Source organism: Mycoplana rhizolycopersici (assembly GCF_013378445.1).
GTDB classification, from domain to species: Bacteria; Pseudomonadota; Alphaproteobacteria; order Rhizobiales; family Rhizobiaceae; genus Mycoplana; species Mycoplana rhizolycopersici.
This window is the reverse complement of sequence record NZ_JABXYK010000001.1, coordinates 339,872-397,542: the sequence shown is the minus strand read 5'-3', so window position 1 is coordinate 397,542 and position 57,671 is coordinate 339,872. Positions and strand designations below refer to the sequence as shown.

42 protein-coding genes and 1 riboswitch (1 of these 43 cut by a window edge) are annotated in these 57,671 nt (G+C 65.4%); of the genes, 19 read left to right on the top strand and 23 right to left on the bottom strand.

Annotation, left to right across the window (positions count from 1 at the left end; translation table 11 throughout):
* The 10 genes from HV823_RS01785 to HV823_RS01740 form a co-directional block, all read left to right on the top strand.
* Positions 1–14, top strand: the 3' end of a protein-coding gene (locus HV823_RS01785; protein ID WP_176948028.1) for an MFS transporter. 1,405 nt of this gene lie to the left of the window's left edge; only the last 14 of its 1,419 coding nucleotides appear in the window; its start codon lies off the left edge, out of view; the stop codon is at positions 12–14.
* A gap of 28 nt (positions 15–42) precedes the next feature.
* Positions 43–145, top strand: a riboswitch (TPP riboswitch).
* Between the two features lie 139 nt (positions 146–284).
* The gene (locus tag HV823_RS01780; RefSeq protein ID WP_176948027.1) at positions 285–1,070 is read left to right on the top strand and encodes an ABC transporter permease; all 786 of its coding nucleotides are present in this window, start codon (positions 285–287) and stop codon (positions 1,068–1,070) included.
* Positions 1,067–2,011, top strand: coding sequence for an ABC transporter substrate-binding protein (locus HV823_RS01775; RefSeq protein ID WP_176948026.1), 945 nt, complete (start codon positions 1,067–1,069; stop codon positions 2,009–2,011). Before HV823_RS01780 ends, HV823_RS01775 begins: the two co-directional genes overlap by 4 nt.
* A 5-nt stretch (positions 2,012–2,016) precedes the next feature.
* The gene (locus tag HV823_RS01770; RefSeq protein WP_176948025.1) at positions 2,017–2,754 is read left to right on the top strand and encodes a hydroxyethylthiazole kinase; all 738 of its coding nucleotides are present in this window, start codon (positions 2,017–2,019) and stop codon (positions 2,752–2,754) included.
* Positions 2,741–3,403, top strand: a complete 663-nt coding sequence (thiE, locus tag HV823_RS01765; protein WP_176948024.1) for a thiamine phosphate synthase — start codon at positions 2,741–2,743, stop codon at positions 3,401–3,403. Before HV823_RS01770 ends, thiE begins: the two co-directional genes overlap by 14 nt.
* Positions 3,400–4,200: a bifunctional hydroxymethylpyrimidine kinase/phosphomethylpyrimidine kinase gene (gene thiD, locus HV823_RS01760; RefSeq protein ID WP_176948023.1), complete on the top strand. Its 801-nt coding sequence runs from the start codon at positions 3,400–3,402 to the stop codon at positions 4,198–4,200. The genes thiE and thiD overlap by 4 nt, the downstream gene beginning before the upstream one ends.
* A gap of 8 nt (positions 4,201–4,208) precedes the next feature.
* The gene (locus HV823_RS01755) at positions 4,209–5,966 is read left to right on the top strand and encodes a TRAP transporter large permease subunit (protein WP_176948022.1); all 1,758 of its coding nucleotides are present in this window, start codon (positions 4,209–4,211) and stop codon (positions 5,964–5,966) included.
* An 11-nt stretch (positions 5,967–5,977) separates the two neighbouring features.
* On the top strand, positions 5,978–6,976 hold the full coding sequence (locus HV823_RS01750) for a TRAP transporter substrate-binding protein (protein WP_176948021.1): 999 nt from the start codon (positions 5,978–5,980) through the stop codon (positions 6,974–6,976).
* Positions 6,977–7,591: 615 nt separating this feature from the next.
* Complete coding sequence (locus HV823_RS01745) at positions 7,592–12,052, top strand: MupA/Atu3671 family FMN-dependent luciferase-like monooxygenase (RefSeq protein ID WP_176948020.1); 4,461 nt, start codon at positions 7,592–7,594, stop codon at positions 12,050–12,052.
* A gap of 32 nt (positions 12,053–12,084) precedes the next feature.
* Positions 12,085–21,321, top strand: coding sequence for a non-ribosomal peptide synthetase/type I polyketide synthase (locus HV823_RS01740; RefSeq protein WP_176948019.1), 9,237 nt, complete (start codon positions 12,085–12,087; stop codon positions 21,319–21,321).
* A 143-nt stretch (positions 21,322–21,464) separates the two neighbouring features.
* Here HV823_RS01740 and HV823_RS01735 read toward each other — a convergent pair whose 3' ends face one another.
* The 4 genes from HV823_RS01735 to HV823_RS01720 form a co-directional block, all read right to left on the bottom strand.
* The gene (locus HV823_RS01735; RefSeq protein WP_176948018.1) at positions 21,465–22,295 is read right to left on the bottom strand and encodes an alpha/beta hydrolase; all 831 of its coding nucleotides are present in this window, start codon (positions 22,293–22,295) and stop codon (positions 21,465–21,467) included.
* 148 nt (positions 22,296–22,443) lie between these two features.
* A complete protein-coding gene (locus tag HV823_RS27185; RefSeq protein ID WP_176948017.1) occupies positions 22,444–23,790 on the bottom strand; it encodes an ATP-binding protein in 1,347 nt (448 codons plus the stop codon).
* Complete coding sequence (locus tag HV823_RS01725; protein ID WP_176948016.1) at positions 23,787–24,449, bottom strand: response regulator transcription factor; 663 nt, start codon at positions 24,447–24,449, stop codon at positions 23,787–23,789. The genes HV823_RS27185 and HV823_RS01725 overlap by 4 nt, the downstream gene beginning before the upstream one ends.
* Positions 24,446–24,802, bottom strand: coding sequence for a PepSY domain-containing protein (locus HV823_RS01720; RefSeq protein ID WP_176948015.1), 357 nt, complete (start codon positions 24,800–24,802; stop codon positions 24,446–24,448). The genes HV823_RS01725 and HV823_RS01720 overlap by 4 nt, the downstream gene beginning before the upstream one ends.
* 146 nt (positions 24,803–24,948) lie before the next feature.
* Here HV823_RS01720 and HV823_RS01715 point away from each other — a divergent pair, with 146 nt between their 5' ends.
* Together HV823_RS01715 and HV823_RS01710 are read left to right on the top strand one after the other, a co-directional pair.
* Positions 24,949–26,040 (top strand): calcium-binding protein, encoded by a 1,092-nt coding sequence (locus HV823_RS01715; RefSeq protein WP_176948014.1) that lies wholly within the window; start codon positions 24,949–24,951, stop codon positions 26,038–26,040.
* Between the two features lie 222 nt (positions 26,041–26,262).
* Positions 26,263–26,424: a tautomerase family protein gene (locus HV823_RS01710; RefSeq protein ID WP_176948013.1), complete on the top strand. Its 162-nt coding sequence runs from the start codon at positions 26,263–26,265 to the stop codon at positions 26,422–26,424.
* 81 nt (positions 26,425–26,505) lie between these two features.
* Here HV823_RS01710 and HV823_RS01705 read toward each other — a convergent pair whose 3' ends face one another.
* From HV823_RS01705 to HV823_RS01660, 10 genes are all read right to left on the bottom strand, one after another.
* Positions 26,506–27,276 (bottom strand): enoyl-CoA hydratase, encoded by a 771-nt coding sequence (locus HV823_RS01705; RefSeq protein WP_176948012.1) that lies wholly within the window; start codon positions 27,274–27,276, stop codon positions 26,506–26,508.
* Positions 27,277–27,303: 27 nt separating this feature from the next.
* The gene (gene mmsB, locus HV823_RS01700) at positions 27,304–28,200 is read right to left on the bottom strand and encodes a 3-hydroxyisobutyrate dehydrogenase (RefSeq protein ID WP_176948011.1); all 897 of its coding nucleotides are present in this window, start codon (positions 28,198–28,200) and stop codon (positions 27,304–27,306) included.
* Between the two features lie 25 nt (positions 28,201–28,225).
* Complete coding sequence (locus HV823_RS01695; protein ID WP_176948010.1) at positions 28,226–29,302, bottom strand: enoyl-CoA hydratase/isomerase family protein; 1,077 nt, start codon at positions 29,300–29,302, stop codon at positions 28,226–28,228.
* Entirely contained in the window at positions 29,286–30,680 is a 1,395-nt protein-coding gene (lpdA, locus tag HV823_RS01690; RefSeq protein WP_176948009.1) for a dihydrolipoyl dehydrogenase, read from the bottom strand. The genes HV823_RS01695 and lpdA overlap by 17 nt, the downstream gene beginning before the upstream one ends.
* A 4-nt stretch (positions 30,681–30,684) precedes the next feature.
* A complete protein-coding gene (locus tag HV823_RS01685) occupies positions 30,685–32,022 on the bottom strand; it encodes a dihydrolipoamide acetyltransferase family protein (RefSeq protein WP_176948008.1) in 1,338 nt (445 codons plus the stop codon).
* Positions 32,023–32,025: 3 nt separating this feature from the next.
* On the bottom strand, positions 32,026–33,039 hold the full coding sequence (locus tag HV823_RS01680) for an alpha-ketoacid dehydrogenase subunit beta (RefSeq protein ID WP_176948007.1): 1,014 nt from the start codon (positions 33,037–33,039) through the stop codon (positions 32,026–32,028).
* Between the two features lies 1 nt (position 33,040).
* Positions 33,041–34,273, bottom strand: a complete 1,233-nt coding sequence (locus tag HV823_RS01675) for a 3-methyl-2-oxobutanoate dehydrogenase (2-methylpropanoyl-transferring) subunit alpha (RefSeq protein ID WP_176948006.1) — start codon at positions 34,271–34,273, stop codon at positions 33,041–33,043.
* A gap of 69 nt (positions 34,274–34,342) precedes the next feature.
* Entirely contained in the window at positions 34,343–35,470 is a 1,128-nt protein-coding gene (locus HV823_RS01670) for an acyl-CoA dehydrogenase family protein (protein WP_176948005.1), read from the bottom strand.
* 37 nt (positions 35,471–35,507) lie between these two features.
* Entirely contained in the window at positions 35,508–36,695 is a 1,188-nt protein-coding gene (locus HV823_RS01665) for an acetyl-CoA C-acyltransferase (protein WP_176948004.1), read from the bottom strand.
* 45 nt (positions 36,696–36,740) lie between these two features.
* On the bottom strand, positions 36,741–37,508 hold the full coding sequence (locus tag HV823_RS01660) for a 3-hydroxyacyl-CoA dehydrogenase (protein WP_176948003.1): 768 nt from the start codon (positions 37,506–37,508) through the stop codon (positions 36,741–36,743).
* 138 nt (positions 37,509–37,646) lie between these two features.
* Between HV823_RS01660 and HV823_RS01655 the strand changes: the two genes are divergently transcribed.
* On the top strand, positions 37,647–38,768 hold the full coding sequence (locus tag HV823_RS01655) for an AraC family transcriptional regulator (protein ID WP_246300645.1): 1,122 nt from the start codon (positions 37,647–37,649) through the stop codon (positions 38,766–38,768).
* A gap of 54 nt (positions 38,769–38,822) precedes the next feature.
* Here the strand turns inward: HV823_RS01655 and HV823_RS01650 are convergent, their stop codons facing one another.
* Both HV823_RS01650 and HV823_RS01645 read right to left on the bottom strand, forming a co-directional pair.
* Positions 38,823–41,510 (bottom strand): sensor histidine kinase, encoded by a 2,688-nt coding sequence (locus tag HV823_RS01650; RefSeq protein WP_176948002.1) that lies wholly within the window; start codon positions 41,508–41,510, stop codon positions 38,823–38,825.
* A 178-nt stretch (positions 41,511–41,688) separates the two neighbouring features.
* A complete protein-coding gene (locus tag HV823_RS01645) occupies positions 41,689–42,276 on the bottom strand; it encodes a YigZ family protein (RefSeq protein ID WP_176948001.1) in 588 nt (195 codons plus the stop codon).
* Positions 42,277–42,569: 293 nt separating this feature from the next.
* Between HV823_RS01645 and purU the strand changes: the two genes are divergently transcribed.
* On the top strand, positions 42,570–43,454 hold the full coding sequence (gene purU, locus HV823_RS01640) for a formyltetrahydrofolate deformylase (protein ID WP_176948000.1): 885 nt from the start codon (positions 42,570–42,572) through the stop codon (positions 43,452–43,454).
* 93 nt (positions 43,455–43,547) lie between these two features.
* On the opposite strand, the gene HV823_RS01635 is transcribed toward purU, so the two are convergent.
* Both HV823_RS01635 and HV823_RS01630 read right to left on the bottom strand, forming a co-directional pair.
* Positions 43,548–44,858 carry an NAD(P)/FAD-dependent oxidoreductase gene (locus tag HV823_RS01635; protein ID WP_425487621.1) on the bottom strand — a complete coding sequence of 437 codons (1,311 nt, stop codon included), beginning with the start codon at positions 44,856–44,858 and terminating at the stop codon, positions 43,548–43,550.
* Positions 44,858–46,207, bottom strand: coding sequence for a glutamine synthetase family protein (locus tag HV823_RS01630; RefSeq protein ID WP_176947999.1), 1,350 nt, complete (start codon positions 46,205–46,207; stop codon positions 44,858–44,860). The genes HV823_RS01635 and HV823_RS01630 overlap by 1 nt, the downstream gene beginning before the upstream one ends.
* Positions 46,208–46,427: 220 nt before the next feature.
* On the opposite strand from HV823_RS01630, the gene HV823_RS01625 reads away from it, so the two are divergent.
* From HV823_RS01625 to HV823_RS01615, 3 genes are all read left to right on the top strand, one after another.
* A complete protein-coding gene (locus HV823_RS01625; protein WP_425487626.1) occupies positions 46,428–47,081 on the top strand; it encodes a GntR family transcriptional regulator in 654 nt (217 codons plus the stop codon).
* Positions 47,082–47,170: 89 nt separating this feature from the next.
* Positions 47,171–48,058 carry an alpha/beta hydrolase gene (locus tag HV823_RS01620; RefSeq protein ID WP_176947997.1) on the top strand — a complete coding sequence of 296 codons (888 nt, stop codon included), beginning with the start codon at positions 47,171–47,173 and terminating at the stop codon, positions 48,056–48,058.
* A gap of 108 nt (positions 48,059–48,166) precedes the next feature.
* A complete protein-coding gene (locus tag HV823_RS01615; protein ID WP_176947996.1) occupies positions 48,167–49,420 on the top strand; it encodes an NAD(P)/FAD-dependent oxidoreductase in 1,254 nt (417 codons plus the stop codon).
* Between the two features lie 59 nt (positions 49,421–49,479).
* Here HV823_RS01615 and HV823_RS01610 read toward each other — a convergent pair whose 3' ends face one another.
* Entirely contained in the window at positions 49,480–49,911 is a 432-nt protein-coding gene (locus HV823_RS01610) for an Lrp/AsnC family transcriptional regulator (protein ID WP_176948177.1), read from the bottom strand.
* Between the two features lie 122 nt (positions 49,912–50,033).
* On the opposite strand from HV823_RS01610, the gene HV823_RS01605 reads away from it, so the two are divergent.
* Together HV823_RS01605 and HV823_RS01600 are read left to right on the top strand one after the other, a co-directional pair.
* Positions 50,034–51,137 carry a saccharopine dehydrogenase family protein gene (locus HV823_RS01605; protein ID WP_176947995.1) on the top strand — a complete coding sequence of 368 codons (1,104 nt, stop codon included), beginning with the start codon at positions 50,034–50,036 and terminating at the stop codon, positions 51,135–51,137.
* A gap of 137 nt (positions 51,138–51,274) precedes the next feature.
* On the top strand, positions 51,275–51,673 hold the full coding sequence (locus tag HV823_RS01600) for a GFA family protein (RefSeq protein WP_176947994.1): 399 nt from the start codon (positions 51,275–51,277) through the stop codon (positions 51,671–51,673).
* Between the two features lie 150 nt (positions 51,674–51,823).
* On the opposite strand, the gene HV823_RS01595 is transcribed toward HV823_RS01600, so the two are convergent.
* Genes HV823_RS01595 through hglS form a run of 4 tightly spaced genes read right to left on the bottom strand, consistent with a single transcriptional unit; the run spans position 51,824 to position 57,505 of the window.
* A complete protein-coding gene (locus tag HV823_RS01595; protein ID WP_176947993.1) occupies positions 51,824–53,056 on the bottom strand; it encodes a pyridoxal phosphate-dependent aminotransferase in 1,233 nt (410 codons plus the stop codon).
* Between the two features lie 41 nt (positions 53,057–53,097).
* Entirely contained in the window at positions 53,098–54,636 is a 1,539-nt protein-coding gene (gene amaB / locus HV823_RS01590; RefSeq protein ID WP_425487620.1) for an L-piperidine-6-carboxylate dehydrogenase, read from the bottom strand.
* A gap of 42 nt (positions 54,637–54,678) precedes the next feature.
* Positions 54,679–56,097, bottom strand: a complete 1,419-nt coding sequence (locus HV823_RS01585; RefSeq protein ID WP_176947991.1) for an FAD-binding oxidoreductase — start codon at positions 56,095–56,097, stop codon at positions 54,679–54,681.
* A 10-nt stretch (positions 56,098–56,107) separates the two neighbouring features.
* Positions 56,108–57,505 (bottom strand): 2-oxoadipate dioxygenase/decarboxylase HglS, encoded by a 1,398-nt coding sequence (gene hglS / locus HV823_RS01580; RefSeq protein WP_176947990.1) that lies wholly within the window; start codon positions 57,503–57,505, stop codon positions 56,108–56,110.
* Between the last annotated feature and the right edge of the window lie 166 nt (positions 57,506–57,671).

Below are 57,671 nucleotides of genomic sequence, written 5' to 3'. Positions count from 1 at the left end.
GCTTCGGGCGTTGACATTCGCACGAGACTTGGTCAGTTTCCCACCTATTCCGAGGGGAGCACCGAACGGTGCTGAGATGGCGGTGAGCCGGACCCTTGAACCTGATCCGGGTCATACCGGCGTAGGAACGGAAAACGCCAGCCAAGGCGCCTCTTTCTATTCTCCGCTTCACCTGGATCTCCATGATTGTTGTCGGGAGATCGATCGATGCCGCTTGCAAATCCTCACCTGAACGGACACGGGCCCCTGGCGGTTCGCCTACCAGACCGCGCCGTCTGAGAGCCATGCGTGCCCTCCACGCGGGGCTGTCCCTTGTGTCGCTTGTCGCCCTCTGGCAGGCCGGGACGGTCGTCTTCGCTCCCCCTCCCTATCTGGTCCCGTCGCCAGCGGCCGTGGCTTCGGCCCTCGCGGCACGTCCCGGCTTTTTCGTCGAGCATGGCCTCGTGACGCTGACGGAAGTCCTTGCGGGCCTGCTGGCCGGCTCCATCTTCGGTGCCGCCGTCGCTTTCGGCGTTGCTGCGCTTCCGCGCTTCGGGCAGTTCGTCTGGCCCGCGATCCTGATCCTGCAGGCGCTGCCGGTGTTCGTGCTCGCGCCCATCCTCGTGCTGTGGCTGGGCTTCGGCATGGCCTCCAAGGTGGCGATGGCGACCATCATCATCTTCTTTCCGGTCGCATCCGCCTTTGCCGACGGCCTGCGCAGAACCGACCGCGCCATTCTGGACGCCGCATCGCTGACTGAGGCGACGCACTGGCAGACGCTCGTCCGCATCCGCATGCCGCTGGCGCTGCCGTCGCTCGTGTCCGGCCTGCGCGTCGCCGCACCACTTGCGCCGCTGGGTGCCGTCGTCGGCGAATGGGTGGGCGCGTCCGCCGGCCTCGGCTTCGTGATGGTGCAGGCAAACGCGCGCATGCAGACGCCGACTGTCTTCGCTGCCATGGCCGTGCTGGCCGCGCTGACCGTTGCACTCCGGCTCGGCGTCGATCGGCTCACGGCCGGGCTCGCGCCCTGGGCGCCTGAATCGTCTTCCGCCTCTCTCAATCCTTTCCGCAGGAGATCCCAAAAATCATGATCCGCTCTCTTTCCTTTGCCTTCCTGCTTGCGTCGGGACTGCTTGCCGCAGGGCCTTCGCTTGCCTCCGACAAGCTCACCGTCCTGCTCGAATGGTTCGTCAATCCGGATCACGCGACGATGGTGATCGCCCGGGAGAAGGGCTTCTTTGCCGATGTCGGTCTCGATGTGGAACTCGTGCCGCCGGCCGATCCGTCGTCCGTGCCGCGGCTGGTCTCGGCCGGACAGGCCGATGTCGGCGTGCACTACCAGCCGAGCCTCTATCTCGACCATGCGGAAGGCTTGCCGCTGGTACGCTTCGGCACGCTGGTGGAAACGCCACTCAACACCGTCACAGTTCTTGCCGACGGGCCGATCAGGAGCCTGAAGGACCTGAAGGGCAAGAAAGTGGGCTTTTCCGTCTCGGGTTTCGAGGACGTCATGCTCAGGCGCATGCTCGCCTCCGCGGGACTGAGCGACAAGGATGTCGAGCTGATCAATGTCAATTTCTCGCTGTCGCCCTCGCTGATCGGTGGCAAGGTGGATGCGACCATCGGTGGCTTTCGCAATTTCGAGCTGACGCAGATGCGGCTGGAGGGCCATGAGGGTCGCTCGTTCTTCCCCGAGGAACATGGCGTGCCGATCTACGACGAACTGGTTTTCGTGACCCGGAAGGATCTGGTCGCCGACGACCGGCTGCCGCGCTTCCTGGAGGCTGTGGAAGAGGCCTCGGTCTTCCTCACCAATCACCCGCAGGAAGCCTGGCAGCTCTTCATCAACGCCTACCCCGATCTCGATGACGCGTTGAACCGGCAGGCCTTCATCGACACACTGCCCCGCTTCGCCAAGCGTCCCGCCGCCCTGGACCGCGGGCGCTACGAACGCTTCGCCGCGTTCCTGAAGGAGGGTGGGTTGATCGAGACAGCACCCGCCGTCGACGACATCGCCGTCGAGATCCGGTGAGCGTCATGTTGGAGCTTCCTTCATCCTCGCGTGCCGCGACGCTTCTGGCGCAGGTGCGCGAACGACGCCCGCGGGTCCATTGCCTGATGAACACCGTGGTGCAGAAGTTCACCGCCGATGGCATCACCGTGGTCGGCGGCATACCGTCGATGACCTCGTCGATCGAGGAGATCGAGAGTTTCGTTGCGAAGGCGGATGCGCTGGTGGTCAATCTCGGTACGCTCGACCGCGCGCGCCGCGAGGTGATCCGACTTGCCGTGGACGTCGCCAACGCCGCCGGCAAGCCATGGGTCCTCGATCCGGTGCATTGCGACTACTCTCCGTCGCGTCTCGCATTTGCAAACGAACTGGTCGCGCTCGGGCCGGCGATCGTCCGCGGCAATACGGCGGAGATGTCTCTTTTCGAGGAAACCGGATCGCCTGTGCGCATATGCACGGGGCCGGTCGATCGCCTGGCCGATGACGGCAGAAGCGTGCGGATCGCAAACGGCCATCGCTGGATGGCGGCGGTTACGGGAACCGGTTGCCTTACGGGCGGCGTGATCGCCGCCTTCATGGCTGTCGAGCCGGACACGCTCGTTGCCGCGGCAAGTGCGCTCGTCGTCACCGGCGTGTCCGCGGAGCTCGCCGCCCGGGAGGCAAAAGGGCCAGGCAGCTTCGGCGTTGCCTTCCTCGATGCGCTTTCCGAAGTCGGTGCAGGCGACCTCCTGCAGCATGCGAGGATCGAAGATGACCAGAATTGACTATCGCCTGAACGCGCTGGTGGATGCCGGACTGTCCGTAATCGGCTCGCTGCCGGAACTGGCGGCGCTCGCGGCCCGCAACGGCACCACGCTCGTCCAGTACCGGGACAAGACCGCATCGACGCGGATCATGATCGAGCAGGCGCGCGCGATCGGTGCGGCTCTGGAGGGCACCGGCGTGCCTCTTGTCATAAACGACCGCGTCGACGTCGCGCTCGCGGCGGGCGCTGCCGGTGTCCATCTCGGCGCCGAAGACATGGACGCAGAGACCGCCCGGCTGCTGCTCGGACCGAAAGCGATAATCGGCCTGACGGTGAAGAACGAGGCGGATGCGGATCGGGCCGGCCGGGCGCCGGTCGATTATGCGTGCATCGGTGGCGTGTTCCAGACGCTGTCGAAGATCAATCCCGATCCGCCGGTGGGGATCGAGGGGTTGAAGCGACTGCGCCAACGCATCCGGACCCTCAATCCGATGCTGCCGGTCGGCGCGATCGCCGGGATCGATCTCGACCAGGTTCCGGGCGTCATTGCCGCCGGGGCGGACGGGGTGGCATCGATCTCCGCCATCTTCCGAAAACCCGATGTCGCGGAGGCTGCGCGGTCGCTTCGTGCGGCGGTGGATGATGCACTGGCAAGGAGGAAGGCATGACGGCAATCGCACTCACCATAGCCGGATCCGACAGCGGTGGTGGCGCGGGCATTCAGGCGGACATCAAGACATTCTCCGCGCTCGGCGTCTATGCAACAAGCGTGCTGACGGCCGTTACGGCGCAGAATACCAAGGGTGTCACGGCGGTCGAAGACATCTCGCCGCCGCTGGTCGCCGCGCAGATGGACGCGGTCCTGACGGACCTTTCCGTCGGCGCGGTCAAGATCGGCATGGTGTCGCGCAGCGAAACGATCGCTGTGATCGCCGAGGGGGTGCGGCGGTTCGGGCTTCGACCCGTGCTGGACCCGGTCATGGTCGCCACCTCCGGCGACAGACTTTTGCAGGCGGATGCGGTCGAGACGCTGAAGACTGAGCTCGTGCCGCTTTCCCTGATCGTCACGCCGAACCTGCCCGAGGCGGCGCTGCTGACCGGGATGCCGATTGCGGCCGGCAAGACGGCGATGCTCCGCCAGGCCGAGGCGATCATGGAGGCCGGCGCCGGCGCGGTGCTCGTAAAGGGGGGGCATGGGGCCGGAGCCGACAGCACGGACCTGTTCTTCGACGGCACGCAGGTAGTGGAACTTTCCGCGCCACGCGTCGAGACACGACACGATCACGGCACCGGCTGCACGCTGGCGGCGGCGATCACCGCAAACCTTGCCAAGGGACACGAGCTTGTCGAAGCTGTCCGCCTCGCCAAGGCGTATCTGCACGACGCGCTCGTCGCCGGCCGGTTGCTGGCGATCGGGCAGGGGCGGGGGCCGGTGCATCACTTCCACCGCTGGTGGCCGGCTTGATCGGGCGAATGGCGAAGGTCGTCGAGGCAGCGCTCGGTACGATCGCCGGGCTGCTGCTGTCGGCGCTGCTGGCGATGGTGCTCGTCTCGGTGGTGCTGCGCTACGCCTTCCACACCGGATTCATCGGTGTTGAGGAACTGTGCATCTGGCTGCATGTCGCGCTGATTGCCGCCGCCGCGCCGTTGGGCCTCGACGGACCTCTCGCCATGCGCATGGACCTGTTGTCACGGCGACTGCCCGAGCGGTGGCGATTTGCGGCCGCGGATACTTTCAGTATCGTCGCCGGCCTCGTCTTTCTCTTCGGCGGGCGCGAGATCGTGGCTCTCCTCGGCGGCATCTCCCCCGCGCTCGGCCTGCCGGAATGGATCCGGTTCGGCTTTCTCGGCGCCAGCGGCCTGATGGTTATCGTTCTGCTGGCGCTGCAAAGGCTGTCGCAGGGGCGAGGGCTTTGCCTGACCGCTTCGTTCATGGCTGGGACTGCGATCTATCTGGCCGTTCCGCTGCTGTCGGTCGATACCGGTCTGCCGGCGAGCCTGTTCCTCGTCGTCGTCGCGGGCCTTGGGCTTCTGTCGGCAGCGCCCTTGCCGCATGCCTTTCTCGCAGCCGCCTATGTGGCGATCGCCTTCGGCGGCGGCTTGCCGGAGCCGGCGATCGTTTCCACCACGGTCGCAGGCATGTCGAAATTCCTGCTGCTCGCCATCCCGTTCTTCCTGCTGGCCGGCGGGCTCCTGACCGCATCGGGTGCCGCCGGGCGCCTCGTCCGTTTCGCCGAGACGCTTGTCGGCCATAGGCGGGCCGGGCTGGCGCAGACGACTCTTTTGACGAGCGTGTTCTTTTCCGGGGCCTCGGGCTCCTCGGTGGCCAATGCCGCCTTCGGCGCTTCGACCTTCTTTCCGGAGCTGGTGCGCAAGGGCTATGCCCCGCAACGAGCCGGTGCGATCGTCGCCGCCACCTCGGTTCTGGACAACGTCATTCCGCCGTCGATCGCCTTTTTGCTGCTGGCCGCAGCCACCCATCTTTCGGTCGGCTCGCTGCTTGTCGGCGGTTTCTTCGCCGGCGGGCTGATGGCGCTCTGCCTCGCCTTTGCGATCCACTTCTCGGCTGGAAAGCCGGATGGCGGACCGCGGGCATCCGCAGCGGAGCGCCGTCAGGCGCTGGCGGCAGCGCTGCCGGCACTTGGCCTCGGCATCATCGTGGTGGCGGGCATCCGCTTCGGTATTGTCACCACCACCGAGGCGGCGGCCGTGGCTGCTACCTATACCCTGCTGCTGAGCCTTGCGGCATCCGGTCGGCCCGTCTCCGTGTTCGCTACCTTCCGGCAGGCCGCAGTTGAGGCGGCGGCGATCGGCCTCCTGATCGGCACCGCTGCCCCCTTCGCCTTCCTGCTGGCACTGGACGACATTGCGGGCCTCGTGTCGCGCTGCGTCAGCATGCTGGGCGGCGGCGCATTTGCAGTCCTGCTGCTGTCGAACCTCGTTCTGCTCGCCGCCGGCCTCGTGCTCGACATCGGCGCGGCAATCCTGTTGCTCGGGCCGATCCTGCTGCCAGCCGCCGTCGCCGCGGGCATCGATCCGGTCCAGTTCGGCGTGATCGTGGTGGTGAACCTGATGATCCACGGCCTGACGCCGCCGATCGGCATTCTCGTTTACGTCGTCAGCGGCATCACCCGCGTTTCGCCGACCGCGTTGTTCGGTGCCGTCCTTCCCTATCTTGCTGCGCTGCTTTTCGCCCTCTTCGTCCTCTGCGCCTTTGCGCTTCTGTCCTGATCGGAGTTTTCATGGCCTGCCTCGACCGCCGCTGCTTCCTTACGTCCGCCGCCGCTCTGGTCTCCGGACTTGCCGCACCCGCCCTCGTTCGTCCGGCACACGCTCGCGCGACGATGGTCACAATCGCCTCGCTTCTGGGCGAGGACAAGCCGGAGACGAAGATCTGGCGACGGATCGCGGATACGGTGGAGGCCCGGCTTCCCGGCCGTTTCCGCTTCAATATCGTCGCCAACGGTGCGCTCGGCGGGGAGAAGGAGGTGGCGGAGAGTGTACGGCTCGGTGCCGTGCAGGCGAGCCTCTCCACGATGTCCTCGCTGTCGGGCTGGGTGCCGCAGGCGCAGATCCTCGATCTTCCCTTTCTCTATCGCGACGCCGCCCATGTTCGGCGCGTCGTGGCAGGCGGGATCGGCATGGATCTGAAGCAAAAGCTGGCGGAACAGGGGTTCATCGTCGGCGGCTTCATCGACTACGGCGCGCGGCATCTTCTGACCAAGCAGCCGGTGACGAGGCCCCTGCAGATGCGCGGCGTCAAGATCCGGGTGATCCAGGGCCCCCTGCACCAGAAGCTCTGGAGCGCCTTCGATGCCGTCCCGGTCGGCATCCCGATCACGGAGACCTACAATGCGCTTTCGACCGGCGTCGCCGATGCGATGGACCTGACGAAATCCGCCTATGCCGGTTTCAAGCTGTACGAAGTCGTTCCCTTCCTGACCGAGACCGGACACATCCGCGCTTCCGGCGTGGTCTACTTCGGCGGCGGCTTCTGGAGCGGCCTCTCGGAAGAGGAGAAAAGCGTGCTGGGGGCCGCAGCTTCGGAAGGGGCCGAATATTTCAACCGGCTGATCGTCGATGACGAGGCGGCGTCGATGCAGCAGGTGGAGGCAAGCGGCGGGACCGTGCTTGTGCCGGAACTGCCGGAAACATGGCTGGAGGGAGCCCAGACCGTCTGGCGCGACTTTGCAGACGTCGTCGGAGGGATGGAAAATATCAAGGCTGCACAGGGCGCGTAAGGTCTGGGTGATAGGGTGATCGCTACCTGCAGCGCTCGCACTTCTCACCGTAAAGTTCACGTGTGTAATGATGTCTCGTGTTGGTTATGATTTCTAATTTCTACTATCTGTTAGACTTGTAGATTTATAGGCCGGCATGAAGTAGGTTGATAATATTCAAATATATAAATTTATCTCCAGAATTCCTTCATGTTTTATGCAATTTTGTCCTTAACACTGTGCAAATCCAATTTGATTGAAGTTTTCAGGTTCCGAGAATTTTATTGTATTTTGCCGCCATATGCCGAAGTTTTATTTCGTGTATTCCGTGCGCTCCATTTTCGCAGGGGTAACAGCCTACAACTGGTAGCGTACATCGCTTAATCGATATCATCAGCCAATGGGGTAGGTATCGGTCATGTTGATAGGTCGCGTTATTCCGCCACCTGTCCTGAGAGTTTACGCTTATCAGGACGAGACATTGACCTCGACATACACTTACGACGGTGAAGGCAGCCAATGTCATCATCGTTTGACCGCCAATTCCGCTGGATTCCGCCAGATCACGGACTGATACTTCGAGCCAGGGCCGCATGGTCCGAGGGGCATTTTTTGGCTTGAAACGGTTGGACGAACATGAATCTGAGCGCCATTTTCTGTGGTGACGGAACGCTGTTGCTTCGTTGCGCGGATGCCTTTCGCAAGGCAGGCGGCGCGATCGAGGCTGTTGTCACTTCCGATCCGCAGATCGCCGCATGGGCCGCAGCCGAAGCCGTTCGTTGCGAAGGCTACGAGGAGGCGGCGCAGGGCGGAACCGATGCCGACTATCTCTTCAGCGTCGCGAACCTGACAGTGCTTCCGGCGTCCACGCTCGTGCGTGCCCGGCACATGGCCGTGAACTTCCACGACGGACCGCTGCCCGCGCGTGCGGGATCGAACGTGCCGGCCTGGTCGATCATCGAGGGGGCGGACGAGCACGCCGTGACCTGGCATGAAATGACCGGATGCGTCGATGCGGGGCGCATCCTCAAGCAGCGGCGGTTCGCGATCCATGGGACTGACACGGCATTCAGCCTGAACGCACGCTGCTATGAAGCCGGATTCGAAAGTTTCACCGAGTTGGTCTCCGAACTGGCCGACAGTCGCTGCATGCCCGTCGAGCCTGTCGGTGCGCGCAAATGGTATGCGAAAGCGAAGCGGCCGGAATTGCACGGAACGCTCGATTTCCACAAGCCGGCACAGGAACTCTGCCGCGTCGTACGTGGCCTGAATTTCGGCGGCTACGCGAACCCGCTCGCGCTCGCAAAAATCTGGTCAGGGCGGCATCTCGTGACAGTCGGCCGGCTTGAGATCGTCCCGGGCCTTGCTGCGCCTGCAGGTGAAATCCTTGCGAGCGATGCCGGTTCGCTCACCGTGATGGCCGCCGACAAGGCCGTCCGCCTCAGCGAGCTTGCCCATCTCGACGGGCGGCCGGTCGATCCGGTTGCCGCGGGGCTGGTGCCTGGCGTCATGTTGCCCCTGCAATCGCTGTCGGTTGATCCCGTCGCGCCGGCCCTTGCGGACATCGGAAAGGCTGAACCGGCATGGGAGGCCGTATTGCGGCACGCGGCTCCGGCAGTGCCTCCTTATCCGCAGTCGCATACCGCGGAAGGCGGGTCTGCGCCGCTGAAAGCCGACGGCGTCGAGACCGACACGCTGATCGCGGCCTGGCTCGCCTGGGTCTGCGGCTTGAGCGGGCAGCCGCTGGCGACGGTTACGCTGATCGATCCGAAGCCGGTTGCCGTCTGGCTCTCGAGCCGCCGCCCCATGACGCTCGATCTCTCCTGCTGCGCCACGCCAACCGAAGCGACGACGGCTGTGCGCGCCGCGCGGGAAGAGATCCTTGCGCGGGCGCCGATGGCGGCGGACCTGCCGATGCGGCTGGTTGACCCCGAGACGAGGCGAGCAGCCCTCCAGGCGCTGCGGATCGTCGTCGTCGACAAGCCGGAGGATAGTCCGACCGACGGCAGCCTCGCGCTTTGTCTGCATCCTTCGGCGATTGCTGTCGGCAACGGGCTCTATGCCCCCTCCGTTCTTGCGGCTCTTGCCGCCGATTTCGACACATTCCTTGCGGCCTTCCATATGAAGGCGGGAGCGCCGCTTGCGACCTTGCCGCTTGGCGTGCGGACCGCTTCGCTGCGCAACGATCAGGCGGTTGTCGAAACCCGCACCATCCACGAGCAGTTTGCCGCAGCCTGCCGCCAGACGCCGGAAGCGATCGCTCTGGAGGCGGGTACGGTTCGGCTGACCTATGCCGAGCTCGATGCGCGGGCAGCGCGGCTTGCCGGTGCGCTTGTCGAGCGCGGGGCTGCGCCCGGCACGGTCGTCGGTCTCTGCCTCGAGCGCTCGGCGGACCTCGTCGTTTCCATGCTGGCAATCCTGAAAACAGGGGCGGCCTATCTGCCGCTCGACCCGGCCTATCCGCCGGAGCGGATCGGCTTCATGCTCCAGGATTCCGCTTCGACCCTGGTCGTGGCGAGCCGCAGCGCGGCAAGCCGGCTTGCGCTCGATCCCGGGCGGGTGATTCATCCCGATGCTGCAGGCACGGCCGTCGACGATTTGCGCGGCGGTGCCGACGACCTCGCCTACCTCATCTATACCTCGGGCTCGACCGGGCGTCCCAAGGGCGTGATGATCGCGCATCAGAGCGTGGCGAACTTCTTCGCCGGCATGGATGCGGCGGTGCCGCTGTCGCCGAGTGCGCGGCTCCTCGCCGTCACCTCCGTCTCCTTCGACATTTCCGTGCTCGAACTTCTCTGGACGCTCAGTCGCGGGGCGACGGTCGTGCTGCAGACGGACGGCGCCGGCGAGGCGGCGCTGCCGGCGTTCTCGCTGTTCTACTTTGCCTCGGAAGCCGCGGGCAGCGGTCATCAGGCCTACCGGCTGCTCCTGGAGGGAGCCCGCTTTGCCGATGAAAACGGCTTCGAGGCGGTCTGGACGCCGGAGCGGCATTTCCACGCGTTCGGCGGGCTTTATCCCAACCCGGCAATCAGTTCCGCAGCCCTTGCCGGACTGACGAAGAACGTCAAGCTCAGGGCCGGTTCGACGGTACTTCCGCTGCACCATCCCGTGCGCGCGGCCGAAGACTGGGCGCTGGTCGACAATCTCTCCAACGGCAGGGCCGGGCTGGCGCTGGCTTCGGGATGGCAGCCGAACGATTTCCTCCTTCGCCCCGAAGCTTTCACTGAGCGCAAGGACATCATGCTCGCCTCGGTGGAGACGCTGCGCAAGTTGTGGCGCGGCGAGACGATGACGTTTCCAGGCCATGACGGCCGGGACGTCGAGATCCAGATCCACCCACGGCCGGTCCAGCGCGACATGCCGCTATGGCTGACCGCGGCCGGAAATCCGGAGACCTTCATTGCCGCCGGCCGAATGGGATGCGGCGTCCTCACCCATCTGCTCGGTCAGACGCTTTCCGAAGTGGAAGACAAGATCCGCAGCTACCGTATCGCTCGTGCGGAGGCCGGGCATGCCGGACCCGGCCATGTGGTGCTGATGCTGCACACCTTCATCGGTGAAGACGAGGAAACGGTGCTGGCCGCTGCACGCAAGCCGATGAAAAGCTATCTCAAGAGTGCGGTCGATCTCGTTCGCAGGGCAGCCTGGACATTCCCCACCATCGTCGAGCGCGCCGGCAAGGCCGGAAGGACGCCGCAGGAAATCTTCGAGAAGGAAGAGCTTTCGACCGACGAACTCGATGCTCTGCTGGACCATGCGTTCGAGCGCTACTATCGCACGGCCGGCCTGTTCGGCACGCCCGAAACCGCCAGGGAGATGGTCCGAAACGTCTCCGCGATCGGAGTGGACGAGATCGCCTGTCTGATCGACTTCGGCGTCGAAACGGAGACGGCACTTGCCAACCTGCCGAACATTCGCCGGATGATGGACGGGCTCCTCGCCGAAGGCGGGGTGACGCGCAAGGCCTCTGTGGCCGAAGACATCCTCGGGTCGGAAATCACCCACCTGCAGTGCACACCGTCGATGGCGAGCTATCTCGCCGGCGATGCGGCCGGGCGACGGGCGCTTTCGCGGCTCGATTGCATGATGGTTGGCGGCGAGGCGTTTCCGCCGGATCTGGCGCGCAGCCTGCGCACAGCGATGCCCGGAACGCTCCTGAACATGTACGGGCCGACGGAGACGACGATCTGGTCTTCCGTCGCGCGGCTCGACAGCGTTTCGGACCGGGTGCCGCTCGGCGAGCCGATCGCCAATACGGAGCTGAGCGTGCGCTCGCTTGCCGGCCGGCCATTGCCGGAACTGGTCGAGGGCGAGCTGTGGATCGGCGGCGCGGGGCTTGCCCACGGGTACTGGAACCGACCGGAGCTCAACGTCGAGCGTTTCGTCGATACCCCGGAGGGACGATTCTACCGCACGGGTGACCTCGTGCGCAGGCATCCGGACGGCAGCCTGGAATTCCTCGGGCGCATCGACGGCCAGGTCAAGATTCGGGGCCACAGGATCGAGCTCGGCGAGATCGAGGCGCGGCTTGCCGCTTCCGACACCGTCGCCCAGGCTGCGGTCAAGGCGGTGGAATTCGGACCAGGCGACGTGCGGCTCGTCGCCTACGTAACCCCGGCTGGCGCGCGCCCGTCGGTGAACGAGCTGCGTGCGGGCCTCGCGGCGACGCTGCCAGATTTCATGGTGCCTTCGCAGATCGTGCTCCTGGAGCGGATGCCGCTGACGCCGAACGGCAAGATCGACCGCAAGGCGCTTCCGATGCCTTCCGGGCGCGTCGAGCAGGGCGTCATCACCGCGGCAGAGGGCGATATGGAGACCGGGATCGCGGCCATATGGCGTGATGCGCTGGGATTGGAGAATGTCTCGGTAACGGAGAACTTCTTCGACCTCGGCGGTCATTCATTGCTCGTCGTGCAGGTCCAGCGCCGGATGAAGGAAGAGCTCGGCCGGGAGGTGGGGATTACCGACCTGTTCCGCTTCCCGACGATCCGCGCGATCGCGCTGCACCTTGCCGGCAGTGTTCCGGAGACAGCCAGCGCCGTCGATCGCGGTGCCGCGCGTGCCGCGGCGCGGCTTGCCCGCCTCGGCCGGCGCTAACGGCAAAGTCCGCAAGGGAGAACGAACCGAGCATGGACAAAAACCAACCGGACAATCGCATCGCAATCGTCGGCCGTGCCGGGCGCTTTCCCTCCGCGCGGAATGTCAGCGATTTCTGGACGCTGCTGTCGGAGGGCCGTTCGGCCGAACAGCGCCTCGGCGAGGCGGACCTGATTGCAGCCGGCGTGAGCCGCAAGAGGCTTGCCGATCCTGCGTATGTGCGGGTCGCCCATGTGCTGCCGGACATGGAGTGCTTCGACGCCAGCTTCTTCGGTTTTTCGCCGCGCGAAGCGTCGATCCTCGATCCCCAGCACCGCCATTTCCTCGAATGTGGCTGGGAGGCGCTGGAGGATGCCGGCTATGTACCCGAGCGGTTCGATGGCCGCATCGGGGTCTTCGCGGGTTCGGGCATGCAGGCCTATCTTCCCTTCAACCTCTTGAGCAATCCCGATCTCGTCGAGGAAATCGGTCTCTTCCTCTTGCGCCACACCGGCAACGACAAGGATTTCCTGCCGACGCGCCTGTCCTACCTTCTCAACCTGACCGGGCCATCGGTCGCCGTCCAGACGGCCTGCTCCACGTCGCTCGTCGCCGTTCACACGGCGATCGGTTCGCTGCTGAACATGGAGTGCGACATGGCGATTGCTGGCGGGGTGACGATCGAGCTCCCGCACCGCACCGGCTATCGCTACGCGGAAGGCGAGATCCTGTCGCCGGACGGCCTGTGCCGCGCCTTCGACGACGACAGCAAGGGAACCGTCTTCGGATCCGGCGCTGCTCTCGTCGTCTTGCGTCGCTTTGAGGACGCGGTTGCAGACGGTGACGACATCAAGGCCGTGATCCTGGCAAGCGCGGTCAACAATGACGGTGCCGGCAAGGCGAGCTATCTGGCGCCTTCGGTGGACGGCCAGGCGGAGGCGGCCGCAGAGGCACTGGCGCTTTCGGGTATCGAGGCGCGCGATCTTTCCTATATCGAGACGCACGGCACCGGCACGCCGATCGGCGACCCGATCGAGCTTGCGGCGCTGAAGCAGGTCTATGGCGCGGCACCGGCCGGCAGCATCGGGATCGGATCGGTCAAAACCAATATCGGCCATCTCGACACCGCAGCGGGTGCTGCAAGCCTCATCAAGGTGGTCGAGGCCCTGCGGCACCGCCGACTGCCGGCAAGCCTGCATTTCAGAAAGCCCAACAGCCGGTTCGATTTCAAGGCCAGCCCCTTCCAGGTGGTGGCCGAGGGACGCGAATGGGCGGCGACTTCTTCCGGACCGCGTCGGGCTGCGGTCAACTCGCTCGGCGTGGGCGGCACGAACGCGCATGTCATCGTCGAAGAGGCGCCCGAGCGGCAGCAGCCTGCGCCGCGGTCCGAATGGCGGCTCTTTCCCTTTTCGGCCCGCAGCACGGCTGCACTCGAGCGCCAGCGCGAACAATGGAAGGCCTTTGCCGGCGGCGAGTTGCCGGCAATCGAGGACGTTGCGTTCACCCTGCGCGAGGGACGCCGGCACTTTCCGGAACGCTTCGCGATCGCTGCCCGCTCGGGCGACGATCTGAAGGGCGCGCTCACGGCGAAGGCGACGCCGCTGCGCCGGCATGGCAAGGCGGGCAGCGCGCCGCCGCGGATCATCTTCCTGTTTCCTGGCGGCGGGGCGCAATATCCAGGCGCTGGCGCTGGCATGATGGCAGCCTCGCCGGTGTTCGCCTCTGCCGTCGACCAGTGCTTCGCTCTTTTGCCGGATTCGGTGCCGTCCGATCTACGGCAGGTGATGTTCGGCGCGCGGCTCTCCGACGACAAGGCGAGAGGCAAGCTCGGCCGTTCGAGCTATGCCATTCCGGCGCTGTTCATCCTCGAATACGCCTATTCCAAGCTCTGGGAGAGCTGGGGCGTGCGGCCGGATGCGATCGTGGCGCACAGTGTCGGCGAGTATGCCGGGGCGGTCGCCGCCGGCGTCATGGAGCTGGCCGACGCATTGCGGATTGTCACCCTGCGCGGCCAGGTGATGGAGCAGGCTCCGGCAGGGGCCATGACGGCTGTGCCGTTGGGAGAGGTGCGGGTGCGCGAACTGATCGGCGAGGGGCTCGACATCGCCGCCGTCAATTCTGCGCAGTCGACCGTCGTTTCCGGTCCTGTCGCAGGGATCGAGGCGCTGGAGGCACGCCTTGCCGGCAGCGAGCACGAGGCGCGTCGCATTCATATCGACGTTGCGGCCCATTCCCGCCAGTTGGACGATCAGCTCGAACGATTCCGCGAAGGGCTGCAGGGGATTTCGTTCCGTGAGCCGACCGTGCCGATGGTGTCATCGCTGCGCGGCAGCTGGGGCGACGGGCAGGATTTCGTTTCCATCGACTACTGGGTTCGCCACCTGCGCCACACGGTGCGCTTTGCCGATGCTGTGGCTGCGGTGCTGGAAGCGCCCGACAGTGTGGTGATCGAGGTCGGTCCCGGGCAGACTGTCGGACCGCTGGTGGCCGCGGCTACCACCCGGAATGCGCCGCGCGCCATCCTGCCTTCGGCGCCGCGTCCCCGCGACGCGGAGGACGAAATGGGCGTGGCGGTCGCCGCCCTCGGCGGCCTGTGGGCGAATGGGTTCGAACTGGATGCCCGCAGGTTGCCCGGGCGTGAGGGACGGCGTGTGTCGCTGCCGACCTATCCCTTCGAGAAGGAACGCCACTGGATATCGCCCGGCCGCGGAAAGTCAGGAGAGGCAACCGAGGATCCTGCGCCCGTGCTTGCCCGCATCGCCGATCCATCCGAATGGGTCGAGGTGCTGGGTTGGGCGGAACGGCCGCGCTCCGGCGTTGCGACGCAGCCCGGCGGTGACTGGCTGGTGCTTGCTGGCGACGATGCTGTTTCCGAAGCGGTGCTGGCTCGGCTGTCGGAAGCAGGCGCGCGGGTAAGCGTGCTTCGCGTGGGCGATGCCTTTGCCGCGGCAGCCGGCGGATATGTGCTGCGCCCCGATGCACAAGAGGATTTCGAGGCGCTGGCGGTCGCAATGCCGTCCGTGCCTGCAAAGGTCCTCGTTCTCTGGGAGCTCGATCCGGCAGTGGCACACAAGGCCTTTGCAGCCTCCTACCTGCTGGCCCGTTTCCTGCAGCAGTCCGACCCCGAGCCGGGAACGCGGCTGGTGATTGCCGCGGCGGGAACGGTAGCATTTCCCGACGAACAGCCGGAGCGTCCGACCGATGGCGCCCTGCTTGGCATCGTTCGTGTCGCCCCGCGCGAAGTCCCCGGCATGTCAGCGGCTCTGGTGGATCTGGCGCCATCCGCCGATCCGGCGACGGTTGCAGCGCTCATTGCCGAGGCCGCCGCCGATGGCGAAGCGGACCATGTGGCGCTTCGGGGAAAACGTCGCTTCGTCCAAACGAGATCGCGTGTTCGGGCTCCGGCTCCAGCGCGCCTGCCCGAAAGGCTTCGTGCGGGCGGCGCTTATCTCATCACCGGCGGAACCGGCGGCATCGGACGCCAGCTCGCGCTGTGGCTCGCCAAGACGGCGGGCGCGCGACTTGCCTTGCTGTCTCGCTCGGCTGCAGAGGATGCGGCACTTCGGGCGGAGATCGAGGCAGCCGGTGGCGCCGTCCTGTTTCTGGCGGCCGATGTCGCCGACGAGGCGGCCGTGGCGCGGACGATCGAGACGACGCGGTCGCGCTTCGGCGCGCTGCATGGCGTCGTCCATGCCGCCGGTGTCCTGAACGATGCCCCGCTTGCCAGCCAGCCGCTTGCCGAGGCACTTGCAGTGATGCGGCCCAAGCTGGAGGGCGCAATGGTGCTGAGCCGGCTTCTTCCAGTGGGCAGTCTCGATCTCTTCGCCGTGATTTCCTCCTCCTCCGTCGTGATCGGCGGTGCGGGGCAGGCGGCTTACGCGGCAGCCAATGCGGCGCTTGAATCGCTTGCCGCGGCGCGGTCAGACGGGTTCTCGATCGCCTGGGGGGCATGGCGTGATACGGGCATGGCGGCACGGGCCTATGGTGCGGGCGACCACGCGGAGGGCGACGCTCTGCTCGGCCAGCGCATCGATACGCCGGACGGCAGCGTCCGGTTTGAAACGGTCATCGATCCGCAGACCGACTGGCGGGTCTCCGAACATGTGGTCGCCGGACGGCCGGTGTTGTGCGGTACGGCCTATATGGAGCTCGCCCAGGCAGCGGCACGGGTGGTCATGAGAGAGCGTAGCTTCGAGCTGGCGGCACTTTCCTTTGCACTGCCGATGACGTTTGAAGACATGCCGCGGCGCGTCGCGATCCGGCTTCAGCCGCGCGCCGATGGCTACGACATGACGATCGAGAGTAGCGTCGGTTCGGAACGTGAACCGACCGAGCACGTCCGGCTGCAGGTGCTGGCGATGCAGCAGGTCGACGACCGCCTGCCAAGGGCGCTCGGGGTCGCCCTGCTGAAAGGGACGAAGCTCGATGGAGGCAAGGCCCCGCAGCAAGGCACCATCGCATTCGGACCGCGGTGGAACTGCATCGAGGCACTACGCGCCGGCGACGGCGTTGCCGAGGGCGAATTCCGCCTTTCGGAGGCCTTCGTGCGTGATCTGGAAGCCCACAACCTTCATCCAGCGCTGATGGATATGGCGGCCACGGTCGGTCTTCTGACCGTCGATCGACTGGACGGCAAGCTGTGGGTTCCGATGTCGATCGGCCGGATGCGCGTGTTCGGGCCGGTGCCCGCTGCGGTGACGGGCCGTGCTGTCCGGGTGGGCGGCGAGGCAGGCCGGTTCAGTTCCTTCGACGTCGCGGTTCTTGACGATGCCGGTCGACCGGTCGTCATCCTCGAGAATTTCGCAATGCGGGCGGTAGAGCTGGATGGTTTCGGTGCCGCGGCCAAACCGAGCCTGACGACGCAGCTACTTGCCACCGGCATCCGTGTAGCCGAAGCGCCGGAGCTCTTTCCCCGCGTCTTCGCACATCCCGGCCGGCAGCTGGTCGTCTCCCCCGTTTCGCTCGATCATGTTCGCCTTGCCATTGCGGAAGTTGCAGCGCCACCGAGTGCGCGTCCGGCGCGGCAGGGTGGCGGCGGCAGGATAAGCGACCCCATCACGGCGCAGCTTTCGGCCATCTGGGGCGAAATCCTGGGGGTGAGCGACGTCGGGCCGGAAGACGACTTCTTCGCGCTCGGTGGACATTCTCTCAACGCGGTGCGGATGTTCGCCCGCGTACGCAAGGATCTCGGGGCCTCGCTTCCGCTGGCGTCGCTGTTTCAGGCTTCGACGCTCAGCGGACTTGCCGCACTCGTGCGCGAGCAGGTTCCGGGGGGCGAGGCAATGTTGCCGCCACCGGCGGCTGTGGTTCCACCGGCACAGGCACTGGCGCCCGCTCAGGCGACGGCGACGGAAGTACGCCGGCTTGGAATGACGGAAGGTCAGCGCGAGATCGCAGCCGCGATCAGCATCAATCCTTCCGCATCGCTCTCCTATAACCTGTCCTTCAGTCTCCATCTCGACACGGCAATCGATGCGGGCGCTCTGCAGACGGCGCTTGAGGATCTGGTGGCGCGCCACGACAGCCTGCGTGCCTCCTTCGACGTGGACAATGTCACGTTGACGATCCACCCGCGCCGTGAGGTGTCCTTCGAAGAGGAGGATATGTCCAGCCTGTGCGAACTGGAGCAGCGCGCCCGACGCAATGCTCTGCACGCCGATTTTGGCGCCAGACCGTTCGATCTCGTGAACGGGCCGGTGTTGCGCACCTTGCTGTTGCGGCTAGCGCCGGCGAAGGCCGAAATCATCCTGCTCGTGCATCACATCGCCTGCGACGGCTGGTCGATGGGCGTGCTGCTTTCCGATCTCGCGCAACTCTACAGCGCGCGGCTGCGCGGTCGGCAGGCCGCATTGCCGCCGGCAACGAGCATCGCTGATCTGGTCGCAGCCGAAACTGAGTGGGCATCAAGCGCGGATGCTGCGCGTCACCGGGCCTACTGGCTTGAGAAATATGCGGGGCCATTGCCTGCGATCGATATTCCGACCGACTGGCCCTATCCGGTCGCACGCGGAACGCAAGCCGATCGGGTGGAGACCAGGATCGACGCAGGGCTGGAGGCAGCGTTGCGGGCGCGGGCGCAGGAAGCCGGGACGTCGCTGCGCAATCTGGTCTTCTCGGCGTTCCGTTACTATCTGTCGCGCCTGACGCGATCGAGCGACGTGGTGATCGGCCTACCCGCTTCCGGCCAGCTTTCGCATCGCCTCGAAGCGGCGGTCGGCCATGCGGTCAGCCTGCTGCCTGTTCGCGGCACGATCAAGCCTGACGTCAGGCTCGGCGAACTGCTGTCGCAGACACGGCAGGAACTGCTGGAAGCGCTCGATCACCAGAACTACACCTACGGTTCGCTGATGCGCGACCTGCAGATGCCGCGCGACCCCTCGCGCCTGGCGCTCGTGCCTGTCGTGGTCAATATCGACGGGCTTGCCGATATCGGCGAGCTGCTGTTCGGCGATGCCCCGGCACGCGTCGACGTCAATTCGACCGGGCATGAGTATTTCGAACTGTTCTTCAACCTGTTCGAATCGCCGGGCCGCGTGGAACTGTCGTGGAACTATGCCACCGAACTGTTCGAGAAGGAGACGATCACCCACCATGCTACGAACTTCCGGCAGTTCCTCGATGCGATTGCTTCGGCTCCGGATGGCCTGAAGTCTGTCGTCTCCACCCTCCTGCGGGGCGATGCCAGCCGTCCGGCGAGCGGCAGCCACATCGACCCGGCAGCGGCTGGACCGCAAACCATTCCGGAAATCTTCCGTGCAGTCGTCGCGCGTGCGCCCAACCAGGTCGCGGTGCGCTACCTCGACCAGGCAATGGACTATGCCACGCTCGATGCCCGCACCGACGCGCTGGCCGCGCTGCTCGCCTCTGAAGGCGTGCGCCACGGTGATCTCGTGGGCATATCGTCGAGCCGGTCGCTGCTCCTGCCCGTGGCGGTTATGGGGGCGCTGAAAGCAGGGGCCGGTTACGTGCCATTCGACGTGACGCTGCCGCCCGACCGGCTGCAGTTCATGGCGCGCGATACCGGCATCAAGGTTCTGCTCGGCGATTGCGACGCCGTGGCTGTGACCGGCGTGCGGACGATCCGGATGGAGGACTTTCCGACCGAAGTGCGGGATGCGCCGGAGCCCGGCGTGACCGGCGAAACGATCGCCTATGTGATGTTTACGTCGGGCACCACCGGCGTGCCGAAGGGGGTGGTATTGCCGCATCGGTCGGTTATCCGGCTGCTGCGCGATACGGACTGGCTACGGCTCGGTCCGGAGACGGTGACGCTGCATTCGTCTGCGTTCGCCTTCGATACATCGATCATCGACCTGTTCGCCGCCCTCCTGCACGGCGGAACGATCGTGGTGCCACCGGACGGCACCCTGTCCATCTCCGATCTCTCCGACGCGATCGAGAGCAACGGCGTCAATACGCTGTGGCTGACCTCGGGTCTGTTCCATGCCGTGGCGGATATGCGGCCGGGTGCTTTTGCCAGGGTCGATCAGGTCGTGGTCGGCGGCGACGTGGTCTCTCCCGTCCATGTCGCGCAGGTGATGGCCGCCTGCCCCGGGCTGACCGTGATCAACGGTTACGGGCCGACGGAAAGCAACGTGACGAATGCCCACGCAGTGAGCGCAGGCGATCTCGAGCGCGGATTGCCGCTGCCGATCGGCAAGGCCATTCCCGGCACGCAGATCTACATTCTCGATGATGCGTTGCAGCCGGTGCCGACCGGCATGATCGGCGAGCTGTGCATCGCGGGCAGAGGGCTGGCGCTGGGCTACTGGAACCGGCCGGAACTGACGGCGCAGCGATTCGTCAAGGCACCGTGGGATCCGCAACTCGCCCTCTACAGATCCGGCGATCTGGCGATGGATCCGGGCGACGGAATCATCCGCTTCTTCGGTCGGGCCGACACGCAGGTCAAGGTGCGGGGCTTCCGCGTGGAACTGACGGAAATCGAAGGGGCGCTGGAAAGCCATCCGGCCATCCGGCAGGCCGTGGCGGTCGCCAGGGTGCCGGAGGGGCAGTCCGACAAGATTCTCGTCGCCTATTTCCTGGCGGAGGGTGAGGCGCCCTCTTCACGGGAATTGTCAGAGCACGTCGCGGCGATGCTTCCCGAATTCGCCCGCCCGGCATTCTATGTTCCGGTTGATGAAATTCCGCTCAATCACAACGGTAAGGTCGACCGCTGCCGGCTGCCGGCGGTAAGGCTGGATGCGGTTGCGGACCCGGCGGCGGAGAAGCCGCAGGGGGAGATGGAAATTCGGCTCGCCCAGATATGGTGCGAAGTGCTCGGCGTGGAGCGGGTCGGAGCGTGCGCCAACTTCTTTGCGCTTGGCGGGCATTCGCTGCTGGCCGTCCGGCTGTTCGACCGCGTTCGCCGGGAGTTCGGTCACGACCTGCCGATTTCGACGCTCTTCCGCAACCAGACCGTTCGTCAGCTTGCGGCCTTGCTGGAACGGGATGTCGTGGCGCTGGAAGGGCCGGAAGCGCCCTGGGACACCAGCACCGTCATCGATCCCGGGCCGGAGAGCGGAGGCGCTCCCTTCTTCGTCGTCGGCGGTGTCGGCGGCAACGTCAACAACCTGTTCGAACTCGGGACGCTTCTCGGCCGGAAGCGACCAGCGATCGGTTTCCAGACCCGGGGCGTGCAGGGGCATACGCCGCACGCCAGCATCGAGGAAATGGCGGCGGAAAACATCCGCTACATGCGCAGGCACCAGCCGAAAGGCCCCTATATTCTTGCCGGCTATTCGGGTGGCGCCTACACTGCCCTGGAAATGACGCGACAACTGGAGGCGGAGGGCGCCACCGTCGAACGCCTCTTCGTGCTCGATACTTATGCGCCGGGTTTTGCCAAGGACTTCACGCCGCTGGTGCGGCTGACCCCGCGGCAGCGTCTGGAAAACGAGATATCGCTGATGCAGGGCGAGGGGCTCGGCTACTTCTGGAAACGGGTCGCAGCCAAGGCGCGCCATGTGTTCCAGCGCGGACCGGTGCTGGAACTGATGAAGCATTTCAACCTGCCGCTCTATAGACAAAGGCAGGTCGAGCGGCTCTGGATGGCGGCAGCGCGCCGCTATGAAGGCGGGCCGATCAAGGCGCCGGTGACGCTTTTCCGCGCGCGGCCGCTGCATCTGGTGCAGAAGCTGACGCTGGAACAGGACCCGACGCTTGGCTGGAAAGCCTTTGTGGCGGAGGACCGGCTCGACACGCCCTGGGTCAAGGGCGACCACTTGAGCATGCTGCGCAAGGAAAATGCGCGGACGCTGGCGGCGTTGATCGAGGATCGGCTGTCTTAGCGACTGGTGCATGCGGTGTCGGGCGCTTTCAGCGGGGCGCCCAGCCCGGCGCCGGGGCGCATGTTTCCTGTCGGAAGTCACGCAGGAAGGCGCCGCCTTCGGCCCGGAAAAGCCCCCGTCGTACGCGTGGGTGCGCCGGCGGATTAATCGGCCGGCTGCAGGTGTTGCTGCAGAAACGCTTCGATTGCGGAGAAGAGGCCGTGCTTGTGCAGGTCCGCATGGCCGCCGCCTTCGAGCTGGACGTATTCCTTCGGTTCCGGCGCTTCCATGAACAGTTGGCGGGCACGCTCGACGGGCAGGGCCTGGTCCAGTGTACCATGGATGAACAGCTTCGGCGCCTTGATATGCTGCACGTGGTCGACGATGTCGTAGCGCTCGGCCCACATGAGGCGGCACAAGGGGAGGCCGAAATAGTGGTCCTCCAGGTACAGGCAATTGCGGTAGGGGGCTGCCTCGAAGATGGCCGCGCCGAACGGGCGCTCAGCTGCGAGGCGGCTGCCGACGCCGGTGCCGAGGCTGAAGCCGTAGACGACGCGTTCCTGCGGCGGCACGGTGCGGCCGATGAGCGTGTCCATCTGGTCGTAGAGCGCGCGCGCGTCGCGGGCGAAGTTTTTCTCGCTCGGCGTTCCGGCGGTGGCGCCGGAGCCGCGATACTCCATCATCACGATGCCATATCCGGCATCGATCAGCGGAAGGATACGCCCCATCGAGCCGCCAATGCTCGACTGGTTGCCGTAAAGTGCAAGGATGACCGGGCGGCTGGGGACGGGATCGGCGATCCAGGCGTGGATCGGTGCTCCGTCCTCGGACATGTAGCTGGCGATCCGCACCGTTTCGGGCAGGCCGAATGCGGCGGGAACGCCCGGATGGGGATCGAAGCGATAGATGCCATAGGTCTGCAGCGCCCAGACGCCGCCGAATACGGCAACGGCCAGGACCGCCAGCGTGCCGATGGTCACCTGCAATACGCTCATCCGATACCCCGTCTTCCTCTTGCGTTACGCGAGTGCCTGGCACGTGAATGCGGGTTCAGATCGAAGGTAGCGGTGACATCCCAGGCCGGCAACTCGACCATACGGCTGATGCGATCTGTGCCGCGTGGCGTACTTCCGATTGCCCGGCTCAGCCGTCGGCGGCCGGCAAACGGATGGAGGCGCGCAGGCCGGGGGCGCCGTTTGCGAGCTGGATGTCGCCGCCGACGGACTGGACAATGCTTTCGCTGATCGCAAGGCCGAGCCCTGCGCCGCCGCTGCTGGTGTCGAGCCGGGTGCCGCGACGCAGCACGTGTCCGAGCTTTTCCTCCGGAATTCCGGGCCCGTCGTCGGCGATCTCGATCAGGATGGAATCGCCGTCCCGGACGCCGGCTATCGAAACTGCCTGGCGGCCGTAACGCACGGCGTTTTCCGTGAGATTGCCGAGCAGTTCGGAAAGGTCGTCGGCGTCGATGCGGGCGAAGAGCCCGTTCGGAACGTCCACTGTCCACTCTATCGCTTCGGCGGCCGGTGTGCGGCAGATGACGGAGACGACATTGCTGACCGCGCGCTTGACGTCGGAGCGTACCGCATGCGGCCGGCCCGCGATGCGGGCGCGCGCCATCTCATGGTCGACCAGCCGGCGCATTACCTCGATCAGCGCCTCGATCTCGGCGGCGGCTTCGATCTGCCCGCGTTGCTTTAGCCGCAGCACGTCGCCGGAAAGTGCCTGCAGCGGTGTCTTGAACGCGTGTGCAAGTTCCGATGCCCGTTCCCGCGCCTTCCTCAGCTGGTCGTCGCGCGAGACCAGCAGGGCGTCCACCTCCATCGTCAGAGGTCGAACCTCGTCGGGAAAGGCAGTGCCGAGGCGTTGCGCCTCGCCGCTGCGGATTGTCGCGATGCGCGCGCGCAAGTCGGACAGGGGCTTCAGGCCGATCAGGATCTGGGCGAGGCTCGCGGCCATCAGGACTACGGCCAGAAGTGCCAGAAACGGCGCAAGGTTGCGGCGGAACGCTGCGGTCGCCTTCGTGATGTCGGAGCGGTCTATGCCAACGGCTGCGACGATCGGGCGGTCTCCAAGGCTGTCGCGCGGAATGATCTCGCGGGCAAGCACGAGGAGATCGGCATTGGCCGGCCCCTTCAAGGAAAACTCGTGCGGTGCCGAGGGCGACAGGTGTGGAAGATCCAACGCCTCGTCCCACAACGAGCGCGACCTGCGTTCGAAGCCGTCGCCCTCGATCTGCCAGTAGAGGCCGGAGAGCGGTGTCTGAAAACGCGGGTCGATCGGCGGACGGATCATTTCGACTATGCCGTTCCGGTCCGGCCCGAGGCCCGCGATGGTCTGGTCGAGATGAAGGCGCAGTTCGTCCACCACGCGGCGTTCGACATGCTTTTCGAAGAGAAAGGACAGGCCGAAAAAGGCGATGACGAGCGCGACGCCAATCGAGGCGGCGCCTGCAAGAGCCAGACGAAGCCGCAAGGAATGGCGCGAGATCACACGCTGTCACCCATGACGTAGCCGAACCCGCGCCGCGTCGAAATCACGTCGCTGCCGATCTTCTTGCGCAGCCTTGCAATCATCGCCTCCAGTGCGTTTCCGTCTCTCGAGAAGTCGTCGCCGTAGACGTGATCCTGCAATTCCGAGGCCGGCACGACCCGGCCGCGATGATGGGCGAGATAACTGACGAGACGATACTCGAATGGGGTCAGGTTCAACGGCATGCCATCGACGACGACGCGCATCGTGCGGGTATCGACGACCAGGCTGGCGACCTCGATGGTGGCAGCACCGTGGCCGACCGAACGCCGGATAAGCGCCCGGATACGGGCCAGCAGTTCCTCGAACTGGAACGGTTTCGGCAGGTAGTCGTCGGCACCGGCATCGATGCCCTCGACGCGCTCGGCCCAGCTTCCGCGCGCCGTCAGCACAAGGACGGGCATGTGCCGGCCGCTCATGCGCCATTGCTTGAGGATGCTGATGCCGTCCATGCCCGGAAGGCCGAGGTCGAGCACGACGAGGCCATAGTCCTCGGTATCGCCACGGAACCAGGCGTCCTGGCCACTATGCGTTAGGTCGACGGCGTAGCCCGCCGCCGTCAGAACGGTTCTGACGTCCTCGGCAATACGCTTGTCGTCTTCCGCAACGAGCAGTCTCAATCGCCATCCTCACTGTCCAGGATTTCCGCGGTCTTCGCATCGACCTCGATCTCGACGACGCGGCCCGACGGATCGATGATCTCGATCTCGTAGACATATTTCCCGTCGTTCCGTTCGAACTCGATTTCGATGATATCGCCCTGGAACTGTTTGCGCACGACCTCGATGATTTTTTCCAGCGGCAGGACCTCGCCTTTCCGCAGGGCCTCGCGTGCCTCGTAATGCTCGCGGGCGTCGTCGACATCGTCGACGTCCGGCGGCGATGCCTCGCTGAGTGCTATCGCAGGATAAAGCACCGCGCAGGCGGCCAGGAGCCGCAGCCCGAGGCGTTTCACATGTGATTTCTGGGTCATGCCTCCTGCATAGCGGGGAGAAGCTGACAATTTGCTGACAGGCGCTGTCAGCTTGCCAAAAGGCAGAATCGGCCAAGGTCCGCCCATTCAACGGCGCCGGGCCGGTCCCACCGGTGGCGCCTCGGCAAAACGAAAGGATGCTGCATATGGCCAGACTGAAGGGCACGACGAGAGCCGATGTTCTCAAGGGAACGGCGCGGGTCGACGACATCTACGGCGGCAACGGCAACGACAAGCTGTATGGCTATGCCGGCAATGACGATCTCGAAGGCGGTGCCGGCAACGACCGGCTGGACGGGGGCGCGGGCAACGACGAGCTCGAAGGCGGCAGCGGCAACGACACGCTGATCGGCGGCGGCGGCAATGACGAGATGGAAGGCGGAGCGGGCAGGGACCTGTTCGTCTATTCCTCCGGTCGTGACGAGATCGATGACTTCAGCACGCGGGACGACACCATCAGCCTGGATGCCTCGCTCGGCATCACATCCTTCAGCCAGTTGATGAGCAAGGCCCGCCAGGTGGACGAGGGTGAGGACGTACTGTTCAATTTCGGCAGCGGCAACACGCTGCTTCTGGAAGATGTGAAGCTCTCCAGCCTCAAGGCCTCCCATTTCGGTTTCTCGTCCGGTGCGTCCGTGGACGCTTCCGCGTCCAGCGGTCAGTTCAAGGGCACGAGCAAAGCCGACACTTTCACCGGCGGTGCCGGCAACGACAAGATCTGGGGATACTCCGGCAATGACGTCCTCAAGGGCGGGAACGGCCATGATGACATCTACGGCGGCGACGGTGGCGACAAGCTTTATGGCGGCAACGGCAACGACGAGATCGAGGGCGGCTCCGGCAACGATCTGCTTTACGGCGGAAATGGCAATGACGAACTTGAGGGCGGCAAGGGCAACGACAAGCTCTATGGCGGCAATGGCAATGACGACCTCGAAGGCGGCGCCGGCAACGACTGGCTGGACGGTGGCAACGGCCGCAACGAGCTGAAAGGCGGCAGCGGCGCAGACACCTTCGTCTTCAAGACCGGAATCACGGAGATCGAGGATTATCGTGCGGGCACCGACACCGTCATCATCGCCAAGTCACTCGGCGTCTCGAATTTCGACGACCTCGTGGAACTGGCAACGGCGGTCGACGGCGGTGATGACCTGCGCTTCGATTTCGGCGGCGCAAGGCTCACCCTCGAGGATACGAAGCTGAGCGAGCTGAAGGCCGGCGACTTCCTGTTCACCTGACCGTTCGACGCGCAAGAGGTGTATGTTCCATCCCATGCCATCCCGCCAAAAGCGGGGTGGCATTTTCGTTTTGGCGCCCGGTTTCGACCGCGGGGCAAGGTTAAAGCAAGATTGACGCCCTATCTCCGGGCAATGGACCTGTCGCCGTAAAGTTGCGACAAGCACCGAATCTGCGCCGATTCCTTTAGCGATCGGGCGGCCGGAAGACGAAAGGACGACATGATGTCGGAAGACGTGCGCCATGACGGCGAAATGTGCAACGAGACCCTGGCACTGCTGATCGAGGGCGGCAGCGGCGACGTTCTGACCGACCTGCTCGTCAGCGCATTGCAGGACGCCTTTCGCGTTCTCGTCGACGAAATGCCCATGGACGCCTATCATTGAGTGGCAACCGGCGGGTCGGCGCTGGCGACCGCGCTGCGCGTGGAAAATGCCTTCGCCCGCCGCCAGCGGTTGCCGGAAGTGCTATTCGCCCGTGAACTGCGGGGCGCGTTTTTCGACGAAGGCCGCCATGCCTTCCTTCTGGTCGGCGGTGGCGAAAAGAGAATGGAACAGGCGGCGCTCGAACAGGATGCCTTCGCGCAGGCCCACTTCCAGCGCCCTGTCTACAGCCTCGCGCGCCGCCGTGGTCGCCAATTTTCCATAGCCGGCTATGGTTTCTGCTGCCTTCAGCGCTTCTTCCATCAGCTTGTCGGCCGGAATGACACGGGCGACGAGGCCGCAGCGTTCCGCCTCCGCCGCATCCATCATCCGTCCGGTCAGGATCATGTCCATCGCCTTGGCCTTGCCGACCAGCTTGGTCAGCCGCTGCGATCCCCCCATGCCCGGAATGACGCCAAGCTTGATCTCCGGCTGGCCGAACATGGCGGTGTCGGCGGCAAAGATCATGTCGCACATCATCGCCAGTTCGCAACCGCCGCCGAGCGCATAGCCGGAGACGGCGGCAATCTTCGGCGTGCGAAAGGCTGCGAATCGATCCCAGGCAGCAAAGAAGTCGTCGTTGTACATTTCCGAAAACGACTTTTCGGCCATCTCCTTGATGTCCGCACCCGCGGCGAATGCCTTGTCGGAGCCGCGCAGCACAAAGCAACCGACGCCGGGATCGCGGTCGAGCGGGGCGAGTTCGTCGACCATCGCCTGCATGATCTCTGAGTTGAGCGCGTTGCGCGCCGCCGGCCGGTTCAGCGTGACGACGACGACGCGGCCTTGGCGTTCGACGATGATCGGTTTTTCCATCGGTTTTCTCCTGCCTTCCGGTTGCCTCTACGCGGCGCCTGTGCCTGACTTGTCCCGCAACATATTGATGATGGCAGAGAAATCCTTTTCCCCGAAGCCCTCGTCGGCAAATCTCTGGTAGAGTTGCGCCGCCATTGCGCCAAGCGGTGTGGCAGCGCCTGCGGTCTCCGCTGCCGTCTGCGACAATTTCACGTCCTTCAGCATCAGGGCGGCGGCGAAACCGGGCTCGTAGCCGCGGTTGGCGGGCGAGGCCGGCACCGGGCCGGGCACCGGGCAGTAGGTCGTCAACGACCAGCACTGGCCGGAGGAGACCGAGGCGACGTCGTAGAGCGCCTGATGCGAGAGACCGAGCTTCTCGCCCAGCACGAAGGCCTCTCCGACGGCGATCATGCTGATGCCGAGGATCATGTTGTTGCAGATCTTCGCCGCCTGACCGGCCGAGGCGGCGCCGCAATGGATGATCTTCTTGCCCATGGCCTCGAAGATCGGACGGGCGAGGGCAAAGACGTCGGCCGCGCCGCCGACCATAAAGGTGAGCGTGCCGGCCGCAGCTCCGCCGGTTCCCCCGGAGACGGGGGCGTCGAGTGCGGGGCAGCCCTTTCCTTCGGCAAGCTCGTGGGCCTTGCGGGCGCTGTCGATGTCGATCGTCGAACAATCGATGAGGAGCGTGCCGGCGGATAGGACGTCCACGAGCTCCTGCCACACCGAGATGACATGCGTTCCGGCTGGAAGCATGGTGATGACCGTATCTGCACCCGAAACCGCTTCGGCAAGGGAGGTGTATGTGGTTACGCCGTTGTGCCGGGCAAGCTCCAGCGACGGAGCCGCCAGATCGAAGCCGCGGACGTCGTGCCCCGCCTTCACAAGGTTCGCGGCCATCGGGCCGCCCATGTGGCCGAGGCCGATGAATGCGATCGAGGTCATCTGCGTTCTCCTTGTCTCCGTGGCGTCACGGAAAGAGAGGTTTGGACGACGGCCGGAAGAAGGCTGCGACGTCCTCGTCCGTCACCTCTGCCAGCCGGGCGGGTCGCCACTGCGGATTGCGATCCTTGTCGATCACGGCGGCGCGTACGCCCTCGTAGAAGTCGTGGCTGCGGAGCACGGCTTCGGTAGCGGCGAATTCGTTTTCGAGGCAGGTCTCCAGCGAGGGGGCCGCGCGCCCGAGGCGCAGCAGCCGCAGCGTGACCTTCAGGCTCAGCGGCGACTTCGTCTGCAGCACGGCGAGCGTCTCTGTCGCGAAGGGGGAGCCGTCCTGCCGCAGGGCCTGAAGGATCTCCTCGACGGTGTCGAAAGCAAAGAGGCGGTCGATGTCGGGCCGGCGCGCAGCCACGGTGGCCGGCGCGGGCGCGTCGTGGGCGGCGATGGCTTGGGAGACGTCGCGACCCGTCGCGCCGGCAGGCAAGGCCGCCAGCGCCTCGATCAGGGCGGCAAGTTCACCGGAAGCCACAAAGGCGTCCGCCAGGCCGAAGGCGATGGCGTCGCCGGCCGAAAGCTGCGCGCCGGTCAGGGCCGCATAAGTGCCGAGCTCGCCTTCCTGCCGGGTCAGGAACCAGGAGGCGCCGACATCGGGGAAGAAACCGATTCCGGTTTCGGGCATGGCGAGCCGGGTGCGCTCGGTGACGATCCGGTGGCTGCCGTAGACCGAGACCCCGACCCCGCCGCCCATGACGATGCCATCCATGACGGCGACGTAGGGCTTGCCAAGGCGGGCGATGCGGGCGTTCAGGCGGTATTCCTCGCGCCAGAAGGTGGCCGGCGCGTCGGTGCCGGCCCTGCCGCCCTCGTAGATCATGCGGATGTCGCCACCGGCGCAGAGGCCGCGCTCACCCTCGCCAGTGATCAGTATGGCTGCGACGCGCGGATCTGCCTCGAACGCATCGAGAGCGTGTTCGATGTCGCGCACCATGGCCAGGGTCAGGCTGTTCAGCGCTTTTGGCCGGTCGAGCCGGATCCGGCCGAGCGAGCCCGTCCGTTCGACGATTGTCTGGCTTTCGGCGGCGGCCGGCGCTTCAGATGTGGAGGGCATGGCCAAGCGCTTTCAATGCAGCCTCCTGCAGGCCTTCGCTTCGGGTCGGGTGGGCGTGGATGGTGCCGGCAATGTCTTCGAGGCGCGCGCCCATCTCCAGGGCGAGAGAGAACGCGCTGGAAAGCTCCGAGACGCCGGCGCCGACGGCCTGCAGACCGAGTACCAGGTTGGTGTCGGCGCGCGCCACCACCCGGACGAAGCCGTCCTCGTCCTCGGTGGTCATCGCCCGGCCGTTGGCGTTGAAGGGGAACTGGCCGATCCTGACCTCGTAGCCCTGGGCGCGGGCTTCGTCCGGAGAGAGGCCGGCCGTGACGATCTCCGGATCGGTGAAGCAGACGGCGGGGATGGCGCGCTTGTCCCACGAACGCTTGCGGCCGGCGACGATCTCGGCGACCATCTCGCCCTGTGCCATCGCCCGGTGGGCGAGCATCGGCTCGCCGGTGACATCACCGATCGCGTAGACGCCGCGCATCGAGGTGCGGCAGCGCTCGTCGATGCGGATGAAGCGGCCGGCGCGGTCGAGATCGAGTTCCTCCAGCCCCCAGCCTTCGGTGCGCGGCCTGCGGCCGACGGTGACGAGGATTCTGTCGGCGGGCAGCGACTGGCTACCGCCGGCTGGCGTCTCGACCAGGAGTGCGTCCTTCCCCTCGGACAGGCCTTTTGCCTTCGTATCCGTAAGCACGCGCACGCCGAGATCGGCGAGCCTCTTCGCCACCGGCTTCACCAGTTCGGCATCGTACTGCGGAAGGATCTGCGACGTGGCCTCCACGACCGTCACCTCGGCACACATCTTGGCGAAGGCGGTGCCGAGCTCGAGACCGATGTAGCCACCGCCGACGACCACGAGCCGGTACGGTACGCTGGCAAGGGACAGCGCTTCGGTGGACGAGATCACCGGGCCGCCGAAGGGCAGGAAGGGCAGCTCGACCGGTTCGGATCCGGTGGCGATGACGACGGTCTCGGCGCGGATGACCTGCGTGCCGGTCTCCGTTTCCACCTCGACCGTCTTGCCGTCGCGGAAGCGGGCGGGGCCATGGACGATCTTGACCTTGGCCTTGCGCAGCAGCCCGAGCACGCCGCTGTTCAGCCGGCCGACGATGCCGTCCTTCCAGCGCACGGTCTGGGCGAGGTCCAGCTTTGCCGGCCCGACCGATATGCCGAGCGCGTTGGCGGACGCCATGTGACGAACCTTGTCGAATTCCTCGGCGGCGTGGATCAGCGCCTTGGAGGGAATGCAGCCGATGTTGAGGCAGGTGCCGCCGGCCTTGACGGCCTCGACGATAACGGTGTCCACACCGAGCTGGCCGGCGCGGATGGCGCAGATGTAACCGCCGGGACCGGCGCCGATGACGAGAAGCTTGCAGACGATCTCTTTCATGCCATCAGCCTTCGATGAAGATCAAAGCGGGGGTTTCGAGCAGGGCCTTGATCCGCTGGACGAAGGTCGCTGCGTTCCATCCGTCGACGATCCGGTGATCGAAGCTGGACGAGAGGTTCATGATCTTGCGCGGAACGAACTGCGTGCCGTCCCAGACGGGCCGAACCGCGATCTTGTTGACGCCGACGATCGCCACCTCCGGATGGTTGATGATCGGCGTGGTCACGATACCGCCGAGCGCGCCGAGCGAGGTGATCGTGATCGTCGAGCCGGACAGTTCCTCGCGCGCGGCGGTGCCGTTGCGGGCGGCGTCGGCGAGGCGGGTGAGTTCGGCGGCGCAGTCCCAGACGGTCCGCGCCTCGGCGTGGCGGACGACGGGGACGGTGAGGCCTGCCGGCGTCTGGGTGGCGATGCCGATATGGATGGCGGCGCTGCGGGTGATGATGCCGGCATCGTCGTCGAAGGTGGCGTTGATGCCCGGCTGCTCGCCCAGCGTCTTCACCATCGCCCGCATCAGAAAGGGCAGCATCGTCAGCTTCGGCTGGTCGGGCTTGCGGCTGGCGTTCATCGTCGCGCGCAGATCCTCCAGGTCGGTGACGTCCATCTCCTCGACGTAGGTGATGTGGGGGATGCGCGCGGTGGCAAGGCGCATCTTCTCGGCAATACGCCGGCGAAGGCCGGTGACCTTGATTTCTTCCGTGGCCGTCTTGCGGGCGAGACCCGTGGGGACCGCCTCCAACTGGGCACCGCGCGCGAGAAACTGGTCGATGTCGTCATGGGTGATGCGGCCCGCAGGCCCGGTGCCCGCGACCTGGCGCAGGTCGATGCCCGCCTCCTGCGCCCGCAGGCGGACGGCGGGCGAGGCGAGCGGCTTGTCTGCCGGCTCGCGTGGCGCGCTGCGCTGCACGGGCGCGGCAGCGGCCCGCTCCGGTGGCGGCGGCCTTTCTACCGTCTTTGCGTCGGCAGCGGCAGAGCGAGACTGCGATACCGCCGCGGGTGGCACCTCCGCGGACGGATTCTCGCCCGTCCCTTCGGTGGCCGGCGCCGCTTTGTCCGCCGCGTCCCCGGCTGCGGCCACATCCGCCTGGGTGGACCCTTCGCCGGCAATCTCGATCCGCAGCAGCGGCGCCTTGACGGCGACCGTGTCGCCGACCTCTGCGCCGAGCCAGAGCACGGTGCCCTCGACGGGCGAGGGGATCTCGACCGTCGCCTTGTCGGTCATGACCGCGGCGAGCACCATGTCCTCGCGCACCGGGTCGCCCGGCTTGACGTGCCATTCGACCAGTTCGGCCTCGGCCACGCCCTCGCCCACGTCGGGCATCTTGATGATGAACTCGCCCATCGCTCAGCCCTCCATCACTTCTTTCAAGGCCCGGCCGACGCGGGCGGGACCCGGGAAATAGTCCCACTCCTGCGCATGCGGGTAAGGCGTGTCCCAGCCGGTGACGCGCACGATCGGCGCCTCGAGATTGTAGAAGCAGTGCTCCTGCACCAGCGAGACCACTTCGCCGCCGAAGCCGGAGGTCAGCGTCGCCTCGTGCACGACGACGCAGCGGCCGGTCTTCTTCACCGACTGGACGATTGTGTCGAGGTCGAGCGGCAGCAGGCTGCGCAGGTCGATCACCTCGGCATCGATGCCGGTTTCCTCGGCGGCGGCGAGCGCGACGTGCACCATGGTGCCGTAGGCGACCACGGTAACGGCCTCGCCCTGCCTTCGCACCTCGGCCTTGCCGATCGGGATCGTGTAGTGGCCGTCCGGCACCTCGCCGAGATCGTGCTTCGACCAGGGGGTGACGGGCTTTTCGTGATGGCCGTCGAAGGGGCCGTTGTAGAGCCGCTTCGGCTCCAGGAACATCACCGGATCGGGGTCCTCGATCGCGGCGATCAGGAGACCCTTGGCGTCATAGGGGTTGGAGGGGACGATCACCTTCAGGCCGCAGACATGGGTGAAGAGTGCCTCCGGGCTCTGGCTGTGGGTCTGGCCGCCGAAGATGCCGCCCCCGGTCGGCATGCGCACCACGATCGGGCAGGTGAAGTCGCCGTTGGAGCGGTAGCGGATGCGGGCCGCCTCCTGGGTGATCTGATCGTAGGCCGGATACATGTAGTCGGCGAACTGGATCTCGATGCAGGGTTTCAGCCCGTAGGCCGCCATGCCGATGGCAGTCCCGAGGATGCCAGATTCGTTGATCGGGGTGTCGAAGCAGCGGGTCTTGCCGTATTTCGCCTGGAGGCCCTGGGTGCAGCGGAAGACGCCGCCGAAATAGCCGACGTCCTCGCCGAAGACGACGACATGGTCGTCGCGGCCCATCGAGACGTCCATCGCGCTGCGCACCGCCTCGATCATGGTCATTCTTGCCATGTCAGTATCCTGCCTTCTGCCGCTGGCGGCGAATGTGGGCGGGCATCTCTGCATAGACGCCCTCGAAGATGTCGCGCACCGAAGGCCTGCCGCCGGCATGCAGCGTGCCGTGGCTTTCGGCCTGCTTCTGCGCCAGGATCACCTCGTCGAGAATCTCGGCCTCGGCCTGGGCATGGCGCTCCTCCGACCAGACACCGCGGACGATCAGATGTTTCTTCAGCCGCAGCACCGGGTCGCCGAGCGGCCAGGCCTCGGACTCGGTCTTCGGCCGGTAGGCGCTCGGATCGTCCGAGGTCGAATGCGCCCCGACGCGGTAGGTGACGTATTCGATCAACGTCGGGCCGAGGTTGCGCCGTGCCCGTTCGGCTGCCCATTTGGCCACCGCGTAGACGGCGAGATAGTCGTTGCCGTCGACGCGCAGCGCGGGGATGCCGAAACCGAGGCCGCGGGCAGCGAAGGTGCCGGATCCGCCGCGGGCGATGCCCTGGAAGGTGGAGATGGCCCACTGGTTGTTGACGATGTTGAGGATGACCGGCGCCTTGTAGGTGGAGGCGAAGACGAGCGCCGAATGGAAATCGGATTCGGCGGTCGAGCCGTCGCCGATCCAGGCGGCGGCGATCTTCGTGTCGTTCCTGATGGCCGAGGCCATCGCCCAGCCGACAGCCTGCACGTACTGCGTGGCGAGGTTGCCGGAGATGGTGAAGAAGCCGTGTTCCTTCGACGAATACATGATCGGCAACTGGCGGCCGCGCAGCGGATCGGCCTCGTTGGAGTAGATCTGGTTCATCATCTCGACCATCGGATAGTCGTCGGCGATCAGGAGGCCGGCCTGGCGGTAGGTCGGGAAATTCATGTCGCCCTTGTTCAACGCCTTGCGGAAGGCGCAGCTCACCGCTTCCTCGCCCAGGTGCTGCATGTAGAAGGAGGTCTTTCCCTGCCGCTGCGCCATCAGCATGCGCGCGTCAAAGGCGCGCAGTTTCATCATGTTGCGCAGGCCAGCCAGCAGCTCTTCGTCGGACAGCAGGCCTGCCCAGGGCCCGACGGCTTCGCCCTCGCGGTTCAGGACGCGGATGATCGAGTAGGCGAGATCCCGGACCTCTTCGGGCGCCACGTCGACGGGCGGCCGCGGCACGGAACCGGCCTTCGCGATCTTCACGTTGGAAAAGTCCGGCTGGCCGCCCGGCCTGACGGCGGGTTCTGGCACATGCAGGCTCAGATGCGGGACATCGGTCATGCAGTGTCGTTCCTCCCTCACTGGCCGTTGCTTCCACTGCTCCCTGCGGAAGATCCGGCACTCAGAATGCTATAGATTGCGGGCGATGACGATGCGCTGGACGTCGCTGGTGCCCTCGTAGATCTGGCAGATGCGGACGTCGCGATAGATGCGCTCGACCGGGTAGTCGGCCATGTAGCCATAGCCGCCGTGAATCTGGATGGCGTCGGAGCAGACCTTCTCGGCCATCTCGGAGGCAAAGAGCTTTGCCATCGAAGCTTCCGTCAGGCAGGGACGGCCCTCTTCCTTCAGTTGGGCCGCGTGCAGAACCATCTGGCGGGCCACTTCGATCTGCGTCGCCATGTCGGCAAGGCGGAAGGCGACAGCCTGGTGGTCGACGATCGGCGAGCCGAACGCGGTGCGCTCACGGGCATAGTCCCGTGCCGCCTCGAAGGCCGACCGTGCCATGCCGACGGATTGTGCGGCGATGCCGATGCGGCCGCCCTCCAGATTGGAAAGCGCGATCCTGTAGCCCTCGCCCTCTTCGCCGAGCCTGAGGCCGGCGGGGATGTGCATGCCGCTGAAGGCGATCTGGCATGTATCGGAGGAATGAAGCCCGAGCTTGTGCTCGACGCGCACCACCTCGTAGCCCTGTGTGTCGGTCGGCACGATGAAGGCGGAGATGCCCTTCTTGCCGGCGTCGGGATCGGTGACCGCAAATACGATGACGACGTTGCCGTTCTTGCCGGAGGTGATGAACTGCTTGGCGCCGTCGATGACGTAGTGATCGCCGTCGCGGCGGGCACGGGTCTTCAGGTTGGAGGCGTCGGAGCCGGCCTGCGGCTCGGTCAGCGCGAATCCGCCGATCCATTCGCCGCTGGCAAGCTTCGGCAGGAAGCGCTGCTTCTGCGCCTCCGTCCCGTATTTCAGGATCGGAACGCAGCCGACCGAACTGTGCACGCTCATGATGGTGGAGCAGGGGCCGTCGCCGGCGGCGATCTCCTCCAGTGCCACGGCATAGGCCACCGTTCCCGTCTCCGAGCCGCCATAGGTGTCCGGCACCAGCATGCCGAGGAAGCCGAGTTCGCCCATCTCGCGCAGTTCCTCGCGGGGAAAGCGGCTCGTCGCGTCGCGCTCGGCCGCGCCCGGCATAAGCCGCTCGCGCGCGAAGTCGCGCGCCATGTCGCGGATCTGGATCTGCTCTTCGTTCAGGATCATCTGGCGGTCTCCTCCCCGAAACCGTTCGGTTCAGCCTTCAGTGCAGTTCGACGGCGAGTGCCGTCGCTTCGCCGCCGCCGATACAGAGCGTCGCCATGCCGCGCGTCATGCCGTAGCGCTCCAGCGCCGAGAGCAGGGTGACGAGGACGCGGGCGCCCGACGCACCGATCGGGTGGCCGAGCGCGCAGGCGCCGCCATGGACGTTGACCTTGTCGTGCGGCAGGTCGAGGTCGCGCATCGCCGCCATGGCGACGACGGCGAAGGCCTCGTTGACCTCGAACAGGTCGACGTCCTTCAGGTTCCAGCCGGTGCGCTCGCTCAACTTGCGAAGCGCTCCGATCGGCGCAGTGGCGAAGAGGTTTGGTGCCTGCGCATGGGTGGCGTGGCCGATGATGGTGGCGAGCGGGTCGATGCCCTCGCGCTCGGCCTGCGAGCGGCGCATCAGGACGAGTGCCGCGGCGCCATCGGAGATCGAGGAGGAATTGGCCGCCGTCACCGTTCCGTTCTCGCGGAAGGCGGGCTTCAGCGTCGGGATCTTGTCGAGGCGGGCCTTGCCCGGCTGCTCGTCGCGGCCGACGACCTGTTCGCCCCGGCCGTTCTTCACCGTCACCGGCACGATCTCGGCGTCGAAGGCGCCTTTCTCGATCGCGGCCTGCGCGCGCGTCAGCGAGGTCACGGCATAGTCGTCCTGCGCGGGACGGGTGAACTGGTAGGCCTCGGCGCAGTCTTCTGCGAACGTTCCCATCAGGCGGCCCCTGTCATAGGCATCCTCCAGCCCGTCGAGGAACATGTGGTCGACGATCCGGCCATGCCCGAGGCGATAGCCGCTGCGGGCTCGCTCGAGCAGATAGGGCGCGTTGGTCATGCTTTCCATGCCGCCGGCGACGGCGACCGAGGCGCTGCCGGCGGCGATGAGGTCATGCGCCAGCATCACCGCCTTCATGCCGGAGCCGCACATCTTGTTGACCGTGGTTGCGCCCGTCGCATAGGGCAGGCCGGCGGCGATCGCCGCCTGCCTTGCCGGCGCCTGGCCCTGGCCGGCCGCAAGCACGCAGCCGAAGACGACCTCGTCGATCGTCTCGGGCCCCACGCCGCTGCGGTCGAGGGCCGCACGGATCGCACTGGCGCCCAGCTGCGGCGCGGTCGCGTCCTTCAGGTCCCCCTGAAAGCCGCCCATCGGGGTGCGGGCCATGCCGACGATGACGACCGGGTCTTCCATTGCCATGCCATTTCCTCCCGAAACCTGGTTTGGACGACGTGCCGGCCGGCGTCAGCGCGGCGCCATTCGCAGCGCGCCGTCGAGGCGGATGATCTCGCCGTTGAGCATCGCATTCTCGCAGATGTGGCGCACCAGCGCGGCAAATTCCGGCGGCCGGCCGAGGCGTGCGGGGAAGGGAACGCTCTTTCCCAGCGCCTCCTGCACCTCCTGCGGCATGCCGGCCATCATCGGCGTCTCGAAGATGCCGGGCGCGATCGAAACGACGCGGATGCCGTATCTCGCAAGTTCGCGGGCAATCGGCAGCGTCATGGCGGCTACGCCGCCCTTCGAGGCGGCATAGGCCGCCTGGCCGATCTGGCCGTCGAAGGCTGCGACCGAGGCGGTGTTGACGATGACGCCACGCTCGCCGTCTTCGCCAGGAGCTTCTTCTGCGATCGCGGTGGCGGCGAGGCGGGTCATGTTGAAGGTGCCGGTGAGGTTGATGGCGATGGTGCGGGCGAAGCTCTCCAGTCGGTGCGGGCCGTCGCGGCCGATCACCTTTTCGCCCGGCGCGATACCGGCGCAGTTGACCAGCCCGTGCAGGTGGCCGAACCGGGCAAGTGCTGCATCGACGGCGGCCTGCGCGTCCCGTTCCTCGGTCACGTCGGTTCGCACGAAGATCGCAGCATCGCCGAGTTCGGTTGCCACTGCTGTGCCGGCCTGGACGTCGACGTCAGCGATCGCGACGCTGGCGCCCTCGTGCGCCAGCATTCGGGCGACGGCAGCGCCTAGGCCGGAGCCGCCGCCGGTGACGATGAAGGATTTGCCGCCGATCAGCATAGCACCGCTCCCACGATGCCGACGAGATCCGCGAAAGGGTCGCCTTGTGCCATGCAGTCCTCCCAGCCCTGCACACGCCGTCGAAAGATCTGATCCGACGGTCCGGCCGAATCCTATTCCGGCACGATATTGCAAGCGATGACCGAAGTATCTCGATTTTTCGGCCGATTTTACCATATGCTTGCCGTCATGACGATGACGGAAACCGGCCGGCGGATGATATCGCCTTCCTTCGTGGAGGAAGCGCTCGACTGTCTGCGGAGGCATGGCCGGGCGGTGGAGCCGGTGCTCGCCGCCGCGGGGCTGCCGGCGCGGATCGACACGGCGGTTTCGGCGGAAAGCTACGGGCGGCTGTGGCTTGCGATCGCGGCCGAGGTGGACGACGAATTCTTCGGCATGGGTGGCCGGCCGATGCGGCGCGGCAGCTTCACCCTGCTCTGCCATTGCGTCCTGCACGCCGGAACGCTGGAGAAGGCGCTGCGGCGCGCATTGCGCTTCCTCGACTTGGTGCTGGAGGATCCGGCGGGTCGGCTGGACGTCGCCGAGGGGCTCGCGCAGGTCACGCTTTCGGATCGCGAGGGCCCGCGCTCCGCCTTCGCCTATCGCACCTACTGGATCCTGCTGCACGGCATCGCCTGCTGGCTCGTCGGGCGGCGCGTCCCTATTCGCTCAGTCGACTTTCGCTGTGCCGAGCCTCGGCAGGCCACCGACTATCGGCTCTTTTTCGGCGCTCCTGTACGATTTTCGCAGCCCGTAAGCCGCCTCGCCTTCGATGCCAGCGTGCTGAAGTTGCCGATTGCACGCAACGAGCAGGCCCTGAAGCAATTTCTGCGCGGCGCGCCTGCAAACATTCTCGTGCGCTACCGCTATGACGCCGGATTGTCCGCCAGCGTGCGCCGGCGGCTGCGGCAGGTGGCCCCCGCCGCCTGGAAAGGGTTCGACGATCTCGCTTCGCAGATGCGCATGTCGCCCTCGACCTTGCGGCACCGCCTGCAGGCGGAGGGGCAGTCCTATGCGGGCATCAAGGACGAGATCCGTCGCGACCTGGCGATCGAAATGCTGCAGACCGGCTCGCTCGGGGTCGGCGAGATCGCGACGCAACTCGGATTTTCCGAGCCTAGCGCCTTTCACCGGGCGTTTCGCAAGTGGACATCCAAAAGCCCTGCCGCGTTTCGTCGCGAGACGGCGGTCATAGCCGGAAAGGACGTTGACCGCAGCAACGACCGCGAGGCCGGAAATGATGTGCCGGAGGATACGTGACGACCGCATTTGCTTCACGTGAATCCAGTCGTCACATCGAAGTTATTAGCCGGCTTATGAAGATTCACTTTCGGGAACGAGGGCCGGAAAGCGCAGCGTGATCCGCGTGCCGCGGCGCTTCATTGCCGGACTTTCCGCCTTTATGTGTCCGCCCATCGCCTCGGTGAAACCCTTTGAGATCGGCAGGCCGAGGCCGGAACCCACCGGCCGACCGTCGACATGGCCGCGGCGATAGAACTTCTCGAACACGCGATCGAGATCGACAGGCTTGATACCCTTGCCCTGGTCCGTGACCGAGATCACGATCTCGTTGCCTTCCTTGCGCGCATAGACGCTGATCGGTTCGTCGGCCCCGTAGCGCCTGGCGTTGTCCAGCAGGTTGGCGAGCGTCTGCGACAGCAGCCCCGCGTCGCCGGTCATCCTTGGCAGGCCTGGCGCGATACTGGCCTCGAATGCCTGGCCGGGGAAAAGCTTGCGCGCGCGTTCGACCGCCGTGCGCACCACCTCGTCGACGTCTACCGGGTCGCGCCTCGGGCTCAGCGTTCCGGTCTCGATGCGGGTCATGTCGGCAAGGTTGCCGGCGAAACGGCCAAGCCGGTCGCTTTCTGTCTCCAGCGTCTCGACCACCGCCCGGCGCTCGTCCGGGGCAATCTCGCCGCCGCGGTCCTTCAGGATCCTGACCGCGCTGGCAATTGCCGCGACGGGCGTCCTGAGGTCGTGGGTGATGGAGGACAGCATTGCCGTGCGGAAGCGCTCGCCCTCCAGCCGCGCCGCCTGCTCGAGGCTCTTGCGCGACAGGCACGAGCGGTCGATCGCGACGGTCGTCTGGTCGAGGATCGCAGCCAGCGTGCGCTCCTCGTTGATGTCGAGGTCACCTTCGGTCATGCCGATGCCGCAAACGCCGACCGGCCCCTGCGGGCTTGTGAGCGGGCGGAACTGGAAGGTGCTGTTGGGCAGCGTGGCTGTGCCGTGGCCTGCCATCTCCTGCTTGTCGAGCGCCCAGCGGGCCGCCGCCATGTCGGAAACCCCAAGCTCGGTGTCCGGCGGCCACGCGGCCGACAGGTTCAGTTCCGCGCCTTCGGGCAGCAGCAATACGGCGTTGCGCTTCAGGCTTGCCTGCAGTTGCGACACCGATGCCCAAAGCACGTCGTCGGTCTTGAGCGTGCCGGAAAGCTTGCGCGAAAAATCATAGAGCGCCTGCATCGCAGCCGCCCGCCCATAGGCAGCCTTGGCCTGGTCGCGGATGCGCGCAGCGAGGCTGCCGGCCAGCACGGCTGCTGCGAGAAAGACGACGAGCGCGAAGATGGCATGCGGCTTGGCGACGGCCAGCGTATGCAGCGGGTCGATGAAGAAATAGTTGTAGGCAAACAGCGACAGGAACGCGGCGGCGAAGGCAGCGGCATAGCCTTCCAGCGCGGCGGCCACCAGGACCGCCATCAGAAACAACAGACCGAGGTTGGGCAGTTCGATCATTGCGGTGATGGCACGACCGACGAGGGTGGCCGCGCCGACCGTGGCGAAGGCGATGCCGAAGGGACGGGCCAGCGAGCGGGGGCTGAAGGTCGCAGGGGCCTTGTTGCTCTTCCTCGGCGTTTCATCCTGATCAGCCGTGACGAGATGCACGGCGACCCCGCCCGCCTCCTTTACGAGCGAATCCGCCAGCGACCGGCGTACGAACAGCTTCCAGAGCGGCTGGTCATGCGCGCCGATGACGATCTGGGTCACGTGTTCGCGGCGTGCGAATTTGAGGATTTCGGCGACGAAGTCCGTGCCGATGATGCGACGGGTGTCGGCGCCGAGCTGTTCGGCGAGCCTGAAGTTTGCGTCCAGGCGCCGGACGGCTTCGCTGTCTCCGGTGTCCCTGTCGGCGCGTTCTATGCAGACGACGGTCCAGGAGGCGTTGAGGCCCGTCGCCAGCCGGCTCGCGGTGCGAACCACCTTCTCGGATAGCTGGTCCGGGCCGATGCAGACCAGCAGGCGTTCGGATGCGGCCCAGGCGCCTTCGATCGCGTTCTGCTTGAGATAGTTGACCACCTGGTCGTCGATGCGCTCGGCGGTGCGGCGTAGCGCCAACTCGCGCAGCGCAGTCAGGTTTCCGACCCGGAAGAAGTTCTCGATCGCGCGCGCGGCACTTTCGGGAACGTAGACCTTGCCTTCGTTCAGCCGCTTGATCAGATCCGCAGGGGGGAGATCGACGAGGATCACCTCGTCTGCACGGTTGAGGACGCCGTCGGGAACCCGCTCGCGAACGGGCGTGCCGGTGATCTGTGCCACCACGTCCGAAAGACTTTCGAGGTGCTGGATGTTCATCGCCGTCCAGACGTCGATGCCGGCGTCGATAAGCTCCTCTATATCCTGATAGCGCTTGGGATGGCGGCTGTCTTCCGGGTTGCTGTGGGCCAGCTCGTCGACGATGATCGTTTGCGGCTTCAGAGCGAGCGCCGCATCGAGGTCGAATTCTTCGAGGACGTAGCCCTTATACTCGACCTGGCGGCGCGGCAGCACCTGAAGGCCGGACAAAAGGTTTTGCGTTTCCATGCGGCCATGGGTCTCGACCAGGCCGACGAGCACTTCCGCGCCCTCTGCCCTGGCCTGCTGGGCCCTGGCGAGCATGGCGAAGGTCTTGCCGACGCCGGGGGCGGCACCGAGAAAGATCGTCAGCTTGCCGCGTCGTTCGCTGTCGGCCAGTGCCAGGAGCGCGTCGGGATCGGGGCGTTTCGTCTCTCGGTCGGTATCCGCCATGACTGGCCTCAATTCCTTCAATGCCTGTGCCGCCGGAACGCCGACGTTGTGACATTAACGCTCTTTTGCGCGCAAACGGCCATATGCATCAGCGCAAACTTCGATGCATTGCGTGTCGCCCGCAGTCAGAAAAGCCGATGGCGCGGGCCGGGCTTCATATTTCTCCTGGCCTCAACGATCAAGCCTGCAATGCCACGGTGGTCCTTCCGGCGGTGATGTCAATCAGCATCCGCACAATGTCGTCGACTTGCGCTTCAGGCAGTGCCACGACGAGTTCGGCGCCGGTGGCGAGGAAGGTCTCGCTGTCGACGCGCACGTCGCCGAGTGCCGCAAGGCGCGCCTTTACCAGCGCGAGATCGGCGAAGACGCAGGTGATTCTGGCTTCGATGCGCGCGACGAGTTCCACTTTCTCCATCGCCCGCAGGCAAAGCGCTGCCGTGCCGCCATAGGCGCGGATCAAGCCGCCGCTGCCAAGAAGGATGCCGCCGAACCAGCGGGTGACCACGACTGCGACGCCATCGAGCGCCTGCCCGTCGATGGCCTGCAGGATCGGCTTGCCGCCGGTGCCGCTCGGCTCGCCGTCGTCGCTGAAGCGATAGACCTGTCCCAGCCGCCAGGCGAAGCAGTTGTGGTTGGCATCGGCGTGCGCGTGCGCTGCGATGAAGTCCCTTGCCGCCTGTTCGCTATCGATCGGGCCGGCCGCGGCGAGGAAGCGGCTCTTCTTGATGTCCTGTTCAAAAGTCGAGACGGCTTTGAGCGTGAACACGGCGAGGCGCCTCCTTCGATGCAAAAGTCACTGCCGGGGGCTCGTATGCCGCCGGAAACGAGGGTCTTGTCGCAGAACGCGGGCCGTCTTGCCAGTGCTTGCCTCTTTCCTTTCATTCGATGTCGCGAACCGGTGCGCCCGCTTTTTTGGCTCGACATAGCTTCGCTGACACACGGGCCTTGCAAAAGAGGCTGGCGGTTGAGATATCGACGCCGGCCGCGCGAATGGGAGCCAGGCACCCGATCCGGCCGCAGCGGGGAGCTGCGGGCATATCGACAGCGAGAGTGGAACCGATGAAGAGCTATGTACTGACCGTATCTTGCGTATCGACCCGCGGCATCGTCGCCGCGATCACGACCTATCTTGCCGACAAGGGGTGCAACATCGTCGACAGCTCGCAATTCGACGACCTCGAAACAGGGCTGTTCTTCATGCGGCTGACCTTCATCAGCCAGGAGGGGGCCACCGAGGCCGACCTCATCGAAGGCTTCGTGCCGGTCGCCAAGAAGTTTGCCATGACCTGGCAATTCCACGACAGCGAGGAGCGCATGAAGGTGATGCTCATGGTGTCGCGTTTCGGCCATTGCCTCAACGACCTGCTTTACCGCTGGAAGATCGGCGCGCTGCCGATCGACATCGTCGGCGTCGTCTCCAACCATTTCGACTACCAGAAGGTCATCGTCAACCATGACATCCCCTTCCACCACATCAAGGTGACGAAGGAGAACAAGCCGCAGGCCGAGGCGCGGCTGATGGAAGTGGTCGAGCAGTCGGGCGCCGAGCTGATCGTGCTCGCCCGCTACATGCAGGTGCTTTCCGACGCGGTCTGCAAGAAGATGTCGGGCCGGATCATCAACATCCACCACTCGTTCCTGCCGTCGTTCAAGGGCGCCAACCCCTACAAGCAGGCCTTCGAGCGCGGCGTGAAGCTGATCGGGGCGACGGCCCATTACGTCACCGAGGATCTCGACGAGGGTCCGATCATCGAGCAGGACGTGGCCCGCATCACCCATGCTCAGAGCGCGGAGGACTATGTGTCGATCGGCCGCGACGTGGAGAGCCAGGTTCTCGCCCGCGCCGTGCATGCCCATATCCACCACCGCGTGTTCATGAACGGCAACAAGACCATCGTCTTCCCGGCAAGCCCGGGATCCTACAAGTCCGAACGCATGGGCTGATTGCCCATCCTGCGAAGACAAAAGGAGAGGCCGGCGGAGCGATCCGCCGGCCTCTCCCGTTTTCCAGCCGTACCGTTTCGGGCGGCGACGTGCTCAGAGACCGAAGGCGTCCTTGAACTGGTACCACCACGAGCCGACCGTCGAATACTGGGCGCGGAACATGCGTCCGCCGGGGAACGGGATCCAGGGCAGCTTTTCGAACTGGCTGAACCGGCTGACGTCGCCATGAATGGCTTCACTCAGGATCTTGCCGAAGAGATGGGAGCCGGTGACGCCGTGGCCACTATAGCCGTGGGCGAAGTAAGTGTTCCTGCCGATCTTGCCCATCTGCGGCACGCGCGAGAAGGAAAGCGCAAAGTTTCCGCTCCACGCATAGTCGATGTTCACGTCCTTCAAGGAGGGGAAGACCTTCTCGAGGTTGGGCTTCAGCTTGGCGCGCACATCGGCCGGATCGGTGCCGCCATAGACCGTGCCGCCGCCGAAAATCATCCGCTTGTCGGCCGAAAGGCGGAAGTAGTCGAGGATGTAGCGCACATCTTCCACGCACATGTCGCTCGGAATCAGCGCGTCGGCCCGCTCGGCACCGAGCGGCTCGGTCGCGATCATCTGGGTGGAGACCGGCATGACGCGTGAGACGAGCTTGGGCACCACGTCGCCGAGATAGGCATTGCCGCAGAGGACGGCGACATTGGCCGTCACCCGTCCCCTAGCCGTGTGCAGCACTGGCTTTTCCGCCCCGTGCTCGACCTTGGTCACTGGCGATTGTTCGTAGACAATGCCTCCGAGCGTTTCGAGCGCGGCGGCCTCGCCAAGGACGAGATTGAGCGGGTGCATGTGGCCGCCGGTCGTATCGAGCATGCCGCCGACATAGGCGTCGGTGTTGACGAGCTTGCGGATGGCTTCCTTGTCGAGAAGCTCGTGGTCATCCATGCCGTAGCTCTTCCAGAGCGCTTTCTTGTACTCTAGCTCCTTCATATGCGCTGCCGTGTAGGCGGCATAGATGTTGCCCGGCTTCAGATCGCATTCGATGCCGTACTGGCTGACGATGCGGCGGATGATCTTGCCGCCTTCCTGAACGAGGCTGCCGACAAAGGCGCCGGCCGCCTCGCCGTAGCGGCGCCTGATCGTGTCGAGGCTGGCGTTCAGGCCGTTCACGACCTGGCCGCCGTTCCGTCCCGAAGCGCCCCAGCCGACGCCTGCGCCCTCGACGACGACGACCTTGTAGCCGAGTTCGGCGAGATGGATCGCCGTCGACATGCCGGAATAGCCGGCGCCGAGAACGGCGACGTCCGCCCGCACGTCTCCCTCCAGAATACGGGGCGGGCGGTCGATGTTTCGGGAAGCGGCATAGTAGCTGCCGGGATAGCTGCCGTCGCCGGCATAGGATCGGTCGTTCTTGGTCATCAGACGATTTCCAGATAGGCGCTGAATTCGAAGTCGGTCACCTGCTCGGAGAAGCCGGCGATCTCCTGCCGCTTGCAGGCGATCAGCATAGAGCGCAGTTCCTGGTCGAAGATCTCGGAAACGATCGCCCCGTTCTCGAAGGCAGTGACCGCGGAGCCCCATTCGCTCGGGATGCGCGGTGCCTTGGTCTGGTAGGCGCGGCCGGCGACCGGCGTTGGCGGTTCCCATTTGTTGCGGATGCCGACCAGGGCGGCGCCGAGAATGCCGGCCATGACCAGATAGGGGTTGGCATCGGCGCCGGCCACGCGGTGTTCGATGCGGCGGGACGACGGCTTGCCGCCGGGGATGCGGATCGCGGCCGTGCGGTTTTCGTAGCCCCAGGTGACCGAGGTCGGCGCGTGGGTGTCGGGCCGAAGCCTGCGATAGGAGTTGAAGTGCGGGGCGAACAGGAGCGTGGATTCGGCCATGCCGCGTGTCAGGCCCGCCACGGCGTGGCGCATGATATCGGAGCCTTCCGCCGTTCCGTCGTCGAAGACGTTGTTGCCGGCCTCGTCGACCAGGCTGAAATGCACGTGCATGCCGCTGCCGGAGCGCATGCCGTAAGGCTTGGCCATGAAGGTGGCGGCAAAGCCGTGCTTGCGTGCAACCCCCTTGATGATGCGCTTGAAGAACAGGGCATCGTCCGCCGCCTTCAGCGGATCGTCGGTGTGCATGAGGTTGATCTCGAACTGGCCGATGCCGTTTTCCGCCACCGCCGAATCGGCCGGCACGTTCTGGCGTTCGCATTCGGCATAGACGTCGGAGAAGAACTGGCCGAAATCGTCGAGTTCGTCGATCGAAAGGATCGCATCGGAATCGAGGCGCTTGCCGGTGTAGGGCGAGATCGGCGGCTCGGCGTGGTCCGGCTCGGAATCGATCAGGTAGAATTCCATCTCCGAGGCGACGACCGGGCGAAGTCCCAGCTCGTGGTATTGCCGCACGATATGGGCAAGCGCCTGGCGCGGGTCGGCCAGAAAGGGCTCACCCGTCTCCTTGAACAGCCACAACGGCACCACCGCGCTCGGCTTCAGCGTCCAGTTGACCGGCAGCGCGCCGCGGCCTGTGGGGCTGCAGATGCCGTCCATGTCGCCGCTGGCAAAGACATGCGAGGAGCCGACGATGTCCTCTCCCCAGATGTCGACGCCGACGATCGAGAGCGGCATGCGGATGCCGCCCTCGAGGATCTTTTTCGCCTGTCCGACCGGAACGCGCTTGCCGCGAAGGATGCCATTCAGGTCGCAGACGACCGCCTGGATGCTCTCCACCGATTCCGCGTTTACAAGCCAGGCGTTGTCTTCGGTTTCGGACATGAACCCCCCAAATCTTCTTGCTGAAAGCGACTGTATTTTTCCGATATCACATATTGATTTTTGTGATCACATTTCCAAAATATGCACACTTACTTGTTTTCGGTCAAGCTGGTAAGACCGGGACATGACGGGCGCTGTCCTTGCGCCGGATACGCCTCGGGCTGCTCAGGAGGGGACCTTGGGAGCACTAATACTGGAGCCGCTGGCGCGGCCGGACGGGATGACGACCCACGAATACGCCCATCGGCGCCTGCGTCAGGCGATCATGGTCGGTTCGATCCGTCCGGGCGAATCGCTGACCATCCGCGGCATCGCGGAGGCGATGGAAAGCAGTCCCACGCCGGTGCGCGAAGCGCTGCGGAGACTGTCCTCCGAAGGGGCGCTGAAGGTGCTGGACAACCGCCGCATCATGGTGCCGAAGATGACGGCCGAGCGCTTCGGCGAACTGATCGCGCTGCGCGCCGTGCTGGAGAAGCATGCCGCCCGACGCGCGGTCGCCCATATCACCGAGCGGCAGATCGACCGGCTCGTGGAGATCGATACGGCGCAGGACGAGGCGATCGCTCGCAAGGACAATGCGACCGCGCTGCTGCTGAACCAGGAATTCCACCGCACGCTCTATACCGCCAATCCCGACCAGATCATCATGCCGATGGTGGAAAGCGTCTGGCTGCAACTCGGTCCTTTCCTGGGGATCGCGATGGAGCACGTCGCGCTGCTCTATTTTGTCGATCGCCATCAGGAGGCGATTGCCGCTTTGCGCAAGCGCGACGCGGATGCGGTCGCCGAGGCGATCAATGCCGATATTTGCGAGGGGATCGGGGGGTTCGAGCGGGCCGCGATCGAGAACCTGCTGCGACTGGCCCGGCAATAGCAGAATTCGGCTGCGGTTGCCCGTGTCGCCTTTCGGTGGGAAAGTTGCGCTCTGCGTCCTGCAGGATACCGTTTCCGGAGGGTGCCGACATGGATGATCAAAGCGAAATCGAAGCCATTCGCGAACTGCTCGCCTCCAAGGAGCGACCCGTCGGCTGGGCCGCGCGACGGCAACGCCTTGACGAAATCGGCTCCGTCTGGCCTGTGGCGGATGATATCACGCTGGAAGCGGTCGATATCGACGGCATCGCCGCGGAGTGGTCCATCGCACCGGGAAGCGACGCCTCGCGGATCCTTCTCTTCTTTCACGGCGGCGGCTACTGCTCGGGTTCGATCCGAAGCCACCGGCGTCTCGTGACAGAGGCCGGACGTGCGGCAGGTATGCGTACGCTTGCGCTCGCCTATCGCCTTGCGCCGGAGGCCCGGTTTCCGGCGGCCCTCGACGACGCCATGAAGGCATGGCGGTTCCTGCAACGTGCCGGATTTTCCCCCGGTCGCATCGTCATCGGGGGCGACAGTGCCGGCGGCGGCATGACCCTGGCCCTGCTGACAATCCTGCGCGACCAGGGCTCCGCGCGGCCGGCCTGCGGCTGGCTTATCTCGCCCTGGACGGACATGACGCTATCGGGCGCGACGCTTGCGACCAAGGATTCCGTCGATCCGATCATCCACGCAGGCTATCTGGCGGAACTTGCCGATGCTTATCTCGGCCCCGGTTTCGACCGCCGCGATCCACGCGTTTCGCCACTTCATGCCGATCTCAAAGGGTTGCCACCGCTTTTGATCCAGGTGGGGTCGGCAGAGACGCTTCTGGCCGACGCGACGCGGCTTGCGGAGGCCGCCGGTGCGGCGGATGTCGCAGTCACGCTGGAGATCTGGCCGCGCATGATTCACGCCTGGCCGTTATGGAACGCCCGCCTTAAGGCGGGGCGTGAGGCGCTGGTCGCCGCGGGTGCGTTCATGCGGCGGCATGTCTAGCCACCGGCGTCGTTCGCATCCTGTCTTCCCTCTTGCCGGCGTGCCTTGCCTCCCAGCGTCTGCTGTGCATGATCGCGGCAACGAAAGCGGAAATTCGGGGCACTGCTCATGAAAACGGATGTCATCGTACTTGGCGCAGGGGTGGTCGGGATTTCGACGGCAATCCATCTGGCGCGGCGCGGCAAATCGGTCGTTCTCGTCGACCGGCGGGGACCGGCGGAGGAGACCTCCTACGGCAATGCCGGGCTCATCCAGCGCGAGGGCGTCTTCCCCTATGGCTTCCCGCACGACTTCGGTGCCTTGTTCCGCTACGCGCTGAACAATACGATCGACGCCCACTACCATTTGTCGGCGCTGCCGGGCCTGGTGCCCTTCCTGCTGCGCTACTGGTGGCATTCCGGTTTCACGCAGCACCAGCGGATCGCCCATCTTTATGCGCCGCTGATTGAAAACTCGGTAAGCGAACACGCGGACCTCATCAAGGCATCCGGCGCGGAAGCGCTGATCCGCAAGGACGGATGGATGAAGGTTTTCCGTACCGAAAAGGCGCGTGACGCAGCCTATGCGGAGGCCGAGCAGCTTTCGGCCAAGTTCGGCGTCAACCACCAGAAATTCACCGGCGCGGAAATGCGGCAAATCGAGCCGCACATCCGCGCCGAGCTGACGGGCGGCCTGCGCTGGACCGATCCCTGGTCGATCCTCGATCCCGGCGGGCTGATGAAGGCCTATGTGGCCTATTTCCAGTCTCTTGGCGGCGTTCTCATGGCGGGTGATGCCGCGACCATCGAGCACGTGCTCGAAGGCGAGGGCTGGCGTGTGGCGACGCCCGAAGGACCGCTGGAGGCCACCGACGTCGTCGTTGCGCTCGGTCCCTGGGCCGACACGGTGACACGCAAGTTCGGCTATCATTTTCCCCTGGCGGTCAAGCGCGGCTACCACATGCACTATGGCGCGGCCGAGGGGGCGAAGCTCAACAACTGGGTGCTCGATTCCGAGCGCGGCTATTTCCTCGCGCCGATGAGCCGCGGCATCCGGCTGACGACGGGGGCGGAATTCGCCAAGCGAGACGCCCGCAAGACGCCGGTACAGCTTCGCCGGGCGGAGCGGGTGGCGCGGGAATTCTTCCCGCTCGCCGAACGGCGCGACGAAGAGCCGTGGATGGGTGCTAGGCCCTGCACGCCGGACATGATGCCGGTCATCGGCAAGGCGCCGCGGCACGCGGGTCTGTGGTTCGCCTTCGGCCACGCCCATCACGGCATGACGCTCGGGCCGGTGACCGGGAGGGCGCTGGCAGAAGCCATGCTCGGCGAGAAGACGATCGTGGATCTTGCGCCCTATCGCCCGGATCGGTTCCTGGCATAGCATCGGCGGGCGTGCTGCTGACGCTCAAATAGGTCTGCCCAGGTGGTTTTCTTAGTCGGCTAACGAAGAATCCGAGTCGACAGGATGATCGACGACAAAGTTCGCTCTACCCCGTCGATCTCGCCGATCCTGTCGATCAGATGGTCCAGTTCGGCGATCGAAGCGGCCGCGACGATGGCAATCAGGTCGAACGAGCCGGAAACGGAATGCAGCGCTTTCACCTCGGCGATCGCGTGAAGTTCGGTGGTAATGCGCGAAAGCGTCTTCGGCGCGATCGTGATCAGCACATGCGCCTTCACCATGCCGCTTTCAAAAGCGTCGGACAGTCGCACGCCATAGCCGGTGATGACGCCTTCACGCTCGAGCCGTTCGATCTTGGCCTGCACGGTGGTGCGCGACAGGCCGAGCTTGCGGGCGATGGTGGCCGTCTGCTCGCGGGCGTTCTCGCTGAGGATCGCCAGAAGCTCGCGGTCTTTCGCGTTTAGTGTCATATTGCTCATTGCCATCGTCATTCCGCCGATTTCTGCTTCTCAATATGCCAGATCTGCAGCTGTGAATCGACACTTTCCAACGGCAGAATCACGATGAATTTCAGCCTGCGGGGAAAAACAAAATGAAAGATATCGTCGTCATCGGCGCTGGGAAAATCGGCTCCACCATTGCACGCCTTCTGGCACACAGCGGCGACTACCGGGTGACGGTCGCCGACCGTGCCGCAGATCAGCTTGCTGCCTTCGAGGCGCACAAGGACGTCGCCACTGCCGTCGTCGATATCGCCGACGCGGCAGCACTCGTCGCGCTGCTGAAGGGCAAGTTCGCGGTCCTGAGTGCTGCGCCCTATCACCTCACGGTCGCAATCGCCGAGGCGGCCGCCTCGGCCGGCATCCATTATCTCGACCTCACCGAGGACGTGGAATCGACCCGGCAGGTGAAGCGGATTGCGGAGAAGGCGGAAACGGCCTTCATCCCGCAATGCGGCCTCGCACCAGGCTTCATCTCGATCGTGGCCAACGACCTTGCCAGCCGCTTTGACACGCTCGACAGCGTGCGCATGCGTGTCGGCGCGCTGCCGCAATACCCCTCGAACGCGCTGAACTACAACCTGACCTGGAGCACGGACGGCGTCATCAACGAGTATATCGAGCCCTGCGAGGCGATCGTCGAAGGCGCCCTGATCGAGGTTCCGGCGCTGGAGGAGCGCGAGGAATTCTCGCTCGACGGCGTCACCTACGAGGCCTTCAATACGTCGGGCGGCCTCGGCACGCTCTGCGAAAGCCTCAAGGGGAAGGTGCGGACGCTGAACTACAAGACGATCCGCTACCCGGGGCACGCCGCGATCATGAAGGCGCTGCTCAACGATCTCGGCCTTCGTCATCGCCGCGAGGTGTTGAAGGACATCTTCGAGAACGCGCTGCCGACCACGACGCAGGATGTCGTCATCGTCTTCGTCACCGTCTCCGGCCGTAAGGACGGTCGCCTGATCCAGGAGACCTACGCCAACAAGGTCTACAGCGCGGTCATTGCCGGGCGCATGCATTCGGCCATCCAGATCACCACGGCCGGTTCGATATGCGCCGTGCTCGACATGCTGGCCGACGGCACGCTGCGGGCGAAGGGCTTCGTCCGGCAGGAGGAAATCGCGCTGGACAGCTTCCTCGCCAATCGCTTCGGGCACTATTACGCACAGGAACACGGCAGCCACCGCGCAGCAGGCTGATCGCACCTGCCAAGGCATACCCATTGGCGCCCCGGCTTGTCCGGGGCGTTTCGTTTTAATGGCCGGGTTGTTGACGCGCAGGTGTCGCGCCCCTTAGCAGTTGCCATCGCGTGCGGTATTCGCGGAGGGGCGAGGGGATGCAATTGAAGGTTCACGGCGGCGGTTGCCTGTGCGGCTGGATCCGCTTCGAGGCCGAGGGAAACCCCGAAAAGCCTCACACCTGCTCATGCGGCATGTGCCGCCGGCACACCGGAGCGCCTACGGCTGCCTGGGTGGAATACCCGCGTGACCGCGTCCGCTGGGTGGGTCCGGGCGGACCACCTTCCACCTTTCGTTCCTCGGACTATTCCAGCCGCGCGTTCTGCAGCCGATGCGGCAGCTCGATCGGCGCGATCGACGACGAGCCGACCGTCGCGCTGCTCGTGGGCGGTATGGACGAGATCAACGACAGGGCGCTCGCTCCCGAATACCACTCGTTTGAGGACGCGTTGCCGGAATGGTGGAGCGCTCAGGACGCCTGCCGGAACGCTGGCTAGACCACGGCGCGAGATTGCCGCAAGCGGCCTCTCTTCAGGCGCGGAGATCGGGATCTGGCGCGGCGCCCCGCGCCCTCTCCCAATGACGGTGAGAAAGGGGCGGTAGCCGGGTGAAGGGCATCCCCGTGTGCCTTGAGACGGCAGGAAGCGTCAAGCGAGCTTCGCGCACGCCTCCGCGATGCGCTTCAGCGCTTCCTTCAGCTCCGCTTCCGAGGTGGCATAAGAGATGCGGAAGTACGGCGACAGGCCGAAGGCCGAGCCGGGGACGACGGCGACGTGGGCGACTTCTAGAAGGTAGTCGGTGAAATCGGCGTCGGTCTCGATCGTCTTGCCCGCCGGCGTCTGCCTGCCCATCAGTCCGCCGCAACCGGCGAAGGTATAGAAGGCTCCTTCGGGTGTGCGGCATTCGATGCCGGGGATTGCGTTCAGGGCCGCGACGACGAGATCGCGGCGACGCTTGAAGCTTTCCTGCCGCTCCTTCAGGAAATCTTGCGGTCCGTTGAGTGCTTCGACGGAGGCCGCCTGGCTGACCGATGAGGGGCAGGACGTTGCCTGGCTCTGGATCACCGCCATCGCCTTGATCAGCGCCTTCGGTCCGCCGGCATAGCCGATGCGCCAGCCGGTCATGGCATAGGCCTTGGAGACGCCGTTGATGGTCAGGGCGCGGGACTTCAGCTTCGGCTCCAGCGCCACCGGGGTGACGAACCTGAAACCGTCATAGACGATGTGCTCGTACATGTCGTCGACCATCAGCCAGACATGCGGATGGCGCAGCAGCACGTCGAGCAACGGGCGATAGTCCGCCTCGCCGTAGGCGGCACCCGAAGGGTTCGACGGCGAGTTCAAAAGTACCCAGCGGGTCTTTTCGGTGATCGCCCGTTCGAGCTGTTCGGCCTTCAGGCGGAAACCGGCCGCGGCATCGCAGGGGATCAGCACCGGCATGCCGCCGCAAATCTCCACGATATCCGAATAGGAGGTCCAGTAGGGCGTCGGGATGATCACCTCGTCGCCGGGATTGATGCTGGCCATGAAGGCGTTGAACAGGATCTGCTTGGCGCCTGTCCCGACCGTGACTTCGTCCAGCGCGTAATCGACGCCGTTTTCGCGGAGGAACTTTGCCGCGATCGCCTTCTTCAGCTCCGGCGTGCCGTCGAGTGCCGTATATTTCGTCTCGCCGCGATCGATCGCAGCCTTGGCCGCATGCTTGACGTTGTCCGGCGTGTCGAAATCCGGCTCGCCCGCCCCGAGGATGATGACGGGCAGGCCGTCACGCTTCATCGCCGCGGCGCGGGCGCCGATCTGCAGGATTTTGGAAACGCCGATCGAGGCGATCCGCGAGGCGGGCTTGAAGCCCGCCTCCTCAATCTTGGTCGCAATGGTCATGAACTGCGTTTCCTCTATCCGTTGCTTGCTCGATATCGCGCTTATTCGATATCGAAGGAGACGCCCTGTGCCAGCGGCAGGGCCTTCGAGTAGTTCACGGTGTTGGTGGCCCGGCGCATGTACGCCCTCCAGGCGTCCGAACCGGATTCGCGGCCGCCGCCGGTCTCCTTTTCGCCGCCGAACGCGCCACCGATCTCGGCACCCGAGGTCCCGATGTTGACATTGGCGATACCGCAGTCGGAGCCGTCGGCAGAAAGGAAGCGCTCTGCCTCCTGCATGTTGAGGGTGAAGATCGACGACGACAGGCCGGCGGCGACCGCGTTGTGGTCTTCCAGCGCCTGGTCGAAGTCGGAATACTTCATGACATAGAGGATCGGCGCGAAGGTCTCTTCGAGAACCGGGCCGGCCTGCTTCGGCATTTCGACGATTGCCGGCTTGACGTAGTAGGCGGTATCCTTTCCGGCTTCCGCCACGCGGTTGCCGCCGACGACCTTGCCGCCCTCGGCCTTGGCCGCTTCCAGCGCCTTCTGCATGTTGTCGAATGCCTGCTTGTCGACCAGCGGGCCGACGAGGGCCGTCGTCTCGAGCGGGTTGCCGACCGAGACGCTTTCGTAGGCCTTCTTCAGGCGCGGCACGAGCTGGTCGTAGACACTGTCATGGACGAAGAGACGGCGCAGCGTGGTGCAGCGCTGGCCGGCGGTGCCCATGGCGCCGAAGGCGATGGCGCGGAGCGCCATGTCGAGATCCGCCGAAGGGCAGACGATGCCGGCATTATTGCCGCCGAGCTCGAGGATCGAGCGGGCAAAGCGCTTGGCAAGACGCGGGCCGACTTCCTTGCCCATGCGGGTGGAGCCGGTGGCCGAGACGAGCGCGACCTTCGGATTGTCGACGAGGGCCTCGCCGATGGCGCGGTCGCCGATCAGGACCTGGCTCAGGTTCTTCGGGGCGTCGCCGAAGCGGGCGATGGCGCGCTCGAGGATGGCCTGGCTGGCAAGGGCGGTCAACGGTGTCTTCTCCGATGGCTTCCAGACGACCGAGTTACCGCAGACGAGCGCAAGGGCCGTGTTCCACGACCAGACGGCCACGGGGAAGTTGAACGCGGAGATGACGCCGACGACGCCGAGCGGATGCCAGGTTTCCATCATGCGGTGGCCGGGGCGTTCGGTTGCGATCGTCAGGCCATAGAGCTGGCGGGAGAGACCGACGGCGAAATCGCAGATATCGATCATTTCCTGAACTTCGCCGAGGCCTTCGGACGGGATCTTGCCGGCCTCGATCGAGACGAGCCGGCCAAGATCGGCCTTGGCGGCGCGCAGTTCCTCGCCGAGAAGCCGGACGAGTTCGCCCCGCTTGGGAGCCGGAACGAGGCGCCAGGCCTTGAAGGCTTCGTGGGCGGCCTCGATCGCCTTGTCGGCATCGGCGGCCGAATGCGTCTTCAGCTTGGCGATCTCCTCGCCGGATACCGGGCTGAATGAGGCCATGTCGCCGCCCTGCCAGGCAGAGGCGGGTACGCCGAGCTTGTCGAGCAACTTGGCGGTTTCCTGTTTCACGTCGACCTTGGTCATCGTCCTGTTCTCCATTGTACGTGTAGTTTGCAGGCGGTCCGCAGGCCGCCCGTAGTTCTAGAAGGTGACGCAGCCGAGGGGAGCCGGCGATGTGATCGCCTTCAGGCCCCTGGCGAGCCGCCGGATCTCGTCGGGCGTGTAGCGGTCGTAAAAGACCTGGTTCTTGCGGCCGATCGCATGCTCTGCGCTATAGCTGCCGCCGAAGTCCTCCACCGCCATCTTGAAGACCCATTCCCGCAACGAGCTTTCGAAACCGGCATCGGCAAGGCGCGGATCGTCGGCCGGGACGACGAGGTTGAAGTGAACGCCGCCGTCACCGATATGGCCGAAGTCGCAGATCGTCACGTCGGCAAAATGCGCCGGCATCTCGGCCTTCATGTGGTCGAGGAAGCGCATGATGTCGCCGCGACGGAAGGAAAGATCGAAGGCGATCAATCGCCCGCTATGCTTCACGCCCTCCGACAGTGCATGACGCAGCGCCCACATCTCGTGCGCAGGACCGACGAACGCGTCGGCGAGCGGGGCGTCCTCATGCTCCCAGATCGCGGCCAGCACTTCCTCCAGCACCGCGTCGAGCGGCTGCTCCCCCTCGCGCGGCGGCGAGGTGCGGGAGATTTCCGCCAGGATGACGAAGTCCGGGACGATGCCGCCCTGGAATGGATTGCGCAGCGAGGGGACGTGGGCGAGCGCTGCAGCGACCGCATTTTTCGACATGCCCTCGAAAGCGGAGAGGTAGCTTCCGAGCGCGTCTTCCATTGCGAGCAGCAAATCGGGAACGCGATCGGTCGCAGCCGGGACGAGGAAGGCGGTGGCGGTCTGGCGCGGCAGCGGCTCTAGGTTCAACACGCATTCGGTGACGATGCCGAAGGCGCCGGAGGTGCCGATGAACACGTGTTTCCAGTCGATGCCGGTATTGTTCTTGCGCAGCCCGGAGCCGAGTTCAAGCACCGTGCCGGCCTCGTCGGCGAGCACGACTGTGAGCCCCAGCGTGTTGCGTCGCACGTCGCCATAACGCAGGAAGCGCGAGCCGCCGGTGTTGGTGGCGATCATCCCGCCAAGACGCGGGTCCGCGCCGAGGTCGATCGGAAAGAACAGGCCGGCCTGTTCCAGGCGCTGGTTGACGTCCGAAAGGCGCAAGCCCGCGCCGGCGGCTAATGTCCTGTTCACCCGGTCCAGTGCGAACGGGGCGGTCAGGCGGTCGAGGCTGAGGATGCCTTCCTGGCCCGAACTGTCGGGGGTGGAGCCGGAGACCAGGCCAGTATTGCCGGACTGCGGCACGAGCGCAATGCCGTTTTTCACGCAGTAGGATACGACGGCAGAGGTCTCCTGCGTCGAGGCGGGGCGCGCGACGAAGGCGGCGCGACCCTTGTCGTAGCGCGCGCCGGTCTCGTAGGCAGCCATGTCGGCAGGCTCGGTAAGGAGACCCTTCTCGCCGAGCAGCGCCCTTAGCGTCTCGATGTGCTTTGCGTCGATCATCGGCCGACCGTTACTCCGCAGCGTCCGCCATGCCTGCAGCGCCAAGGCACACTTCAATAGAGGCCTTTTCGATGCCGGCATAGTGGGCGAATTCGTCAAGGACGCTGGCGCCGAGGTCGCGCTCGAACATCACCTGGTTGGGGCTTGCGACAAATTCCTGCGCCGCCTCGTCGCCGAGGTTGGACTGGAAGATGCCGGCAGCGGAAACGGGCAGGAAGTCCTCGTAGACGATCGGGTCGAACTGCACGTCGCCGGCTGCGATCAGCGCTTCAATGTCGTCTCCGGTGACCTTGCCGGCGCGGCCCTTCTCGGTGAGCGAATAGGCGAAATAGCCAAGGCCGGCCTTGCGGATCTCGTTCCAATCGTCGGGGAAGGCCTCGAAGACCTTCGCCAGCGCCGCTTCGTACTCGGCGGCATTGGAGCCGTCGGCTGCGGGACGGGCGATGGCGCGCGTATCGTTCAGCAGCTTGTCGTAGAGCGCGCGGCCCTTCGGGGTGAGCGCGATGCCGCGCTGCTCGATCTCGCCGAAGCGCGCGGTGTGCGAGCCGGCTTTCCATTCGCCGCCCTCGCCGATGAACGACACGGGCTCTTCCAGCGCCTTGAACGATGTCTGGCGCAGCAGGATCGGACATTTGCGGGTCGGAGGGCCTTCGACGACCGCCTTGGGCGCAATCCCGTCGCCCGGCATCCGCGCCTGCACCTTGTCGATATCCAGGGTGCGCGGGGTCAGGTGGTTGATGTGCGGCCCCTTGAAGGAGACGACATCGGCGATCAGGCGGTGAGCGTCGTGCAGACGCTTGTACATGTCGGCGCTGACGATCGCCCGGTCATGCCAGCGGAAAGTCTCAAGCACCTCGCGGACGAAGGCCTCCGCATCAACAGTGTCCAGGCCACCGTCCTTCTCGGCTTTTTCGACCAGTTCGACGGCCCGGTCGGTAAAGATCCTGCGCCCCGCCAGGACTTCAGAGGCTTGCGCGCGCAGGGCCTCGTCCGCGATCAGGTCAAGCCGCAGCAGAGATGTGAAGACCCGGAAGGGATTGCGCTTCAGTGCCGCGTCGCCGACCGGGCGAAACGCGGTGGAGTGAACCGGAACGCCGGCGGTCGAGAGGTCGTAGTAGCCGACCGGATACATGCCCATCACGGCAAAGACGCGGCGCATCATCGAAAGCTCCGCCGGTGTGCCGAGGCGGATCGCCCCATGACGTTCCTCGGAGATGCGCTCAAGCGAATCGGTCGCGTCAAGGCGGGATTGCAGGTGCGGATCGGCTGCCAGCGTTTCCTCGTTGACGCGTGCGACCAACGCCATCAGCGTGCCGTAGGCAGGCACTTCGTCGCGGTACATGGCCGACATGGCGGCGGAGAATGCCGAGCGGATGTCGTCGGCGGAGACATGCGTTTTTTCTTTCATGGCGGCCCGTCCCGTCTCAATATTACGCAAGTCCGGATGCAAAACAGCTTCACACTTTTCCTGGAATTGCTCTACAAGGGGCGAAGGCCCCGATCATTCTGAAAATGGATCATACCGGATCGGAACGCTGATTGATCGCGCATGTTTTGACTGGGTTGATGCGAGA

Bases quoted from the DNA above. Each gene is read 5' to 3' on its own strand.
- HV823_RS01675 (WP_176948006.1), bottom strand. From the start codon at position 34,273: ATGACCGATGTCCCGCATCTGAGCCTGCATGTGCCAGAACCCGCCGTC.
- HV823_RS01665 (WP_176948004.1), bottom strand. From the start codon at position 36,695: ATGGCAATGGAAGACCCGGTCGTCATCGTCGGCATGGCCCGCACCCCG.
- HV823_RS01680 (WP_176948007.1), bottom strand. From the start codon at position 33,039: ATGGCAAGAATGACCATGATCGAGGCGGTGCGCAGCGCGATGGACGTC.
- HV823_RS01620 (WP_176947997.1), top strand. From the start codon at position 47,171: ATGGATGATCAAAGCGAAATCGAAGCCATTCGCGAACTGCTCGCCTCC.
- HV823_RS01635 (WP_425487621.1), bottom strand. From the start codon at position 44,858: ATGACCAAGAACGACCGATCCTATGCCGGCGACGGCAGCTATCCCGGC.
- HV823_RS01685 (WP_176948008.1), bottom strand. From the start codon at position 32,022: ATGGGCGAGTTCATCATCAAGATGCCCGACGTGGGCGAGGGCGTGGCC.
- HV823_RS01655 (WP_246300645.1), top strand. From the start codon at position 37,647: ATGACCGAAGTATCTCGATTTTTCGGCCGATTTTACCATATGCTTGCC.
- HV823_RS01660 (WP_176948003.1), bottom strand. From the start codon at position 37,508: ATGCTGATCGGCGGCAAATCCTTCATCGTCACCGGCGGCGGCTCCGGC.
- HV823_RS01740 (WP_176948019.1), top strand. From the start codon at position 12,085: ATGGACAAAAACCAACCGGACAATCGCATCGCAATCGTCGGCCGTGCC.
- HV823_RS01625 (WP_425487626.1), top strand. From the start codon at position 46,428: ATGACGACCCACGAATACGCCCATCGGCGCCTGCGTCAGGCGATCATG.
- HV823_RS01600 (WP_176947994.1), top strand. From the start codon at position 51,275: ATGCAATTGAAGGTTCACGGCGGCGGTTGCCTGTGCGGCTGGATCCGC.
- HV823_RS01670 (WP_176948005.1), bottom strand. From the start codon at position 35,470: ATGATCCTGAACGAAGAGCAGATCCAGATCCGCGACATGGCGCGCGAC.
- HV823_RS01775 (WP_176948026.1), top strand. From the start codon at position 1,067: ATGATCCGCTCTCTTTCCTTTGCCTTCCTGCTTGCGTCGGGACTGCTT.
- HV823_RS01750 (WP_176948021.1), top strand. From the start codon at position 5,978: ATGGCCTGCCTCGACCGCCGCTGCTTCCTTACGTCCGCCGCCGCTCTG.
- HV823_RS01615 (WP_176947996.1), top strand. From the start codon at position 48,167: ATGAAAACGGATGTCATCGTACTTGGCGCAGGGGTGGTCGGGATTTCG.
- HV823_RS01705 (WP_176948012.1), bottom strand. From the start codon at position 27,276: ATGGAAAAACCGATCATCGTCGAACGCCAAGGCCGCGTCGTCGTCGTC.
- thiD (WP_176948023.1), top strand. From the start codon at position 3,400: ATGACGGCAATCGCACTCACCATAGCCGGATCCGACAGCGGTGGTGGC.
- HV823_RS01780 (WP_176948027.1), top strand. From the start codon at position 285: ATGCGTGCCCTCCACGCGGGGCTGTCCCTTGTGTCGCTTGTCGCCCTC.
- HV823_RS01610 (WP_176948177.1), bottom strand. From the start codon at position 49,911: ATGACACTAAACGCGAAAGACCGCGAGCTTCTGGCGATCCTCAGCGAG.
- lpdA (WP_176948009.1), bottom strand. From the start codon at position 30,680: ATGAAAGAGATCGTCTGCAAGCTTCTCGTCATCGGCGCCGGTCCCGGC.
- HV823_RS01770 (WP_176948025.1), top strand. From the start codon at position 2,017: ATGTTGGAGCTTCCTTCATCCTCGCGTGCCGCGACGCTTCTGGCGCAG.
- HV823_RS01630 (WP_176947999.1), bottom strand. From the start codon at position 46,207: ATGTCCGAAACCGAAGACAACGCCTGGCTTGTAAACGCGGAATCGGTG.
- HV823_RS01755 (WP_176948022.1), top strand. From the start codon at position 4,209: ATGGCGAAGGTCGTCGAGGCAGCGCTCGGTACGATCGCCGGGCTGCTG.
- HV823_RS01745 (WP_176948020.1), top strand. From the start codon at position 7,592: ATGAATCTGAGCGCCATTTTCTGTGGTGACGGAACGCTGTTGCTTCGT.
- HV823_RS01695 (WP_176948010.1), bottom strand. From the start codon at position 29,302: ATGCCCTCCACATCTGAAGCGCCGGCCGCCGCCGAAAGCCAGACAATC.
- HV823_RS01605 (WP_176947995.1), top strand. From the start codon at position 50,034: ATGAAAGATATCGTCGTCATCGGCGCTGGGAAAATCGGCTCCACCATT.
- thiE (WP_176948024.1), top strand. From the start codon at position 2,741: ATGACCAGAATTGACTATCGCCTGAACGCGCTGGTGGATGCCGGACTG.
- HV823_RS01650 (WP_176948002.1), bottom strand. From the start codon at position 41,510: ATGGCGGATACCGACCGAGAGACGAAACGCCCCGATCCCGACGCGCTC.
- HV823_RS01720 (WP_176948015.1), bottom strand. From the start codon at position 24,802: ATGACCCAGAAATCACATGTGAAACGCCTCGGGCTGCGGCTCCTGGCC.
- purU (WP_176948000.1), top strand. From the start codon at position 42,570: ATGAAGAGCTATGTACTGACCGTATCTTGCGTATCGACCCGCGGCATC.
- HV823_RS01710 (WP_176948013.1), top strand. From the start codon at position 26,263: ATGTCGGAAGACGTGCGCCATGACGGCGAAATGTGCAACGAGACCCTG.
- HV823_RS01595 (WP_176947993.1), bottom strand. From the start codon at position 53,056: ATGACCATTGCGACCAAGATTGAGGAGGCGGGCTTCAAGCCCGCCTCG.
- HV823_RS01585 (WP_176947991.1), bottom strand. From the start codon at position 56,097: ATGATCGACGCAAAGCACATCGAGACGCTAAGGGCGCTGCTCGGCGAG.
- HV823_RS01735 (WP_176948018.1), bottom strand. From the start codon at position 22,295: ATGAGCGTATTGCAGGTGACCATCGGCACGCTGGCGGTCCTGGCCGTT.
- amaB (WP_425487620.1), bottom strand. From the start codon at position 54,636: ATGGAGAACAGGACGATGACCAAGGTCGACGTGAAACAGGAAACCGCC.
- hglS (WP_176947990.1), bottom strand. From the start codon at position 57,505: ATGAAAGAAAAAACGCATGTCTCCGCCGACGACATCCGCTCGGCATTC.
- HV823_RS01715 (WP_176948014.1), top strand. From the start codon at position 24,949: ATGGCCAGACTGAAGGGCACGACGAGAGCCGATGTTCTCAAGGGAACG.
- mmsB (WP_176948011.1), bottom strand. From the start codon at position 28,200: ATGACCTCGATCGCATTCATCGGCCTCGGCCACATGGGCGGCCCGATG.